Origin of the sequence: Desulfovibrio aminophilus DSM 12254 (assembly GCF_000422565.1) — a bacterium.
In the GTDB taxonomy this organism is placed as follows: Bacteria; Desulfobacterota; Desulfovibrionia; order Desulfovibrionales; family Desulfovibrionaceae; genus Aminidesulfovibrio; species Aminidesulfovibrio aminophilus.
This window is the reverse complement of sequence record NZ_AUMA01000015.1, coordinates 1-56796: the sequence shown is the minus strand read 5'-3', so window position 1 is coordinate 56796 and position 56796 is coordinate 1. Positions and strand designations below refer to the sequence as shown.

The 56796-nt window shown below is 67.3% G+C and carries 49 protein-coding genes and 1 riboswitch (1 of these 50 only partly in view); of the genes, 26 read left to right on the top strand and 23 right to left on the bottom strand.

Features of this window, described 5'->3' with window-relative positions; translation table 11 throughout:
• The 4 genes from H587_RS0110280 to H587_RS0110265 form a co-directional block, all read right to left on the bottom strand.
• Window positions 1-2845: the 5' portion of an efflux RND transporter permease subunit gene (locus H587_RS0110280; RefSeq protein ID WP_027176198.1), read on the bottom strand. 713 nt of this gene lie to the left of the window's left edge; 2845 of the gene's 3558 nt are visible here — the first part of the coding sequence; it begins with the start codon at window positions 2843-2845; its stop codon lies beyond the left edge, outside the window.
• Window positions 2846-2852: 7 nt separating this feature from the next.
• The gene (locus H587_RS0110275) at window positions 2853-4004 is read right to left on the bottom strand and encodes an efflux RND transporter periplasmic adaptor subunit (RefSeq protein WP_169432770.1); all 1152 of its coding nucleotides are present in this window, start codon (window positions 4002-4004) and stop codon (window positions 2853-2855) included.
• Window positions 4005-4111: 107 nt separating this feature from the next.
• A complete protein-coding gene (locus tag H587_RS18165) occupies window positions 4112-5857 on the bottom strand; it encodes an HD domain-containing phosphohydrolase (RefSeq protein WP_051202649.1) in 1746 nt (581 codons plus the stop codon).
• 13 nt (window positions 5858-5870) lie between these two features.
• Complete coding sequence (locus H587_RS0110265; RefSeq protein WP_027176196.1) at window positions 5871-6257, bottom strand: response regulator; 387 nt, start codon at window positions 6255-6257, stop codon at window positions 5871-5873.
• A gap of 166 nt (window positions 6258-6423) precedes the next feature.
• On the opposite strand from H587_RS0110265, the gene H587_RS0110260 reads away from it, so the two are divergent.
• Window positions 6424-7722, top strand: a complete 1299-nt coding sequence (locus H587_RS0110260; protein ID WP_084630594.1) for an ABC transporter substrate-binding protein — start codon at window positions 6424-6426, stop codon at window positions 7720-7722.
• Window positions 7719-10517 (top strand): cache domain-containing protein, encoded by a 2799-nt coding sequence (locus H587_RS19700; protein ID WP_051202648.1) that lies wholly within the window; start codon window positions 7719-7721, stop codon window positions 10515-10517. The genes H587_RS0110260 and H587_RS19700 overlap by 4 nt, the downstream gene beginning before the upstream one ends.
• 98 nt (window positions 10518-10615) lie before the next feature.
• Here the strand turns inward: H587_RS19700 and H587_RS0110250 are convergent, their stop codons facing one another.
• Window positions 10616-12007 carry a phosphomannomutase/phosphoglucomutase gene (locus H587_RS0110250; RefSeq protein WP_027176194.1) on the bottom strand — a complete coding sequence of 464 codons (1392 nt, stop codon included), beginning with the start codon at window positions 12005-12007 and terminating at the stop codon, window positions 10616-10618.
• Between the two features lie 81 nt (window positions 12008-12088).
• On the opposite strand from H587_RS0110250, the gene hflK reads away from it, so the two are divergent.
• The 5 genes from hflK to H587_RS0110225 all read left to right on the top strand — a co-directional run bounded on the left by hflK (window position 12089) and on the right by H587_RS0110225 (window position 17317).
• The gene (hflK, locus tag H587_RS0110245; RefSeq protein WP_027176193.1) at window positions 12089-13171 is read left to right on the top strand and encodes an FtsH protease activity modulator HflK; all 1083 of its coding nucleotides are present in this window, start codon (window positions 12089-12091) and stop codon (window positions 13169-13171) included.
• Window positions 13168-14016: a protease modulator HflC gene (hflC, locus tag H587_RS0110240; protein ID WP_027176192.1), complete on the top strand. Its 849-nt coding sequence runs from the start codon at window positions 13168-13170 to the stop codon at window positions 14014-14016. Before hflK ends, hflC begins: the two co-directional genes overlap by 4 nt.
• A gap of 642 nt (window positions 14017-14658) precedes the next feature.
• Window positions 14659-15378, top strand: coding sequence for a LexA family transcriptional regulator (locus H587_RS0110235; protein ID WP_027176191.1), 720 nt, complete (start codon window positions 14659-14661; stop codon window positions 15376-15378).
• A 138-nt stretch (window positions 15379-15516) separates the two neighbouring features.
• Window positions 15517-16350 (top strand): 3-methyl-2-oxobutanoate hydroxymethyltransferase, encoded by an 834-nt coding sequence (gene panB, locus H587_RS0110230; RefSeq protein ID WP_027176190.1) that lies wholly within the window; start codon window positions 15517-15519, stop codon window positions 16348-16350.
• Between the two features lie 10 nt (window positions 16351-16360).
• Entirely contained in the window at window positions 16361-17317 is a 957-nt protein-coding gene (locus tag H587_RS0110225) for a membrane protein (RefSeq protein WP_027176189.1), read from the top strand.
• Between the two features lie 303 nt (window positions 17318-17620).
• On the opposite strand, the gene H587_RS0110220 is transcribed toward H587_RS0110225, so the two are convergent.
• Window positions 17621-18142 (bottom strand): HyaD/HybD family hydrogenase maturation endopeptidase, encoded by a 522-nt coding sequence (locus H587_RS0110220; protein WP_027176188.1) that lies wholly within the window; start codon window positions 18140-18142, stop codon window positions 17621-17623.
• Window positions 18143-18410: 268 nt separating this feature from the next.
• A riboswitch (cobalamin riboswitch) is annotated at window positions 18411-18615 on the top strand.
• Window positions 18616-18782: 167 nt separating this feature from the next.
• Here H587_RS0110220 and H587_RS0110215 point away from each other — a divergent pair.
• The 3 genes from H587_RS0110215 to H587_RS0110205 are packed head-to-tail and all read left to right on the top strand — an operon-like array spanning window position 18783 to window position 22485.
• Entirely contained in the window at window positions 18783-20972 is a 2190-nt protein-coding gene (locus H587_RS0110215) for a ribonucleoside triphosphate reductase (protein ID WP_027176187.1), read from the top strand.
• Entirely contained in the window at window positions 20969-21691 is a 723-nt protein-coding gene (locus H587_RS0110210) for an anaerobic ribonucleoside-triphosphate reductase activating protein (RefSeq protein ID WP_051202647.1), read from the top strand. The genes H587_RS0110215 and H587_RS0110210 overlap by 4 nt, the downstream gene beginning before the upstream one ends.
• A 5-nt stretch (window positions 21692-21696) precedes the next feature.
• Window positions 21697-22485, top strand: a complete 789-nt coding sequence (locus H587_RS0110205; protein ID WP_027176185.1) for a GNAT family N-acetyltransferase — start codon at window positions 21697-21699, stop codon at window positions 22483-22485.
• A gap of 91 nt (window positions 22486-22576) precedes the next feature.
• Here H587_RS0110205 and dsrP read toward each other — a convergent pair whose 3' ends face one another.
• Genes dsrP through H587_RS0110175 form a run of 6 tightly spaced genes read right to left on the bottom strand, consistent with a single transcriptional unit; the run spans window position 22577 to window position 28294 of the window.
• Window positions 22577-23803, bottom strand: a complete 1227-nt coding sequence (dsrP, locus tag H587_RS0110200; RefSeq protein WP_027176184.1) for a sulfate reduction electron transfer complex DsrMKJOP subunit DsrP — start codon at window positions 23801-23803, stop codon at window positions 22577-22579.
• A 9-nt stretch (window positions 23804-23812) separates the two neighbouring features.
• Window positions 23813-24586 carry a sulfate reduction electron transfer complex DsrMKJOP subunit DsrO gene (gene dsrO / locus H587_RS0110195; RefSeq protein WP_027176183.1) on the bottom strand — a complete coding sequence of 258 codons (774 nt, stop codon included), beginning with the start codon at window positions 24584-24586 and terminating at the stop codon, window positions 23813-23815.
• Window positions 24583-24966: a sulfate reduction electron transfer complex DsrMKJOP subunit DsrJ gene (dsrJ, locus tag H587_RS0110190; protein ID WP_027176182.1), complete on the bottom strand. Its 384-nt coding sequence runs from the start codon at window positions 24964-24966 to the stop codon at window positions 24583-24585. Before dsrJ ends, dsrO begins: the two co-directional genes overlap by 4 nt.
• Before the next feature lie 6 nt (window positions 24967-24972).
• On the bottom strand, window positions 24973-26619 hold the full coding sequence (dsrK, locus tag H587_RS0110185) for a sulfate reduction electron transfer complex DsrMKJOP subunit DsrK (protein ID WP_027176181.1): 1647 nt from the start codon (window positions 26617-26619) through the stop codon (window positions 24973-24975).
• Window positions 26620-26655: 36 nt separating this feature from the next.
• A complete protein-coding gene (dsrM, locus tag H587_RS0110180; RefSeq protein ID WP_027176180.1) occupies window positions 26656-27690 on the bottom strand; it encodes a sulfate reduction electron transfer complex DsrMKJOP subunit DsrM in 1035 nt (344 codons plus the stop codon).
• A gap of 46 nt (window positions 27691-27736) precedes the next feature.
• Window positions 27737-28294, bottom strand: a complete 558-nt coding sequence (locus H587_RS0110175) for an RsbRD N-terminal domain-containing protein (RefSeq protein ID WP_156904517.1) — start codon at window positions 28292-28294, stop codon at window positions 27737-27739.
• A 540-nt stretch (window positions 28295-28834) separates the two neighbouring features.
• Here H587_RS0110175 and H587_RS0110170 point away from each other — a divergent pair.
• From H587_RS0110170 to H587_RS0110135, 8 genes are all read left to right on the top strand, one after another.
• A complete protein-coding gene (locus tag H587_RS0110170) occupies window positions 28835-29341 on the top strand; it encodes a periplasmic heavy metal sensor (protein ID WP_027176178.1) in 507 nt (168 codons plus the stop codon).
• 76 nt (window positions 29342-29417) lie between these two features.
• Window positions 29418-29876: a DUF2318 domain-containing protein gene (locus H587_RS0110165; RefSeq protein ID WP_027176177.1), complete on the top strand. Its 459-nt coding sequence runs from the start codon at window positions 29418-29420 to the stop codon at window positions 29874-29876.
• A gap of 12 nt (window positions 29877-29888) precedes the next feature.
• Entirely contained in the window at window positions 29889-31064 is a 1176-nt protein-coding gene (locus tag H587_RS0110160) for an ABC transporter permease (RefSeq protein ID WP_027176176.1), read from the top strand.
• Between the two features lie 12 nt (window positions 31065-31076).
• Window positions 31077-31757, top strand: a complete 681-nt coding sequence (locus tag H587_RS0110155) for an ABC transporter ATP-binding protein (protein ID WP_027176175.1) — start codon at window positions 31077-31079, stop codon at window positions 31755-31757.
• A gap of 235 nt (window positions 31758-31992) precedes the next feature.
• Window positions 31993-32463 carry a MarR family winged helix-turn-helix transcriptional regulator gene (locus tag H587_RS21255; RefSeq protein ID WP_051202646.1) on the top strand — a complete coding sequence of 157 codons (471 nt, stop codon included), beginning with the start codon at window positions 31993-31995 and terminating at the stop codon, window positions 32461-32463.
• A gap of 57 nt (window positions 32464-32520) precedes the next feature.
• Window positions 32521-33372, top strand: coding sequence for a DUF169 domain-containing protein (locus H587_RS0110145; RefSeq protein ID WP_027176174.1), 852 nt, complete (start codon window positions 32521-32523; stop codon window positions 33370-33372).
• A 63-nt stretch (window positions 33373-33435) separates the two neighbouring features.
• On the top strand, window positions 33436-33993 hold the full coding sequence (locus H587_RS0110140; protein ID WP_211219501.1) for a LemA family protein: 558 nt from the start codon (window positions 33436-33438) through the stop codon (window positions 33991-33993).
• A 10-nt stretch (window positions 33994-34003) separates the two neighbouring features.
• Window positions 34004-35908 (top strand): DUF2207 domain-containing protein, encoded by a 1905-nt coding sequence (locus H587_RS0110135; protein ID WP_027176172.1) that lies wholly within the window; start codon window positions 34004-34006, stop codon window positions 35906-35908.
• 106 nt (window positions 35909-36014) lie between these two features.
• Here the strand turns inward: H587_RS0110135 and H587_RS0110130 are convergent, their stop codons facing one another.
• Together H587_RS0110130 and H587_RS18150 are read right to left on the bottom strand one after the other, a co-directional pair.
• Window positions 36015-36302 (bottom strand): hypothetical protein, encoded by a 288-nt coding sequence (locus H587_RS0110130; RefSeq protein WP_027176171.1) that lies wholly within the window; start codon window positions 36300-36302, stop codon window positions 36015-36017.
• 298 nt (window positions 36303-36600) lie between these two features.
• Entirely contained in the window at window positions 36601-37560 is a 960-nt protein-coding gene (locus tag H587_RS18150) for a radical SAM protein (RefSeq protein ID WP_051202645.1), read from the bottom strand.
• A gap of 42 nt (window positions 37561-37602) precedes the next feature.
• Here H587_RS18150 and H587_RS0110120 point away from each other — a divergent pair, with 42 nt between their 5' ends.
• Complete coding sequence (locus H587_RS0110120) at window positions 37603-38457, top strand: tRNA (adenine-N1)-methyltransferase (protein WP_027176170.1); 855 nt, start codon at window positions 37603-37605, stop codon at window positions 38455-38457.
• On the opposite strand, the gene H587_RS0110115 is transcribed toward H587_RS0110120, so the two are convergent.
• From H587_RS0110115 to H587_RS18145, 3 genes are all read right to left on the bottom strand, one after another.
• Entirely contained in the window at window positions 38345-39754 is a 1410-nt protein-coding gene (locus tag H587_RS0110115; protein ID WP_027176169.1) for a tetratricopeptide repeat protein, read from the bottom strand. The two genes, H587_RS0110120 and H587_RS0110115, sit on opposite strands and share 113 nt — an antisense overlap.
• A 58-nt stretch (window positions 39755-39812) precedes the next feature.
• Complete coding sequence (gene corA / locus H587_RS0110110; RefSeq protein WP_027176168.1) at window positions 39813-40877, bottom strand: magnesium/cobalt transporter CorA; 1065 nt, start codon at window positions 40875-40877, stop codon at window positions 39813-39815.
• Between the two features lie 178 nt (window positions 40878-41055).
• Complete coding sequence (locus H587_RS18145; RefSeq protein ID WP_051202644.1) at window positions 41056-41478, bottom strand: hypothetical protein; 423 nt, start codon at window positions 41476-41478, stop codon at window positions 41056-41058.
• Window positions 41479-41682: 204 nt separating this feature from the next.
• Here H587_RS18145 and H587_RS18140 point away from each other — a divergent pair, with 204 nt between their 5' ends.
• Complete coding sequence (locus H587_RS18140; protein ID WP_034609175.1) at window positions 41683-44202, top strand: PAS domain S-box protein; 2520 nt, start codon at window positions 41683-41685, stop codon at window positions 44200-44202.
• Window positions 44203-44240: 38 nt separating this feature from the next.
• On the opposite strand, the gene H587_RS0110095 is transcribed toward H587_RS18140, so the two are convergent.
• The 3 genes from H587_RS0110095 to rimO form a co-directional block, all read right to left on the bottom strand.
• Window positions 44241-45425 (bottom strand): THUMP domain-containing class I SAM-dependent RNA methyltransferase, encoded by a 1185-nt coding sequence (locus tag H587_RS0110095; RefSeq protein ID WP_027176167.1) that lies wholly within the window; start codon window positions 45423-45425, stop codon window positions 44241-44243.
• A 24-nt stretch (window positions 45426-45449) separates the two neighbouring features.
• Complete coding sequence (locus H587_RS0110090; RefSeq protein WP_169432769.1) at window positions 45450-46403, bottom strand: alpha/beta fold hydrolase; 954 nt, start codon at window positions 46401-46403, stop codon at window positions 45450-45452.
• A gap of 184 nt (window positions 46404-46587) precedes the next feature.
• Window positions 46588-47895, bottom strand: coding sequence for a 30S ribosomal protein S12 methylthiotransferase RimO (rimO, locus tag H587_RS0110085; protein ID WP_027176165.1), 1308 nt, complete (start codon window positions 47893-47895; stop codon window positions 46588-46590).
• Window positions 47896-48003: 108 nt separating this feature from the next.
• Here rimO and H587_RS18135 point away from each other — a divergent pair, with 108 nt between their 5' ends.
• The 4 genes from H587_RS18135 (at window position 48004) to H587_RS0110070 (ending at window position 52071) form a co-directional block, all read left to right on the top strand.
• Window positions 48004-49494 (top strand): two-component system sensor histidine kinase NtrB, encoded by a 1491-nt coding sequence (locus tag H587_RS18135; RefSeq protein WP_051202643.1) that lies wholly within the window; start codon window positions 48004-48006, stop codon window positions 49492-49494.
• Window positions 49495-49686: 192 nt separating this feature from the next.
• Window positions 49687-50466, top strand: coding sequence for a 4Fe-4S dicluster domain-containing protein (locus H587_RS0110075; RefSeq protein WP_027176164.1), 780 nt, complete (start codon window positions 49687-49689; stop codon window positions 50464-50466).
• Between the two features lie 194 nt (window positions 50467-50660).
• On the top strand, window positions 50661-51608 hold the full coding sequence (locus H587_RS20600; RefSeq protein WP_156904514.1) for a hypothetical protein: 948 nt from the start codon (window positions 50661-50663) through the stop codon (window positions 51606-51608).
• Window positions 51609-51786: 178 nt separating this feature from the next.
• The gene (locus tag H587_RS0110070; RefSeq protein WP_245560862.1) at window positions 51787-52071 is read left to right on the top strand and encodes a helix-turn-helix transcriptional regulator; all 285 of its coding nucleotides are present in this window, start codon (window positions 51787-51789) and stop codon (window positions 52069-52071) included.
• A 74-nt stretch (window positions 52072-52145) separates the two neighbouring features.
• On the opposite strand, the gene cmk is transcribed toward H587_RS0110070, so the two are convergent.
• The 3 genes from cmk to H587_RS0110055 all read right to left on the bottom strand — a co-directional run bounded on the left by cmk (window position 52146) and on the right by H587_RS0110055 (window position 54445).
• A complete protein-coding gene (gene cmk / locus H587_RS0110065) occupies window positions 52146-52817 on the bottom strand; it encodes a (d)CMP kinase (protein WP_027176162.1) in 672 nt (223 codons plus the stop codon).
• A complete protein-coding gene (gene hisC / locus H587_RS0110060; protein WP_027176161.1) occupies window positions 52810-53907 on the bottom strand; it encodes a histidinol-phosphate transaminase in 1098 nt (365 codons plus the stop codon). The genes cmk and hisC overlap by 8 nt, the downstream gene beginning before the upstream one ends.
• 82 nt (window positions 53908-53989) lie before the next feature.
• Complete coding sequence (locus H587_RS0110055) at window positions 53990-54445, bottom strand: universal stress protein (protein WP_027176160.1); 456 nt, start codon at window positions 54443-54445, stop codon at window positions 53990-53992.
• 249 nt (window positions 54446-54694) lie between these two features.
• Here H587_RS0110055 and H587_RS0110050 point away from each other — a divergent pair, with 249 nt between their 5' ends.
• Together H587_RS0110050 and H587_RS0110045 are read left to right on the top strand one after the other, a co-directional pair.
• Window positions 54695-55156 carry a hypothetical protein gene (locus H587_RS0110050; protein WP_027176159.1) on the top strand — a complete coding sequence of 154 codons (462 nt, stop codon included), beginning with the start codon at window positions 54695-54697 and terminating at the stop codon, window positions 55154-55156.
• Window positions 55157-55696: 540 nt separating this feature from the next.
• Complete coding sequence (locus H587_RS0110045; protein WP_245560804.1) at window positions 55697-56647, top strand: DMT family transporter; 951 nt, start codon at window positions 55697-55699, stop codon at window positions 56645-56647.
• Window positions 56648-56796 lie beyond the last annotated feature (149 nt).

Genomic DNA, 56796 nt, shown 5'->3' with positions numbered 1-56796 from the left:
GGGGCACGTGCGAGCCCGTGGCCTCGGAGGTCACGTAGACGCTCTGCACGTCCTCGATGCCCGCGCGCTCCTCCATGCGCAGCCGCGCCCTGATCGGAATGGTCAGGCGTCCCTCGCGCAGGGTGGTGACCTCGAAGCCGTTCATGGCCGCGGCCGAGGACTGGGCCACGTCCATGTTCGTGACCCCGGCCATGTTGGCCTTGTCCGAGTCGATGTCCAGGCGCACGCGGAAGATCTCCGCGCCCCAGTTGTCCTGGATGCGCTCGCCGTAGGGCGCGGCGCGCAGCAGGGTCTTGAGCTTCTCGGCGTTCTGGCGCAGGGCGCGCATGTCCTCGCCGTAGATGCGGATCTGCACCGGGATGCCGATGGGCGAGCCGGTCTCCAGCTTGCGGGTGTCCACCCGGGCCCCGACGATCTTGGCCGAAAGGGCCTCCTGCAACGGAGGAATGAGCCCGCCGGTGTAGTGGTTGTCCTTCACCTCCACCAGCACCTGGGCGTAGTTCGGCTGGGACAGCTCGGGCGAGACCGAGAACCAGAAGCGCGGCCCGCCGCCGCCCACGAAGCTCGTCACCGAGGTGAGCACGTCCGCGGGCTTGCCCGGCTTGCCGATGGTCTTGCCGTATTCCGCGGCCGCCTCGCGCACCACGGCCTCCACCTGGCGGGTGACCTGGTCCGTGGCGCTCACGGGCGCGTCCTCCGGCAGCCAGACGTCCAGGTAGAAGAGGTAGGACAGGTCGTTGGGGAAGTACTGCGGATTGAGCTTGCTTTGCATCCAGAAGCCCGCCACCACGATGACCAGGGACGCGGCCAGGGTCTTCCAGCGGTGGTCGATGCAGAAGCTCACCAGCCTGCTGTAGTACTTGAAGAAGCCCCGGGAGCGCATCTCCTCCATGCTGGCGGCCTCGTTCCTGCCGGGGCGCAGCAGGGAACGGCCGATGAGCGGGATGAAGGTCATGGAGACGATGCGCGAGGCGATCAGGGCGCAGGTGACCACGATGGGCAGGGAATACAGGAAGCGGCCCTTGTCGCCCTGGAGCATGAGATAGGGCAGGTAGGCCACGATGTTCGTCACCGTGGCGTACATGATGGCCTTGGCCAGCTTCACCGGCCCGAGCCAGGCGGCCACGTCGGCGGGCTTGCCCGCCCGCAGCTCGTGCTTGATGGCGTCGTTGGCCACCACGGGGTCGTCCACCAGGAGCCCCAGGGCGATGATGAGCGCGGCCAGGGAGACCTGCTGGAGGTCGATGCCCACGAGATGCATCATGCCGAAGGTCATGGCCAGGGTGATGGGAATGGACATGGCCATGAGCAGGGCCGAGCGCCATTCGCGGAAGCCGATGAAGGCCACGATGACCACCAGGGCGATGGCCTCGTAGATGCTGTCCATGAACAGGTCGATCTTCTCCACCACCTGCCGGGGCTGGTCCGAGGTCCGGGCCAGGATCAGGTCGTCGGGCAGGCGGGCCTTGAGTCCGGCCAGCACGCCGTCCACCTGCTCGGAGAAGTCCGCGATCTGCTCGCCCGAACGCATGTTGATGGCCAGGGTGATGGCCCGGCAGCGCTGCCACTCGCCCTTGGGGTCGCGCCAGACGTGGTAGTTCAGGTTGGTCTTGGGGTTCTCGTAGTCCCGGTTGATGTCCACGATGTCGCGCAGGTAGACCGGCGCGCCGTTCTTGCTCACCGTGATGACCGCCGAGGCCAGCTCGGACGCGTTCTTGAACTCGCCCGAGGGGTTGATGAGCAGGTTCTTGCCCTGGGCCTCGATGATGCCGCCGGGCAGGGCGATGTTGCGCGCGGCCAGCACGTTCTGGAGATCCCAGGGGTTCAGGCCGTAGGCCGCCAGACGCGGCTGGGAATACTCCAGGTAGACCGTCTCGTTGACCACGCCCCAGCGGGAGATCTTGCTCACGATGGGCAGGGTCAGCAGGGTGCGCTGGATGGTCTCGGTGAAATCCTCGAGCTGCTTGTAGGTGTAGCGGTTGCCGGCCACGGCGCCGAGCTTGGCCCGGGTCTCGGCCGGGTCGTGGACCAGGGCCGGGAACCACATGTCCGGGCTGAACTCCGAGGCCCGCAGGCGGTTGTTGGCGAAGACCCGCAGGTTGTTCAGCACCTCGGCGTCGGAGAGTGTGGTCCGCATGTCGAACACGGCCAGCCAGGGACCGGCGCTCACGCGCACGTCCTCGGCCAGCCCCTGGGCGAGCAGGTATTCGCGCAGCAGTTCGGCCTTGCGCCGGATCAGGGACAGGGCGCTCGTCTCGGGATAGACCACCACCACGCTGACGCGCGGCTCCTGGGCGTCGCCGCGCAGCTCGCGGATGGCCTTCTCGGCGTCGCGGGCGCGCAGGTCCACCTCCACTTCGCTCACCGGCGGCGAGGCCACGGTGAGCATGAGGGTGGCGGTGTCGCCGAAGTCCTTGATGAACTGCACCGGCCCCGCGCCCTCGGGCAGCCCGGCGATGGCCATGAGCTTGTTGTTGATGTCGTCGAAGGTCTCGCCGGTGGAGTCCAGGTCGTCCTGGAGCTTGACCTTGACCACGGAGAGGCCCGTGCGGGTGGTGGCCTCGATGCGGTCCACCTCGTCGTTGGCCGAGATGGCCTGCTCGATCTTGCGGGTCACGAGCTGCTCGACCTTCTCCGAGGGGATCCCCGGCCAGGGGCAGAGGGCCACGGCCTCGCGCACCGGGATGTCCGGATCCTTGCGCTGGGGCATGTGCAGGTAGCCGTAGACGCCCCAGAGCATCACCGCGGCCAGGAGCACCCAGGAGATGTGCCGGTTCTCGACGAAGTAGCGGGCCGTGTTGTGCGAGGCCAGCAGTTTGGCCTCGTCGCGGGGTTCGTGGCTCATTTCGGCCTCACGGGATGATGTTCACGGTCTGGCCCTCGAAGACCTGGCTGGCCCCGGAGACGACCACCCGCTCACCGGCGGCGACGCCCTCGGTGATGGCCACCGCGTCGCCCTTGACCGCGCCGAGCTGGACCTTGCGGCCCGTGACGACGGGCTTGCCGTCCTTCTCGCTCACCAGCCAGACCATGTAGCCGTCGGCCCCGTCCGGGGGACGGACCACGGCCGAGAGCGGCACGACCATGCCCGCCGGGGCGGCGCTCTTGCCGTCGCCCAGCGTCACCTGGGCGATCATGCCCTCCTTGAGTTCGAAGCCCGGGTTCTGGACCTCCACGTCCACGTTGAAGACCCGGCTCTTGGCGTCGGCCGAGGGCGAGACCGAGAGCACCGTGCCCTGGAAGCTCTTGTTGCCCAGGGCCTCCACGGTCACGCTCAGGGCGTCGCCGGCCTTGACCAGGGAGAGCGCCGTGTCCGGCACGCCGAACTGGGCCTTCACCGAGGAGAGGTCCGAAAGCACGAAGGCCAGGGTTCCGGCCTTGACCAGGGTGCCCAGCTCCACCTGGCGCTTGACCACGAAGCAGTCCATCGGGGACTTGAGTTCCGTGTCGCCGAGCTGGATGTCCGCCGACTCCAGGGCCGAGCGGGTCTGCTCCACCTTGGACTTGGCCACGGAGAGCATCTCGGTGGCCCGGTCGAATTCGCTCTGGGAGATGTAGCCGCCCTTCACCAACTCGGCGGCCCGCTGGTAGTCGAGCTGGGCCTGGCGCATCTGGGCCTGGGCCTCGCCCAGGACGCCGCGGGCCTGGCTGGACTGGGCCACGTAGTCGCTGACCCGCACCCGGGCCAGCAGGGCCCCGGCCTTGACCATGTCGCCGGGCTGCACATCGCGGGCCTTGCCGTCCGGGCCGGGAACCTGGAGGATGGCCTCCACGTAGCCGCCGACCTTGAAGGCCATCTCCACCTGGGCCCGAGGCACGAAGCTGGCGGAATACTTGAATCCGGAGGTCATGCTCCCGGGCTGCACGGCCAGCACCCGCACCGGGGTCGGCGGCGGCGCGTCGGATTTGCCGCGATCGCAGGCCAGGGAGAGGAAAGCGGCCACGAAGGCCGCCGCGAAGAACATCATCCTGAGGGAATCGAACCGGACGCCGTGGACTTTCATGGCACACCTCATGAGGGGGGATCCGTCTCTTTCGTCCAGCCTTACACCAGTGCGCCCGGGAAACGCAATTTCTAATTTGTTTTCAGATGGTAAAGGCCGCGGACCGGCTACTGGCGCTGTTCCTGGGAACCGTCCGGCATGCCCCGGCGGCGGCGAAAACGCATGTAGGACGCCTGTTCGCACACGGTCTCCACGTTCTGGCAGAAAAGTTCCACGAGGTCGCGGTCCAGCCGTCCGCCCCGGGCCTCGTCGCGCAGGATGTTCAGGGCCGCCTGGCTGGAGGAGGCGGGTTTGTAGTGCCGCTCCTGGGTGATGGCGTCGTAGATGTCCACGATGGCCAGCAGGCGGCTCTGGAAGAGGATGTCCTCGCCGCGCGCGCCGTCGGGATAGCCCGAGCCGTCCAGGCGCTCATGGTGCTGGCGCACGATGGTCCGCAGCCGGGACAGGCCGTTCTTGAACGGGATGTGTTGCAGGATGCGGTGGCTCTCGGCCGGGTGGCGCTCGATCTCGTGGCGCTCCTCCGGGGTCAGGTTGCCGTAGGCCAGGAGCAGGCAACGCTGCTCGTCCTCGCGCAGGAGCGGCACGGGGCGGCCCTCCACGTTCCAGGCCGTGCCCGCCAGGGTGCGCACGAACTCCAGATCCTCCCGCGAGGGCGTCACCGTGGAGTTGATGGCCCGCAACCGCTCGTAGGCCTTGCGCCAGGGATAGTCCGCGCAGGAGCCGAAGAGTTCCAGGCGCAGGCCGATGATCTCCAGGAGCTTCTCGGGCAGGCGGGTGTCCTTGGTCAGAACCTCCTCCTTGATGCCGATCTTGCCGATGTCGTGGAGGATGCCCGCGTAGTAGACCTCGTTGATCTCCTCCTCGGAGAAGGTCACGTGCGGGAAACGGGTCTCGTCGGCGTCCACCACCTGGGCGAAGGCCGCCGCCAGGCTGGCCACGCGCTCGGAGTGTCCGGCCGTGAAGGGGTCGCGGGCGTCGATGGCCTCGGCCAGGGCCTGAAGCAGGGCCTCCATGAGCACCTGGATGCCCTCGAAGTTCTGGGCGTTGCTCACCGCGATCCCGGCCACCGAGGCCAGGGTGGAGAGGTGCTTCAGGTGCGCGGCCTTGAACGGCCCGGGTTCGCGGGAGGCCAGGACGAGCACCCCCACCAGGCGCACCGGCGAAAGCACCGGCAGCACGAGCATGGAACGGATGTCCGGCGTCTCCCCGGCCCAGCGCGGGTCGCGGGACAGGTCGTTGACGATCTCGCCCCGGCCGCTCTCGACCACCTCCCGGAACAGGCGGCTGGCGGGCAGGCCGTCCAGGCCCGAAGGCGGCGCGCCGAAGCATCCGGCCGAGGTGAACGCTCCCCCGGACTCCAGGAACACGCAGCCCATGTCCGCGGGCACCGCGCCCTCCCGGCACTCCTCCAGCAGAGCCCGGGTGGTGTCGCGCAGGCGCAGGGTGTTGTTCAGGGCGAAGACCGAGCGGTGCAGCAGGGCCAGCTCTCGGTATTTCTGCAGGGTCTCGTCGGCGATGGCTCGGCGGGCGGCCTCGGCCTGGGAGGCGGCGTGCAGCGAGAAGGCCAGGAAATCCAGGATGCGCCGCCAGGCCAGACGGTCCTCGCTGGACCGGGAGGAGAGACCGTCCAGGCAGAGCGTCAGGCAGGCCGGGGGGCCCTCCTCGAAGAACAGGGGCACCGAAAGGTTGTCCGGACAGGTGGGGCTGTACCGCTCCAGCCGGCCCCCGGCGGCGGCCTCGGCCTCGGAGCCGAGGATCACGTACAGAGCCGCGCCGGGCGGCAGAAGCACGAGGGAGCGCTCCAGGAAATCGCGCAGAAAGTCCGCCGGGAGGTGCTTCTTGAGCCGGGACATGGACTCTCCGGCGTCAGGAGGGCAGGCCCAGGATCTCCCGCGCGGCGTCCACCACCTCGTCGGGATCGAAGGGTTTGGTCATGTATTGTCCCGCGCCGGACTCCAGCCCCTGGCGGCGGTCGGTCTCCTGCCCCTTGGCCGTGAGCAGGATGATGCGCACGCCCTTGAGGCCCGGGTCGCGGGTCACGGCCTCGCAGACCTCGTAACCGTTCATGCGCGGCATCATGATGTCCAGGAAGACCAGGTCCGGGCGTTCCCGGCGGATGGTCTCCAGGCCCTCGATGCCGTTGGAGGCGGTGAGGATGGTCACGCCGTGGACGTCTTCGAGCTCTTCCAGGGCCTGGACCAGGAGCATGCGGATATGGACCTCGTCGTCCACGATGAGAATCTTCCCGGCCATCGGCCATTCCCCCGCGCGAGACAATTGCTCTTCTTTTGACACAAACTTCCGGCACAGACAAGGGCTCGCGTCACAATGGCCTTCAAATTCAGGAAAATCCATGCTATGCAAAGGGACCGGCCGCCTTTTCAGGGACGGCGGCATTCCATCAGGGGGGACGAACGGCATGGGCGCAGCGGGCATTTTCCGGGCAGGGGTCTCGCGCCGCGCCGCCATCCTGGTCCTGGCCCTCTGCCTGACCCTGGCCGCGTTGCCGGCCCGGGCCGCCGACGACATCCTCCTGGGCATGAACTACCCCCTCACCGGCCCCTATTCCGTGGAGGGCCTGGACGAGATCCGGGCCGCCCGCATGGCCGTGGACGAAATCAACGCCCAGGGCGGCATCCTCGGCCGCCGCGTGGAGCTGGCGCCGCGCGACTCGGCCTCGGACGTGCTCCAAACCCGGCTCAACGTGCGCAACCTGCTGGACGCGGGCTGCCGGATGATCTTCGGCGGGGCCTCCAGCGCCGTGGCCATCGAGGCCTCGCGGCTCTGCGCCGAGGCCGGGGTGCCCTTCTTCGGAACCCTGACCTATTCGATGTCCTTCAGCGTGGAGCACGGCAACCGCATGGCCTTCCGGGAGTGCTCCGACGCCCGGATGACCGCCGGAGTGCTTGGGCCCTGGCTCAACGCCCGCTTCGCCGGGAAAAAGTACTTCTACATCACCGCCGACTACACCTGGGGCTGGAGCACCGAGGCGGCCCTGCGCCGGGCCACCGGCACCCTCGACTCCGAGGCCCATCCCGGCCTGCTCACCCCCCTGGGGGCCACGGACTACACCGTCGAACTGGAGCAGGCCCGCGACGCCCAACCCGCCGTGCTCGTGCTGGCCCTGTTCGGCAAGGACATGGCCTACGCCCTGGAAAAGGCCGTGGAGATGGGCCTGCCGCGCTTCTGCCAGATCGTGGTCCCGAACCTGACCCTGGGCATGGCCGAGCGCGCCGGGGCCGTGGCCATGCACGGGGTCGTGGGGACCACTCCCTGGACCTGGAAGGCCCCAGCGCTGCTCGGCCAGACGCGCGGACAGGCCTTCGTGGACGAATTCGTGCGCCGCTACCGCCGCTACCCGAGCACTCCCGGGGCCAGCGCCTACACCATCGTCCACGAATACAAGGCCGCCGCCGAGGCCGCCCAGTCCCTGGAGCCCGCCGACGTGGTCCGGGCCCTGGAGGGCCGCACCTTCCGGCTGCTCAAGGACGACCAGACCTGGCGCGCCCTGGACCATCAGAACATCCAGACCGTCTTCCTCGTGCGCGGCAATCCGCCGGAAAAGGTTCTGGCCGACCCCCTGCGCCTGGACTATTTCGAAATTCTGGAGGCCCGGCCGGGCCCCGGGATCGCCCTGAGCGAGGAGGAATGGCGGGAGCTGCGCCTGGAGCACGGCCTTCCGCCGCGTCTGGAGCCCCTGGAGGGCGACCGGCCGTGAAAAAGACCGGACAGGCATCCTCCTTCCTGCCCCTGCCCCAGGGCACCTTCTGGCGCTTCCTGCTCATCAGCTCGGTCATCGCCGTGGTCACGGCCGCGGCGGCCATGGGCGTGGCCTGGGTGCTCGGCCGCAACATCGTGCACGACATCCAGGAGGAAGGCAGCCTGGCCGTGCTGCGCAGCGCCGTGGACCTGGTGGGCCGCACGCGCATCGCCGACGAGCAGATGCGGGCCTTCTACATGGACCAGCGCCGCGAGGCCCTGCGCAGCACCAACGACTACACCGTGAACGTGCTCCAGACCTACGAGCGCCAGATCCGCCTCCTGGGCCGCAAGTCCGGGGAGGCCCGGGCCACGGCCCTGGCCCGCCTGGGCGAGGTCTCGTCCGGCCTGGACCATCCCGTGTTCATCATCGGCCCGGACCGCCTCATGCTGGTCCACCCCAACCCGGAATTCGTGGGCCGGTCCAGCCTGGAGTTCCGAGACACCCTGGGCCGCCCCCTGTTCGAGGAGACCCTGGAGGCCGCCCGCCACGCCCGGTCCGGGCAGTCGGTCTTCGGGCTCTACCCCTGGGTCAACCCCAAGACCCTGCGCATGGAGCTCAAGCTCCTGGCCGCGCGCTACTTCCCGCCCTGGGAGCTGACCGTCTGCGCGGACATGTTCATGGGCGACGTGGAGCAGGACCTGGCCCCGCGCCGCCTGGCCAACCTGGGCGAACTCCAGGCCCGCATCCGCGAAATCATGGTGGCCAAGACCGGCTACATGCTCGTCATGGACCAGAACGGGACCATGATCGCCCACCCCGTGCTCACCGGCCAGAACATGTTCCAGCTCACGGACCGCGACGACCGCCCGCTGGGCGAACTCTTCCGCGAGGCCGCCGAACGGCCTTTCGGCAAAAACAGCTTCCGCTATTTCTGGGAACGGCCCGACGACCGGGGCGACTTCTCCAACGAGAAGATCGCCTGGTGCATCCGCGAGCCCACCACCGGCTGGTACGTGGCCGCCACGGCCTACGTGAAGGACATGGAGGCCGAGCTGCCGCGCCTGGCCCTGTCCATCTTCCTGCCCTCCCTGGGGGCCATCCTCATCCTCGCCGGAGCCCTGGCTCTGCTCTTCCGCAACCTCATCCGCCCCGTGCGCGACCTCATCGCCGTGTGCCAGGCCGTGAGCCGGGGCGAACTGGAGGTCATGGCCCCGGAGGATTCCCCCGGCGAGATGGGCTTCCTGGCCCGGCACTTCAACTTCATGATCCGCAGGCTGCGCGGCCTGCGCAAGAAGGAGGAGCGCCGCCGCCTGGACCTGGAGGCTCTGAACCGCGAGCTGGAGAAGGTCGTGGACGTGCGCACCCGGGCCCTCAAACGCAAGGCCCACACCCTTGAGGAGGCCAACCGGAGCCTGAAGGAACTGGACACCATGAAGTCCGCCTTCCTCTCCTCGGTCTCCCACGAGCTGCGCACCCCGCTCACCTCGGTGCTCGGCTTCGCCAAGCTCATCAGCCGCGACTTCGCCAACCACTTCCAGGCCCTGGCCGGAAACGAGGACAAGCTCGTCCGCCGGGGCCGCCGCATCCTGGACAACCTGGAGATCATCCGCTCCGAGGGCGAGCGCCTGACCCGGCTCATCAACGACGTGCTCGACCTGAACAAGATCGAGTCCGGCCGCGTGGACTGGCGCGACGCGGACATCCTCATCGGGGCCGTGGTGGAGCGGGCCGTGACCGCCGTGCGCGGCCAGTTCGCGGAGAACCCGAACCTCGAGCTGCGGGTCGAGGTGGAGCCCGGCCTGCCGCCCATGCGCCTGGACTTCGACCGCATGGTCCAGGTCTTCCTCAACCTCCTGCACAACGCCGCCAAGTTCACCCGCGCGGGCTCGGTGACGGTGCGCGTGTTCCGCGCGGGCGACACCCTGCGCGCCGAGGTCCAGGACACCGGCGTGGGCGTTCCCGAGGTCGACCGCGAACGCATCTTCGACAAGTTCCATCAGGTGCGCCTGAGCGACACCCTGCGCGAGAAGCCCCAGGGCACGGGCCTCGGACTGGCCATCTGCCGCCAGATCGTGGAACGCTACGGCGGGACCATCCACGTGGAGTCCGAGGTGGGCCGGGGCAGCACCTTCATCATCGAGATGCCCCTCAACCCCGTTCCCCGCGAGACCCAGCCCGAGCCCGCGCCTCCCGCGGAGACCCGGGCGCGCACGGACAAGGCCCTGGTCCTGGTGGCCGACGACGAGCCCGCGGTCAACTCCTACCTGACCCAGCTCCTGGAAGCCCAGAGTCTGGAGGTGGTCCAGGCCTTCGACGGCGAGTCGGCGGTGAAGAAGGCCGGGGCCTACCAGCCCGACCTGATCATCATGGACATCATGATGCCCGGCATGGACGGCCGCACGGCCATCGCCCTGCTGCGCCGCGACCCCCGCACCGCGGGCATCCCGGTGATGGTCGTCTCGGCCCTGCCGGATCTCTCGGACATGGGCGGCGACGCGGCCCTGAAGAAACCCGTGGACGAGGCCGCCTTCATCGAGGCGGTGAACTGCCTGCTCAACCGCGCGCACGGCGGACGGCCCGTGCTGGCGCTGCGCCGGAACGGCGAGACCGTGCCCGGCCCGTTCTTCGCCCTCTGCCCGGCCGAGAGCATCCTGCACTGCGACGAGACCGAGATGTGGCGGCGCATCGAACAGGGCTTCCAGGGCACCATTCTCCTGCCGCCCTGGGCCGTGGAGCAGCTGGACATGAAACGCCTGGCGGCGCTCCAGGGCGTCCATCTCCTCATCCTGCCCCCTTCGGGTGATTCATAGCCCCCTTCAGAAAGGCAAAAGCCTCTTCGCCTTTCCATGAACCGGCGAAGCCGGCCCCCTTCGGGGGTTTCCAGAAAGGCAAAAGCCTCTTCGCCTTTCTATGAACCGGCGAAGCCGGAGACGAAGCCGGAGATGGCGGGTTCCATGATTCCGCGGACATGGGCCAGGGCCTGGGCGTCCTCGCCCTCGAAGCGCAGGACCAGGGCGGCCTGGGTGTTGGAGGCGCGCACGAGACCCCAGGCCCGGGGCAGGGTCAGGCGCACGCCGTCGGTGTCGTCCAGGCGCCAGCCGTGGCGCGCGGCCAGGTCGCGGAAGTGCTCCAGGGCCTTGGCCACCACGGCGAACTTGATCTCTTCGGGGCAGTCCACGCGCATCTCCGGGGTGTTGGCCGTGCGCGGCCAGCCCAGGAGCCGCGACAAGGGGACGCCGGGGTTCTCGTCGAGCACCTCCACCAGCCGCAAGGCCGCGTAGGAGGCGTCGTCGAAGCCGAAGAAACGGTCGGAGAAGAACATGTGTCCGCTCATCTCCCCGGCCAGGGCCGCGCCGGTCTCGATGAGCTTGGCCTTCATGAGCGAGTGGCCCGTGGCGGCCATGACCGGCACGCCGCCGTGCTCCTCGATGTCCCGGAAAAGCAGGTGCGAACACTTCACGTCGCCGATGACCGTCTGGCCGGGCCGCCGACGGAGCAGACTCCGGGCGTAGAGGGTCAGAACCTGGTCGCCGTACAGGAGCCGCCCGGTCTCGTCCACGGCCCCGATGCGGTCGCCGTCGCCGTCCAGGCCCACGCCGAGGTCCGCGCCGGAGCGCCGAACCAGCTCGGAGAGCCGGCGGGCGTTCTCCTCCACCACGGGGTCGGGGTGGTGGTTGGGAAAGGTTCCGTCGGGCTCGCAGAACAGGCGGATCACCTCGCAGCCCACGCATTCCAGCAGGCTCGCGGTGATCTCCCCGGCCGCGCCGTTGCCGCCGTCCACCACGACCTTGAGGGGCCGGGAGAGGGTCAGCTGGGACGACAACTCTTCCAGATAGGCGGGCACCACGTCGTGGCGCGAGACCAGCCCGGGGCGCTCGGCCCGGACGAAATCGCGGGCGGCCATGAGGTCGTACAAGGCGGTCACGCCTTCGCCGTGCAGGGTGGTGGCCCCGCACCAGACCTTGAAGCCGTTGTACTCCGGCGGGTTGTGGCTGGCCGTGACCATGACCCCGGCCTCGAGGCCGAAGTGCTTCACCGCGTAATAGAGCACCGGCGTGGAGATCAGGCCCAGGGTGATCACGTCCACCCCGGCGGAGGAAAGCCCCAGGCAGAGACGGTCGAGGTACTCGGGCGAGGTGGCGCGGCAGTCATGACCGGCGACGGCCCGGGTCAGCCCCCGGCGGGTGAAGAGCGTGCCGCAGGCGCGGCCCAGCTCCTCGGCGAAGTCGGGGTCCAGGTCCCGGCCCACCAGGCCCCGGATGTCGTAGGCGCGGAACACGCCGGGATTGAGAGCGATCATGCCGTCATCCTCGTGTTTCGGAGGCGGTCGGAACGACTTTCCTTGACCTGGACCGCCATCCGTGGCTAGCATGGACGCATTATGAGCTGGGACTGGGAAAAACTGCAAGAGCAACAGCGGCGTCAGCGCGGAGGCGGCCCCGTGGGCCCCGAGCTGGGTAACATCACCGACAAATTCAAACAGTTCAAAGGGTTCCGCCTTCCAGGGGCGCGAATACTGGCGCTCGTGGTGCTGGGCCTTTGGCTGCTTTCCGGCATCTACATCGTGGAGCCGGACGAAGTGGGCGTGGTGACCCGCTTCGGATCCTTCGACCGCGTGGCCGATCCTGGGCCGCACTACCACATCCCCTTCCCCGTGGAAAGCGCGCAGACGCCCAAGACCACCCGCATCCGCAGGCTGGAGTTCGGCTACCGCAGCATCGGCCGTCAGGGCGACTCCCAGATGGCCACCCGCCCGGTGACCGAGGAATCGCTCATGCTCACCGGGGACGAGAACATCGTGGACGTGCAGTTCACGGTGCAGTTCCTGGTCAACGACCCCGTGGCCTACCTGTTCAACGTGGCCGACCCCGAGGGCGCGGTCAGGGGCGCGGCCGAGGCGGCCATGCGCGAGATCATGGGCAAGAGCAAGATCGACGCGGCGCTCACCTCGGGCAAGGATGAAATCCAGATCCAGACCCGCGACCTCATGCAGGACATCCTGGACCGCTACAAGGCGGGCATCAAGGTGGTGGCCGCGCAGCTGCAATACGTGCATCCCCCGGCCGAGGTCATCGAGGCCTTCAAGGACGTGGCCAGCGCCCGCGAGGACAAGAGCCGCTTCATCAACGAGGCCGACGCCTACCGCAACGACATCCTGCCCAAGGCCAGGGGCCAGGCGGCGGTCGTCGTCAACGAGGCCGAGGCCTACCGCGAAAGCGTGACCCGCACCTCCCAGGGCGAGGCCTCGCGCTTTCTGGCCGTGCTCACCGAATACAACAAGGCCAAGGACGTGACCCGCCAGCGCCTGTACCTGGAGACCATGCAGCGCGTTCTCGCCAATCCGGCCACGGAAAAGCTCGTGCTCACGGACAAGGCGTTGGAGAAGACCGTTCCCTATCTGCCCCTGCCCGCCCTCTCGCCGGCCAGGCCCGCGCCCGCCCCGGAAGGAGGCAAGAAGCAATGACCAACAAACAGATCGCCCTTGTGGCCGGAGCGGTCCTCCTGCTCCTGGTTCTGACCCAGACCGCCTTCGTGGTGCATCAGACCGAGACGGCCATCGTGGTCCAACTGGGCAAGCCCGTGACCGGCGCGCTCAAGCCCGGCCTGCACTTCAAGCTGCCCCTGGTGCAGAGCGTGACCTTCTTCGACGCCCGCGTCCTGGACTACGACGCCAAGCGCGCGGAGATCCTCACCGAAGACAAGAAGGCCATGGTGGTGGACCACTACACCAAGTGGCGCATCACCGACCCGCTGCTCTTCTACCAGACCGTGCGCACCGAGGCCGGGGCCCAGGCCCGGCTGGACGACATCACCTACGCCGCGCTGCGCGAGGCTCTGGGCCGCCACACGCTCATCGAGGTGGTTTCCGAGAAACGCACCGAGATCATGGAGCAGGTGGTCAGACAGTCGCAGGAACTCCTCTCGCCCTACGGCATCCTGGTGGTGGACGTGCGCATCAAACGCACCGACCTGCCGCCCGAAAACGAGCGGGCCATCTTCGGCCGCATGCAGGCCGAACGCGAACGCCAAGCCAAGCAGTACCGCTCCGAGGGCCAGGAGGAAGCCGCCAAGATCCGGGCCCAGGCCGACAAGGAGCGCACGGTGCTCCTGGCCGAGGCCGAGCGCCAGGCCTCGACCATCCGCGGCGAGGGCGACGCCAAGGCCACCCGGACCTACGCCGAGGCCTACGGCCAGTCGCCGGAGTTCTACGCCTTCAAGCGCAGTCTCGAGGCGTACGAGTCCTCGCTCAAGGACAACACGCGTCTGGTCCTGACTCCCGGCAGCCCGTTCCTGCGCTACTTCCAGTAGCCGCACGAACACGCATTCCAACACCTCTCCGCCGCGCACCGTGCTCACCAAAGGACGGTGCGCGGCTTTTTTCAACCCTTCCCAGCCTCTCTCCATCAAACGCGGGCATCCCTGCCCTCGCACGGCATGAATGTAGGCGCTCCCCCCGCCCCGCGCGCGGGCGGCGCGGGCCCACCCCCCTCCGACAGCACGGTTCGGCCCCCGCGCCCTGGCCGGGCTCATTTGCCACGTATTTCCCAGCAACTACCGGGGACATTATTTTTTCATGAATTTGAGCGGGTGCTCACTTCCCTCTTCAAAAATCTGCTATATTCTTTCTCATGGGAACGGCTCGAGCAAGGCGCGCCGCCGGTTCCCGAATGCTTTCTTGACATTCGGACAGGCTCTGTCTACTAGACCTCTATTTTCGCGAAGGAGAACACGAAGCAGACAAAAGATTCGGATGGAAGCAGAGGCGCGAGGGGATCACAGTGAAGGGGTTTGCTGTCTCGCGTGAGCTCATTTGCTGGGAATCAACAGAGGGGGAAGCATTCATATCGATGGAACAACGGGCTTCAACCAACAGAGAAGCACTATAAGTTGGTAGATATAACAACGCATTTAGTTGTGACCAAGTATTCACCACCTGATAAGGGAGCGCATATGCCCAAGAACAAGAAGAAGTGCGACGAAAACCTCGAGCGCTGGTTCAACGAGGTTCTCGAACGCATCAAGAAGGCCACCGGGGCGCGGACCCAGGTGCAGCTGGCGGAGGTTCTGGACGTCCGGCAGTCGAGCATATCGGACGCCAAGCGCCGCTGCTCGGTGCCCGCCGACTGGTTCCTCAAGCTCTTCCGCAGCCACGGGCTCTCGCCCGACTGGCTGGCCCAGGGCACGGAACCGGTCTACCTGAACCCCACCCGCGGCAAGGTGGCCGCCGACACCCTGCTGCGCGAAGCTCCCGCTCCCTACGGCAAGCCCCATTCCCGCAGCCGCGTTGTGCCGGTCTGCTCCATGGCCGCGCCCAAGGACGGCGGCCCGACCTGGGAGCCCATGCCCGTTGACGACCTGGCCATTCCCGAGAGCTTCCACCGCGACAGCCTCGTGGTCATCAAGATGGACTCCACCGGCATGGAGCCGATCATCTGCCGGGGCGCCTTCGTGGGCATCGACACGGCCCAGAAGCAGTGCCCGGACGGCGACTTCAGCGCCGTCTACTTCCCCAAGCAGGGCCTGCTCGTCCGGCGGGTCTACTTCCAGAACGGCGAGTACGTCCTGCGCGCCGAGAAGGACTATTCCGACATCGTCATCCCGGCGGGAGACATGAAGGACCGCATCGTGGGCCGCGTGGCCTGGGTGCTCCAGAACATCACCCCCATGTGACCTTCAGGGCTGTTTCCCAGCCCCCACAGGCTCGGACGCGCGGCGTTCGGGCCTTTTTTGCGCCCTCCGCCCGCTTGACGCGGGGTTTCCCAGGACCTACGCTTCGGGTCCGGCCTTCAGGCCGAAGGAGAACGCCACATGTCCAAGCAACTCACCGCACCCGACATCCAGGCCCTCAAGGGCCGCGAGAAAATCGTCGCCGTCACCGCCTACGACTACGCCACCGGCTGCATCGCGGACGCCGCCGAGCCGGACCTCGTGCTCGTGGGCGACTCCCTGGGCATGGTCGTCATGGGCCTGCCCGACACCCTGGGCGTGACCATGGAGGACATGCTCCATCACTGCCGCTGCACCGCGCGCGCCGTGCGCCACGCCCTGCTGGTGGGCGACATGCCCTTCCTGTCCTACCATGCGGGAGTGGAGCAGGCCGTGCTGAACGCCGGGCGCTTCCTCAAGGAAGGAAACACCCGGGCCGTGAAGCTGGAGGGCGGGCGGGCCGTGCTGCCCCAGGTGCGGGGCATCGTCGCCTCGGGCATCCCGGTGGTGGGGCACATCGGACTCACGCCCCAGCACGTCGCCGGTTTCGGCGGATTCAAGGCCCAGGGCAAGACCGCCGAGGCCGCGCGCATCCTCCTGGAGGACGCCCGAGCCCTGGCCGACGCGGGCTGCTTCGCCCTGACCCTGGAGGCCATGCCCCGGGAGGTGGCCGCGCGGATCACCGAGGCCGTGCCCGTCCCGACCATCGGCATCGGCGCGGGTCCGGACACCGACGGCCAGGTTCTGGTCTTCCACGACCTGCTCGGCCTGTTCGACCGCTTCGTGCCCAAGTTCGTCAAACAGTACGCCCAGCTCTTCGGGCCGGCGGTGGAGGCCGTGCGGGCCTACGCCGAGGAGGTCCGCCGGGGAGCCTTCCCGGGCCCGGAGCAGACCACCGGCATGGACCCCAAGGAGCTGGAACGGCTCACGGACTGACCCGCCGCGCATGGAACTGAACGCACACGTCCTCTGGAACGGGCTGGCCTGGCCGCTCCTCCGCCTCTGCGCCGCGGTGAGCGTGGGTCTCTTCGTGGGCAACCTCATCGAGTCCCTGAACTGGACCCGGGCCGTGGCCAAGGTGGCCGCGCCGCTCATCCGTCTGGCCCGGCTCCAGGACATCTCCGGGGCCAGCTTCAGCATGGCCTTCTTCTCCGGCGCGGCGGCCAACTCCATGCTGGCGGAAGCCTACGAGCAGGGCAAGATGAACGAGCGGGAGGTGATTCTCTCCAACCTCTTCAACAGCCTGCCCACCAACTTCCTGCACCTGCCCACGGTGCTGGCCCTGGCCGTGCCCTTCCTGCGCGAGGCGGCCTTCGTCTACGTGGGCCTGACCGTGCTCTCGGCGCTCATCCGCACGGCGGTCATCGTGGGTTGGGGACGGCTCACCCTGCCCCCCCTGCCCGAGGGCTGTGTGGTCTGCCTGCTCAACGACGGCGGCTTCAAGGGCCTGGGACCGGCCCTGCGCAAGACAGTGGAGCGCTTCAAGAAGCGCCTGCCCCGGCTCATCTTCATCACCGTGCCGGTCTACACGCTGTTCTTCTTCCTCAAGCGTTGGGGAGTGTTCGACATGGTCGAGTCGGCCATGAGCCACAGCGCGCTGCTCTCCTGGCTGCCGCCCGAGGCCGTGGGCGTGGTGGCCTTCCAACTGGCGGCGGAGACCACGGCGGGCTTCGCCGCGGCCGGGGCCCTGCTCACCGCCGGGGCCCTGAGCGTCAAGGAGATGGTCCTGGCGCTCCTGGTGGGAGCCATCCTCTCCACGCCCATGCGCGCGGTGCGCCACCAGTTCCCCTACTACGCCGGAATCTTCAAGACCCGCCTGGCCGTGCGCCTCATCCTGCACAACCAGGCCCTGCGCGCCGCGACCCTGGCCCTGGTGGCCGCGCTCTACGCCCTCCTGGGTTGACGGCCCGTCGTCCGTGCAATGAAGCCGATCCGGTTGCACATATGTGCAGACACAAGTGCAACACTTGTGCAGCACATTGCACGCACAGCGCAGGTCGGCAACACACAATAATTTGTGAAATCCAATTATTCCAGTGTTTAGCATATTTTGGCACGGGACTCGCATATCTTCGAATCAACAGGCACAGCACAGCGAGCCTCACCCAGTCACACGTTTCCTTCCCAAACTCCTCTCTCTCCGTAAGAAGGGGCCCCAAAAGGGCCCCTTCTTATTTGTGCAACCAGTCTCGGCGGGACCGGATCATCAGCCCGCGCCCAAGGCCTCGGCATCGCGCTCCGCCGGGGACCAGGCCCCGCCCAGGCGCTCGATCTCGCGCAGCAGAAGACGGACTAGGTCCGGCAGCCGACGGGCCACCACGGGCGTCAGTTCCAGGCCCACGCCGTCCATGTCCTGGGGCTCCACGCCCAGGACCACCAGCTCCGGCAGCGCGCCGAGCACGTCGCAGTAGGTCAGGGTGTCCAGGAGATCGGCTTGGTGCGGGGATTTGCCCGGATCGATGCGCAGCGGCAGGTCCGCGCCCGTGAGCCGGTAGATGGAGCCGGGCTCCCCGCCGCCGAGCACGGCGTCGGCCACCACCAGAACGTCGGCCTCCATGATCGGGCCCATGAGCAGCATGCCCTGGGTGCCGCCGTCCAGAAGCGTCACGTTCTCCGAGAAGACATACTCCCGCGCCAGCTTCTCCACGGCGCGCACGCCCACCCCTTCGTCGCTGCGCAGGATGTTGCCCACTCCCAGCACCAGGATACGATTATTTGTGTTTTTCATGCGCAATTTTCGTATACGAATTTTAAATTCGTAGCAACAATGCCGCCGCCGTCCGCTCCGGAATATCGCCTCCACGAGCCTCCGTATCGATTTCCAAATTTTCTCTAGAAAATTTGCGGCCCGCAACCGTGAAGTCCGACAAGCCAGGAGCCGAGCCGCTCGGAGGGGCTTTTCCACTGCTCTGGTGATAAAAATTAATTCTATAATATAAGCATGTTAAATAATTAGTTAGGAACCAGTCTCAGTTGACAAAAACCACGTCTCCTTCCATACTGCGATCCGAATCGGTGCCCGGATGACCTCCGGGTGAAAAGGGAACCCGGCGCAACTCCGGGACTGCCCCGCAGCGGTGAACGGGAACGACTCCCCGCTCGAACGACACTGGCCTTGGCCGGGAAGTCCGGGGAGGAGGAAGGCGGCGGAAGGCCGCAACGCCCGCGAGTCCGAAGACCTGCCGGTTTCCGTTCGCGCCCGGCGCGGACGGCGCGGCGCGAAGGCCCGAGGGGGCGTTGCGGCGGACGAACCGCTTCCGGCGGCCACCCTCCGTCACCTCCTCCGACCTTCCGGCCGAGTCCGCGCCCGGTCCGCCGACCGACACGAACAGGCATCCTCATCGCACGAACAACTTGGAGCTGTACGAATGCCGCAATCCGCTGAAATCCTCGCCTCCGACACCCCCAACCTCGAAGCCGTCCGCGCGGCCGGGCTCGTGCCCCTGCGCCCGGTGACCCCGCCCACCCACGTCCGCAAGCGCAACGGCTCGGTGATCCCCTTCAACGCCGACAAGATCGTCTCGGCCATCCGCCGCGCGGGCGCGGCCACCGGCGAGTTCGCCGAGGACGAGGCCCGGCTGCTCACCGCGCAGGTGGTCAAGGTGCTCTCCCACCGCTACGCGGGCGGCACGCCGGACATCGAGCGCATCCAGGACGCCGTGGAGCAGGCCCTCATCTCGGCCAACCACTTCAAGACCATGCGCTCCTACAGCGTCTATCGCGAGCAGCGAGCCAAGCTGCGCCAGGACAAGAAGACCGTGGTGGACGTGGCCGCCTCGGTGAACGAATATCTCGACCGCCACGACTGGCGCGTGAACGCCAACGCCAACCAGGGCTATTCCCTGGGCGGGCTGATCCTGAACGTCTCCGGCAAGGTCACGGCCAACTACTGGCTGAACCACGTCTATCCCCCGGAGGTCGGCCGGGCCCACCGCGACGGCGACCTGCACATCCACGACCTGGACATGCTCTCCGGCTACTGCGCGGGCTGGTCCCTGCGCACCCTGCTCACCGAGGGACTCAACGGCGTGCCCGGCAAGGTGGAGGCCACCGCGCCCCGGCACCTCTCCAGCGCCGTGGGCCAGATCGTCAACTTCCTCGGCACGCTCCAGAACGAATGGGCCGGGGCCCAGGCCTTCAGCTCCTTCGACACCTACATGGCCCCCTTCCTGCGCAAGGACAAACTGCCCTATGACGACGTGCTCCAGTGCATCCAGGAGCTGATCTACAACCTGAACGTGCCCTCGCGCTGGGGCACCCAGACCCCGTTCACCAACCTGACCTTCGACTGGACCTGTCCCGACGACCTCAAGGACCAGCACCCGGTCATCGGCGGCCAGGAGATGCCCTTCACCTACGGCGATCTCCAGCCCGAGATGGACATGATCAACCGGGCCTACATCGAAGTCATGACCGCGGGCGACGCCAAGGGCCGGGTCTTCACCTTCCCCATCCCGACATACAACATCACCAAGGACTTCCCCTGGGACGGGCCCAACGTCGACCTGCTCTTCGAGATGACCGCCAAGTACGGCCTGCCCTACTTCCAGAACTTCGTGAACTCCGACCTGGAGCCGAACATGGTCCGCTCCATGTGCTGCCGCCTCCAGCTCGACCTGCGCGAACTCCTCAAGCGCGGCAACGGCCTCTTCGGCAGCGCCGAGCAGACCGGCTCCCTGGGCGTGGTCACGATCAACTGCGCGCGCCTGGGCTACCGCCACAAGGGCGACCGCGTGGGCCTCTACGCCGCCCTGGACGCCCTGCTGGAAACCTCCCGCGTGAGCCTGGAGATCAAGCGCAAGGAGATCCAGCGCCGCATGGACGCCGGGCTCTTCCCCTACACCAAGCGCTACCTGGGTTCGCTGCGCAACCACTTCTCGACCATCGGCATCAACGGCGTGAACGAGATGGTCCGCAACTTCACCGACGACGCCGAGGACATCACCACCGAGGCGGGCTACGAAATGGCCGTGCGCTTCCTGGATCACGTGCGGGCGCGGATCACCACCTTCCAGGAGGAGACCGGACACCTCTTCAACCTGGAGGCCACCCCGGCCGAGGGCACCACCTACCGCTTCGCCAAGGAGGACCGCCGCCGCTACCCGGACATCCTCCAGGCCGGAACCGAGGACCAGCCCTACTACACCAACTCCAGCCAGCTGCCCGTGGGTTTCACCGACGATCCCTTCGAGGCCCTGTCCCGCCAGGAGACGCTCCAGCGCAAGTACACCGGCGGCACGGTGCTGCACCTCTACATGGGTGAGCGGATCTCCAGCGCGGCGGCCTGCAAGGCCCTGGTGCGCAAGTCCCTGGCGCGCTTCGCCCTGCCCTACATCACGATCACGCCGACCTTCTCCATCTGCCCCTCCCACGGCTACCTGAACGGGGAGCAGGAGACCTGCCCCACCTGCAAGGCCGCGGGCACGATCCAGCCCTGCGAGATATGGACCCGGGTGATGGGCTACTACCGGCCGCGCTCGGCCTTCAACATCGGCAAGAAGGGCGAGTACGACGAGCGGGTCTGCTTCAACGAGCCCGCCCAGGAGGCCCTTGCGTGAGTCACCCCCCGGCGGCCGGACTGACGGTGGCCGGGGTCACGCCGCTCAGCAGCGTGGACTATCCCGGCGGCGTTTTGGCCGCCGTGGTCTTTCTGCGCGGCTGTCCCTGGCGCTGCCCCTACTGCCAAAACGCGGCCCTGCGCGACGCGGGCGCGCGCGACCCCGACGAACGGACCTGGGGCCACGTCCTCGACTGGCTGCGCACCCGTAGCGGTCTGCTGGATGCGGTGGTCTTTTCCGGCGGCGAGCCCCTACTCTGGCCCGGCCTGCTGGAGGCCATGCGCGAAGCGCGCGGCCTGGGCTTCCGCGTGGGCCTGCACACCTCGGGCATGGCCCCGGCGGCCCTGGAACACGTCCTGCCGCTGGTGGACTGGGCCGGGCTCGACCTGAAGGCCCCGCGCGCGGCCTACGCCCGCATCACGGGCCAGGACGGCAGCGCGGACGCCGCCTGGGAAAGCCTCGGGCTGCTGCGCCGGAGTCCAGCCGCGCTCGAACTCCGCACCACCTGGCATCCGGACGTTCTTTCGGAGGACGAGCTCCTGGACCTGGCCCGCGAACTGTCGCCCCTGAAGAGCGGCGAATGGATCATCCAGGCCTTCCAGCCCACGGGCTGCGAGGACGAGGCCCTGTCCGCCTCGGGCCGGGCCCACATGCCAGCAGAGCTCCTGGAAAGGATGCGGAGCATCCTGCCGGGATTCACGGTCGGGGTGAGGGAATAACCAACATGCTCCTGGTCGACCCGCCGGACCTGCCCGCTCTCGCCCCGCTCTTCGCCGCAAACCGGCACACCTTCACCTGGACCTGCCTGCAAGGGCACATGGGCAAGGCTTGGGCCGACCGCCTGCCGAACCCCACCTGCGCCCGCATCCTGACCGGTGATGTCGCGCTCTTCGCCGGGGACAGCCGCTCCCCGGACGCCGGGTGCATGGTGCGCGCGCTGCCCGCCTCCTACACGACGCCGTTCTGCATCATGATCCCGCCGGCCCCGGACTGGGCCGCGCTCATCGAGGCGGCGCATCCCGGCCGTTTCCAGCGGAGCCTGCGCCACGCCCTGAGGCACGACTGGGGGTTCTTCGACCCTGAACGTTTGCGGGCCTGCATCGCGCGACTGCCCGAAGGGCTTGAACTGGCGCCCCTAGGCCGGGAGCACCACGCATGCGTGCTTCGGGAGCCTTGGTCCGCCGACTTCTGCTCCCAGTTCACCTCCTGGGAGGATTACGCGCTGCGCGGCATCGGTTTTCTGGTTCTGGACAACGGCCGCCCGGTGTGCGGGGCGTCGTCGTACACCGTGTTCGACGACGGCATCGAAATCGAGATCGCCACGTTGCCCGGGTACCGCCGCCGGGGCTTGGCCGCGGCCTGCGCGGCCCGGCTCATCCTCGCCTGCCGCGAGCGGGGAATCTTCCCCGGCTGGGATGCGGCCAATCCCGAATCCCTGGCCTTGGCGCTCAAGCTCGGCTATCGGCACGAGTGCGACTACCCCGTGCATTTGGTGGACCTGGACCAGGGCTGAGCCCCCGGAAAAATCATCACTCCCATGACCGAAAAAAGGCCCGCTCCTTTCGGAGCGGGCCTTTTCGTTTCAGGCGTCGGGGTCGGGGCGGCTAGGCGGCCTCGGCCTCGCCGGCGCACTTGCAGCCGTCCTCGGAGGAGCAGCCACAGGGCAGCTTCTGGGCCACGCCCAGTTCCTTCTTCACGTCCGTGGCGATCTTGAACAGGAAGGTCACCACGAGCGCGCCGGTGGCGTAGACCATGAGCGAGATCATCAGCTCGGGGCCGGTGGGCCAGTAGGGCGAGATCTGCTCGAAGGGGTTGGGGTTGAAGCCGCCGATCAAGAGGCCCAGGCCCTTGTCGATCCAGGTGGCGACCACCAGGATGGCCAGGGAGTACGGCAGCAGCTTGTGGTTGTCGCGAAGCTGCGGCGGGATGAGCAGCGCCAGGCTGGTCACCGCCAGGATCGCGAAGGTCCACATCCAGGGCACCAACTCGGTGTGCCCATGCGCGCCCACGAAGAGGTAGGCGATGGAGTGCATGTGGCCCGGGATGTTGGAGTAGAACGCCGTGAACACTTCCAACAGGAAGAAGAAGACGTTCACGCACATGGCGTAGGTGATGATCTTGGCCAGGGTGCGGATGCCGTCCTTGGGCATCTTGAAGCTGGTCACCCGCTCGGTGACGAGCATGACCAGCATCAGGATGGCGGGGCCGGAGCAGAACGCCGAGGCCAGGAAGCGGGCGGCCAGGATGGCGGTGAGCCAGTAGTGGCGGCCCGGGAGGCCCTGGTACAGGAAGGCCGTCACCGTGTGGATGGAGAAGGCCCAGATGATGGAGACGTAGACCACGGGCTTGAGCCACTTGGGATGCGGCAGGCGCAGGCGGTCGGACTCCAGGCTGACCCAGCCGGCCACGATGTTCAGGAGCAGGTAGCCGTTGAGCACGACCATGTCCCAGAACAGGATGGAGTTCGGCGTGGGATGCAGGAGCACGTTGAGCATCCGCTGCGGCTGGCCGATGTCGACCACGATGAAGCCAAGGCACATGACCACGGCGCCGATGGCCATGAACTCGCCGAAGATGACCATGTGCTTGAATTTCTTATAGTGATGGAAGTAGTAGGGCAGCACGATCATGACGCCCGAGGCGGCCAGGCCGACGAGGTAGGTGAACTGGGCGATGTAGAATCCCCAGGACACGTCGCGGCTCATGCCGGTGATCTTCAGGCCTTGCATGAGCTGCATCACGTAGACCGCGCCGCCGACGCCGATGATGGCGAGCAGCAGGGCCACCCAGCCGTAGTATTTGGGACTTCCCTTGAGAACACGTTCCAGCATAGCCGCCCCCTAAATGATGTAGTACACGCTCGGCTCGGTGCCGAGGGAAGGTTTGCGACGGATGGTGTAGTTCTCCCGGAGCGCCTTGCGGGCCGGGGAGTTCTCGTCGGACAGGTCGCCGAAGTGGATGGCGCCGTTGGAGGCCTCCACGCAGGCGGGCAGCTTGCCCACTTCCAGACGCTCCACGCAGAACGTGCACTTCTCGACCACGCCGCGCATCCGCGTGGGGTATTCCTTGTTCAGCTTGGCCAGGTCCAGGTGTTCCCGGGGCTCGCCGAAGTTGAAGCTGCGCGCGCCGAAGGGGCAGCCCGCCATGCAGTAGCGGCAGCCGATGCAGCGGTGGTAGTCCATGGTCACGATGCCGTCGGGCCGCTTGTAGGTGGCCTGGGTGGGGCAGACGCGGACGCAGGGAGGGTTCTCGCAGTGGTTGCACAGCAGCATCACGCGCCGGTGCTCCACCTCGGGGCTCTGATACTTGTTGGGGAAGTCCGGGAAGGCTTCCTCCATGGATGCGGCCCAGAGCCACTTCACGTTCTGTCTGGTGGGCACGTCGGGCACGTTGTGCAGGGCGTGGCAGGCCGCGGCCAGGGGGGCGATGGCTTCGTCCGTGTTCAGCTTGCGGGTGTCGATGACCATGGCCCACTGCGTGGCGTGCAGGGTCTCCTTGTTCGGCTTGGCCGGGGAGCCGCCGCCCGAGGAGGCCAGCACGCCGGAGGCGCCAGCGCACAGCCCCACGGCGGTCAGTCCCGCGAACTTGAGGAAGTGTCTTCTGCTCTGGTTCATTTCTTCAACCCCTCCGGCTGAGTATGGCAGTCCCAGCAGTAAGGGACGACCGCCTGGTCATTGTGGCACTTGTCGCAGAACTCCGCCTTGTTGTCGTGACACTTCATGCAGGTGTTCTGGAGGCTGATGTTGTATTCCTTGCCCTTGGAGTTGATGTAGGTGCGCTTGCCCTCGCGCAGCGCCCAGTCGCGCCAGTCGTTGAGCAGCTGCATGTGCTCCTTGCGCATGAACTCCTTGGACTCGATGCATTCCTTTTCCTTGGCCGGCAGCTTCACCTGGGGCTGGGAGTACGCCTTGGCGCCGACGTTGAACCAGAGGGGGATGGTGACCAGGCCCAGGAAGACGACCAGGCCGGCCAGGATGCTCCCGCCGTTGTACAGTTTCATTTATTCCTCCTCCTGGGCAAACAGTTCCTCGAATTCCTCCTGGCGGAGGTTCATGGTCCGCTCGCTCTCGCCGTCCAGGATGAGGGCGTTGGCCACCAGCTCATGCAGGCCGGAGATGCGCACGCCCGGGGCCCAGTAGTCGGCCAGGGGGATCAGGGTGGCGCGGTCGATGGCGCAGACGCAGGCCATGGTGTTCACCCCGTGCTTCTCCTGCACGTAGCGCAGGGCGTTGCCTCTCGGCAGGCCGCCGCGCAGACGGATTTCCATGATCTCGTCGGTGTTCAGGCCCGAACCGCCCGCGCAGCAGAAGGTCTGCTCGCGGATGGTGTTCTCGGGCATTTCGTAGAAGTGGTTGCAGACGTTCTTCAGCACGTAGCGGGGCTCTTCCAGCATGCCCATGCCGCGCGCGGGGTTGCAGGAGTCGTGGAAGGTGGCCCGGATGTAGTCGTTGCGCTTCTTGTCCAGGTTCAGCTTGCCGTGCTTGATGAGGTCGGCGGTGAACTCGGCGATGTGCACCATCTTGGTCTGCTTGGCGTTGTTGAACACCGTGCCGGTGATCGGGTTCACCGGGGTGCGCATCTGGGGGCCCTGCAGGTAGCCGTTCATGGTGTCCATGTACTGGTTGATCACGCGCCACATGTGTCCGCACTCGCCGCCCAGAATCCACTTGGCGCCCAGGCGGTTGGCCTCGGCGTACATCTTGGCGTTGAGCTTCTTCATCATGTCGGCGTTGGTGAACAGGCCGAAGTTGCCGCCCTCGGAGGCGTACGTGCTCATGGTGAAGTCGAGCCCGATGGCGTCGAAGAGCATCAGGTAGCCCATGAAGGTGTATATGCCCGGGTCGGCGAACACGTCGCCGGAGGGGGTGATGAAGATGACCTCATGACCCTTCTCGTTCAGCGGGCACTTCACGCGCTTGCCGGTGATGGTCTCGATGTCGTCGAGCATGAAGTCGACGATGTCCTTGAAGGCGTGGGGCTGGATGCCGAGGTGGTTGCCGGTGCGGTTGCAGTTGGCCACCGGCTCGAGGATCCAGTTGATGTTGATGCCGCAGAGGTGCAGCAGCTCGCGGGCCATCATGGTCACTTCGGCCGTGTCGATGCCGTAGGGGCAGAAGAGCGAGCAGCGGCGGCACTCGGTGCACTGGTAGAAGTAGAGGAACCACTCCTTGAGCACGTCCTCTTCCATGACCCGGGCGCCGGTGAGCTTGCCGAGGATCTTGCCCGCCAGGGTGAAGTCCTTGCGGTAGACCGAGCGCATCAGCTCGGCGCGCAGCACGGGCATGTTCTTCGGGTCGCCGGAGCCGATGAAGAAGTGGCACTTGTCGGCGCAGGCCCCGCAGCGCACGCAGACGTCCATGAAGAGCTTGAGGGAGCGGTACTTGTCCAGGCGTTCCTTGAAGCCCTCGTGGACGATGTCCTTCCAGTTGGAGGGCAGCTTCCAGTCCACGTCGCCCGGGCTCCACTCGCGCGGGTTGGCGAACACTCCGGGCAGCTCGTGCATGAGGTATTCGACTTTCTCGGGCTTGGCCGGGTAGGCCCAGCGGCCCATGGAAAAGTCATTGGGCGTCGACATCCAGTCCGTGCGCGGCGGCGTGTAGTCGATGCTTTGCAACAACTCGATCGGTTTCTTGGAGAACTTGGCCATATCGTTTCTCTCTCCGGGTGCTGTGTTGAGCTTCGCTTAAGCCTTGGCCTCTTCCTCGGCGCCCTCGGGCAGCTTCTCCAGGGGCAGGCCGGCCTCGTACATGGGCTCGCGGAAGTCGTCCTCGTAGTGTTCGTAGCTGTGCGGCATGATGCCCTTGTCGTTCCAGGGATTCTCGTGGTGCTTCATGCGCGTGTCGTTGGGCAGGTTGCGCGTGGGCGAGAGGAAGACGCCGCCCGCGTGCATGAGCTTGGAGAAGGGGAAGTAAGCCAGCAGCACGCTCACCAGGAAGAGATGGACGTAGAAGCTGTTGTCGATGCCCGCGGGAATCTTGTAGTTGAACTGCAGGGCGCTGACCACCAGCTCCTTGATGGCCACGACGTCGACCTTGGCGAAGTAGCGCATGTAGATGCCCGAGAGCGAGATGCCCAGGAGCAGGAACAGCGGGAAGAAGTCGTTGACCAGGGAGATGTAGCGGATCTTCGGATCGGCCAGGCGGCGGGCCAGGAGAAAGAACAGGCCGGCCAGGATGAGGATGTCGCTCATGTACATCCGGGGAATGCCGATCTGCATGATGCCGTCGCCGAACTCCAGCCACTCGATGGGCAGCGGCACGGAGGCCAGGAACAGTCGCATGTGCCGGGCCACGATGATGAAGAAGGAGTAGTGGAAGAAGATGGCGAAGAGCCAGAGCCACTTGGAAGAGGCGTAGGCCACGACGTTGTTCTTCACGTCCAGCTTCACGGCCGTGTTGCGGAACAGCGAACGGAAGCAGAGCACCTCCAGGAGCATCCGCATGAACGTCTGCGGACCCGTGGAGGGGTTGTCCCACTTGTTCTGCTTGAACAGCGTGGGGTCATAGGGTTCCTGCTGGCCGCCGGTGGTGGGGATGCGGAACGGCACCGGGCGTTTGGCCCAGCCATACACCTTCCAGACGAACCCCGCCAAAAAGACGAGGAGCGCCGTCGAGGGGATGCAAATGCCGAAGAAGACGTTCAGCTTTGCCGCCCCGACCCCGATCAACGGGATCAGCACCAAGGCAAAGACGAAAACCAGCGAGTACAATGCATTCATCTCCCGTCACCTCGTTTGAGTGTTCGGCCCGCCCCGGGCCCTCCACTTATGCCTTGACGGCCTCTTCGGCCGCGACGTCCAGCACGAGACCCGCCTTGCGCATGATGTTGCGGTGGGCGAGCTTGATCTCCTTCACCCGCAGCTCATAGATCTGCTTGCGGTCCCGGAAGTAGACGTCGAAGGCCAGCAGGGCCATGTTGTCCACCCGGGTCTCGAAGGCCAGAAGCTCGGCCAGCCGCCCCTGGGCCGACAGTTCGTCGGCCAGGGCCTCGCGCAGGGCCTTCTTCAACAGAAAAACGAAACTCAAGGCTTCCGACGGCGCGAAATCCTGCACCGCCCGGATCTTCACCAGACGGTCCAGCGCGGCGCACAGGGCGTCGGCGTCCTCCCAGGACAGAAGCAGGGAGAAGACCTCGGCCGCGGTCGCCCGGATGGCCTGGCCCACCGGATTCTCGAAGAGATCCCGGTTGGCCTTCCAGACCTTCTGCGTCTCCGCCGGGTAGGTGCCGAAAATAAGCTCCACCCAGCGGGTCACCAGCGGCTCCTCCTGGGATGCGAGCTGCTCCAGGAGGGGCAAACGCCGTTGATCCTCGGTCCGTGCCATATCGCGCCACCGCAGCCGCGGCGCCCGAAGGCCCGCGTCCGCGTCGTCAGTATTTTTCGTGTCGGAGGTCGTGAAATCTCACACGGTTGAACACCGCCCTTATTTCAGACGAAAGGCAAAAGGTCAATCCGTTTTCCGGGATTTCCCGATGGTGCGGGAGGGATTCCGAGCCGCGAGCGTCATTCTTCCCGAGCCCCCGAGACGGTGGGCTCCGGCCGGACGTCCCCGGGACGTGAACATCGTTCGTCACCCCTGGGGCGCACCTCCCCGGCCGCCCGCGTCGCGGCCGCTAAGGACCATCGGCATGCGTCTTTCCTCCCACGTCCTCCGGAGCGCCGTCCTCCCCTTCTTCGCCCGTTCCCGTCCGAACCAGCGCAATGTGCAGAATGTTGCATGAATTCATGTGCTGGATATTGCACATCGTGCTTCGCATATGATATTCTTATCCATTGATATTATTTAATTTTTATCGTTGGCACGGTCCATGCTTCATCCAGGACAAAACAAACGGCCGCTCACCCGGCCAAGGAGGATTTCACGATGAAGACCGCCACCCGTTCCGCCTGGTACGTGGGTTTGGCCCTGAGCATGGTGCTCGGCCTGGCCGCCGCTTCCTACGCCTTCGGAGGCCCTGGACACGGCATGTACGGAAGAGGCCCCGGCTACGGCATGATGGACCAGTACACACAGCTCACCCCCGAGAAGCGAGCCGCCGTGGACAAGCTCTTCGCCGAGCACCGCAAGGCCGTGCAGCCCCTGCGCGACGAACTCTTCGTCAAGCAGGCCGAGCTGGACGCCGTTGAGCGTCAGCAGAGCCCGGACCTGAACGCCGTGCGCACCCTGGCCAAGGACATCACCACCCTGCGCGGCAAGCTCTTCGACCAGGGCGAGGCCTTCCGGGCCAAGGTCGAGAAGGAGACCGGCATCGAGATGGGCCCCGGCCGCGGCTACGGCATGGGTTACGGTCGCGGCTCCGGCATGGGCTACGGCCACGGCTACGGCCACGGTTACGGCATGGGCGCCGGCGGCGGTTGCGGCCGCTGGTAGACGCCCCTTCGGACGGCGGGCCGGGAGCTTTCCCGGCCTCCGTCCACATCTCCCCCCCCGCCCCCGGAGGCGTCAGATGACCAAACGTTTTCTCCTCCGCTTCACCCTGCTCCTGCTCATCCTCGGGATGGCGGGCGTGGCCCACGCCTTTTTCGGCCTCTTCGAAACCGGCCCGCGCATGGTCCAGCCCGACAACGGCGTGGTGCGCCTGTCCCTGGACCAGTTCCGAGACGGCGCGGCCCGTCGCTACGCCCTGAACCTGGACGGCAAGAACGTGCCCTTCTTCGTGGTCCAGAGCCGCGACGGCGTGACCCGGGCGGCCTTCGACGCCTGCGACGTGTGCTACGCCGAGCGCAAGGGCTATTCCCAGGACGGCGAACACATGGTCTGCAACAACTGCGGCCAACGCTTCCACATCGCGCGCATCAACGAGGTCAAGGGCGGCTGCAATCCCGCGCCCCTGCACCGGACGGTGGAGGGCGGCGATCTGGTCATCAGGGTCGCGGACATCGCCGCCGGAGCCGGATACTTCTAGGACCGCGCACAGATGAACCTCTGCACCATCCCGCTGCGCAACCTGCGGCGCAAACCGCTCAAGAACCTGCTCCTGGCCCTGGTCCTGACCCTGGGCGTGGCGGCCATCACGGCCCTCTTCGGGGTTTCCCGGGTGGTCGGCGAAAGTCTCGAAAAAAAGCTCACGGCCTACGGCGCGAACATCCTCGTGACCCCGCGATCGGAAAAGCTCACCGTGAGCTACGGCGGCCTGGCCCTGGGCGACATGCTCTACGGCCTGGAGTACCTGGACGAGGCCGCCGCCCAGAAGGCCATCGACGGCCTCGCCCTGCGCGAGAACGTGAGCGTGGTCGCGCCCAAGCTGGTGGTCCCGGCCGAGTCCGACGGCACGGCCCTGGCCGTGGTCGGCGTGCGTTTCGACCGGGAGCGGCTGCTCAAGGGCTACTGGAGCCTGACCGGGACTTGGCCCGCCTCGGACTCCCAGATCCTGCTCGGCTCCCATGCGGCCGTCCGCCTGGGCGGAGCCGCCGGGCCCCTGGCCCCGGGCGGCGCGGTGCGCATATCCGGCCGCGACCTGACCGTGTCCGGCGTGCTGGCCGAAACCGGCGGGGACGACGACAACGCGGCCTTCGCCACCCTGCCCCTGGCCCAGTCCCTGGCCGGGCTGCCGGGCAAGGCCAACCTCCTGGAGGTGGCCGCGCTCTGCGCCGGGTGCCCCATCGAGGACATCGTGGCCCAGCTCGCCGCCGCCCTGCCCCACACCGAGGTCAAGGCCCTGCGCCAGGTGGTGGAGCAGCGCATGTATTCCGTGCACTTCGTGAAGAACATGGCCCTGGCGGTGAGCTTGGTCATCCTGCTCACGGCCTGCGCCATGGTCGCGGCCAGCATGCTCTCCTCGGTCAACGAGCGGGTGCGCGAGATCGGCCTGCTGCGCTCCCTGGGTTTCTCCCGGGGGGCGGTGTTCTCCCTGTTCAGCTTCGAGGCCCTGCTCCTGGGCCTGGCCTCGGGACTGGCGGGCCACCTGTTCGGCTTCACGGCCACCGGGCCGATCCTCTCGGCCCTGCACGCCGAGGGCGTGACCCCGGGCTTCAGCCTCGCGGCCCTGGCCCTGACCGCGGCGGCCATCTCCCTGGTCAGCGTGCTTTCGTCCCTCTTCCCGGCCTGGAAGGCGTCGCGCGTGGACCCCTCCCAGGCCCTGGTGTCCCTCTAGGAGGTCCGACCCGTGCTCCGCGCCATCGACATCGCCAAGACCTTCCGCTCCGGCGGGCTGGACGCCCCGGCCCTGCGCGGGGTCTCCCTGGACGTGCCCGAGGGCCGCTTCATCGCCGTGGTGGGCCGCTCCGGCTCGGGCAAGTCCACCCTGCTCAACGTGCTCTCCACCCTGACCCGGCCCGACGCGGGCGGCCTCACCTGGCGCGGCGCGGACCTCGCCGACCTGCCGGAATCCGCCATCGACGCCCTGCGCCGCCGCGACTTCGCCGTGATCTTCCAGCAGCACCACCTCCTGCCCTACCTCACGGCCCTGGAGAACACCCTCCTGCCGTTCATGACCGGCTTCCGTTCCGTGAGCGGAGCCCAGCGCGACCGCGCCCGGGCCTGTCTGGCGCGGGTCGGGCTCTCCGGCAAGGAGGACCGCCTGCCCGGAGCGCTCTCCGGCGGGGAGCAGCAGCGCGTGGCCATCGCCCGGGCCCTGGTCAAGGACGCCCGGGTGCTCTTCGCGGACGAGCCCACCGGCAGCCTGGACAAGGCCACCGGCCGGGGCGTCATGGAGCTCCTGCGCGCCCTGGCCGACGGAGGGCTGGCCGTGGTCATGGTCACCCACGACCAGGAATGGGCCGCCCTGGCCGACGAAATCGTCTTCATGGAAGACGGACGGCTTCGCCGCACTTTAGAAGACGGTTGAGAAAGAGGGCGGCTGGGCTGTTCCGCCTCTCTGAACACCGGGCCGCGTCCCCGGCCGCGACAAAATCTCCTCTCCCCCTCCCCTCCGCAACCGGGGGCCGCATCCGTCCGATGCGGCCCCCGGCTTCGTCGATTCATGGAAAGGTGGAGAAGCTCTTGTATTCGTCCCTCTTCGCCTTTCTGAAAACCGGCGAAGCCGGTTGACAACTGGTTGTCGATAAGGCAGTGTCAAAACCATGCAACCGACGGCATCCCTCACCCCGCTGTCGCGGCTGACCCTGCTGGTCTTCCGGGCGCAGCAGGCCATCACCCGCGACGGCGACCGGCTGGCCGCGCCCTGGGGCGTCACGGCCGCGCAATGGAAGGCGCTTGGCGCGGTGAGCCTGGCCGAAGGTTCCGCCACGGCGGCGGCAGTGGGGCGGCGCATGGGCATGAGCCGCCAGGCCGCGGCCAAGCAGGCCCGAATCCTCGCGGAGCGCGGCCTGCTGGAGCGCCGGGAGAACCCGGCGGACGCCCGGGCCCCGGTCTATTCCCTGACTCCGCTGGGCCGGGCGACCCTGGAGGAGATCGGCGCGGTCTGGTCCCGGCGCGGCACGACCCTGGCCAAGGGCCTTGACGACGCGGGCCTGGACGGGGCCTGCGGAGTGCTGGAGAACCTGCTGGACCGACTGGAGGGGCCGCCGGGCCCGCCCACGGGCTGGACCTGAGGCCCTCCCGTCGCGGCGGACGTCGAACAGTCCTTGAACCCCTTGAGGAGAACGGCCATGAACGACCTGCGCGAACGGCTCGACGGACTGCTGGAGGCCCTGGGCGGGGCCGAGGAGCCCGTCGGCGTGTTCTACTCCGACCGCGAACCGGCCCTGGGTTTCGCGCCCAAGCCCGGCCCGCCCATCTCCGCCGAGCTGGAACAGGCCGGGGCCATCGACTTCAAGGCCGTGTTCGAGAATTTCTCCTGCGTCCTGGGCAATGTCTGGATGTCCCGCAAGAAGGGCCTGCCCGCCTGGCTCACGGCCGAGCGCTACGGTTGTCCCGGGGCCTCGTTCCACTGCGGCTTCCATGCGCCCCAACTGGAATTCATCGCCCGCTACGTGTCCACGGGCGCGCCCCAGGCGGCCCCCGGCGAACGCTACCTGCCCTCGCCCGAGGCCGTGCGCGGCTACTTCGACGCCCTCTCGCCCCGGCCCGCGCCCGCCCGCGTCTGCGTGTTCAAGCCCCTGTCCCTGCTGGAGCCCGGCGAGGAGCCCGAGGTGGTCGTCTTCTTCGCCCGGGGCGAGGTGCTCGGCGGTCTCTGCCAACTGGCCTGCTTCGCCACCGGCGACGTGGAGGCCGTGGCCCTGCCCTTCGGCGCGGGCTGCGCGAGCATCCTGGCCTGGCCCCTGCGCTACCTGGAGCAGGGCCGCGAGCGCGCGGTGGTCGGCGGCCCGGACCCGTCCTGCCGCAAGTTCCTCAAGGTGGACGAGCTGACCTTCGCCGCGCCCTGGTCCCTGTTCCGCAAGATGCTCGACGCCTGGCCCGACTCCTTCCTGGCCCACCAGTCCTGGGAGGGACCGCGCAAGAAGGCCCTGCGCAGCCGCCGGACCTGGGGCGAGGACGGGACGGAGGCGGCGCGCGCCTGAGCCGCCGCGTTTGACACCCCGCCGCGTATGGCGGATAACGGGGCCGGAACCGTCGGAGGGGCCATGACCATCCTGTATATCCTGCTGGGCGCCACCGGCCTGGTGCTGCTCTGGCTCGTGTTCGTCTACAACCGGCTCGTGCGCGGCCGGAACATGGTCCGCGAGGCCTGGAGCGGCATCGACGTGCAGCTCAAGCGGCGCGCGGACCTCATTCCCAACCTCGTGGAGACGGTCAAGGGCTACGCCGGGCACGAGCAGGCCGCCCTGGCCCGGGTCACGGAACTGCGCGCCAAAAGCCTTTCCGGCGGCGGCGCGGCCGAGCAGGGCCGCGTGCAGGCCGAGCTGGGCCGGGCCCTCACCGGGCTCTTCGCCGTGGCCGAGGCCTACCCCGAGCTCAAGGCCGACGCCTCCTTCCGCCAGCTCCAGGGCGAGCTGACCAACGTGGAGGAGCATGTCCAGCTGGCCCGGCGCTACTACAACGGCGCGGCCCGCGACCTGAACATCGCCGTGGAGTCCTTCCCCAACAACCTCGTGGCCGGGGCCTTCGGCTTCCAGACCGTGGAATATTTCGAGCTGGAGGACGCGGCCGACCGCGCGGTCCCGGACGTGTCCTTCAAGTAGGCGGGCCCCCGTGCGGCGCGTCCTGTTCCTCTCCCTCGCCGCCCTGGCGGCCCTCTCCCTGTCTTTGCTTCACGCGCTCCCGGCCCACGCCGAGGAGGCCATCCTCTCCTACGAGAGCCGGGTCCGTGTCCTGGAGAACGGTTCCCTGGACGTCACCGAGACCCTGCGCGTGCGCGTCGAGGGCGAGCGCATCCGCCACGGGATCTACCGCGACTTTCCCACGGACTACGCCGGTCCACGGGGCCGGGCGGCGCGGGTGGGCTTCGCGGTCAAATCCGCCGAGCGCGACGGGCGGCCCGAGTCCTGGCATGAAGAGCGCATCCCCGGCGGCCGCCGCGTGTACCTGGGCTCCAAGGACACCCTGGTCAAACGCGGCACACGCGTCTGGGTGCTGCGCTACGTCACCGACCGCCAGATCGGCTTCTTCAAGGAATACGACGAGATCTACTGGAACGTCACCGGCAACGGCTGGCTCTTCCCGATCCTCTCGGCCCGGGCCGTGGTGGAGCCGCCCGCCGGGGCGGAAATCCTCGACGCCCAGGCCTACACCGGCCCCGAGGGCTCCACGGCACAGGACGCCCGCGTGGGTCTCGAGCCCGGCCGGGCGGTCTTCGAAACCCTCCGCCCCCTGCCGCCGGGCGAGGGCCTGACCGTGACCACGGCCTGGCCCAAGGGTTTCGTCGCCGAACCCACGACCCGTGAACAGGTCCGCGACCTGCTGGCCGCCGACGCCTCGGCGGGCGCCGCCCTGGCCGGATTCGTCGCGGTGCTCATCTACTATCTCATGGCCTGGAACATGGTCGGCCGCGACCCGGCCAAAGGCCCCATCGCGCCGCTCTTCGAGCCCCCGGCCGGGCTCTCCCCGGCGGCCTGCCGCGTGCTCTGGCGCATGGGCTGCGACCGCGCCTGTCTGGCGGTCACGGTGCTCTCGCTGGCGGCGAAAAAGGCCCTGAGCATCGACGGCCCGGCCCCCTGGTCCCTGGTCCGCTCCCCCGACACGCCCGCCGACCTGCCCCCCGAGGAACGCGCCGTGCTCGACCGGCTCTTCCTAAGCGGCCCCGGCCCTCTGGCCCTGGGCGGCCAGAACGCCGACGTGCGCGGGGCCGAGGCCGTCCTGCGCTCCCAGCTGTCCCGCGTCTCCGCCCGCCTGGGGTTCCGCGAGAATCGCCGCTGGCTCCTGCCCGGCCTGGGGCTGACCCTGGCGACCCTGGCGGCCGTGATCCTGTTCCTGCCCGCGGCCGAGGAACGCATCCAGGCCGGATTCCTGGCCCTCTGGCTGGGCGGCTGGACCGCCGGGGTCTGGACCCTCACCCTGCGCGCCCGCGACGCCTTCCGCGTCGGCTTCCTCAAGGGGCTGCCCGTGCTGCTCTTCGCCCTGCCCTTCTGGACCGGGGAGCTGATCGGCCTCGGCATCCTGGCCCGGGCCGCCGGACTCCCCACGGCCCTCGTCTTCCTGGCCGCCGTCTGCCTGAACGTGCTCTTCGCCCATCTGCTCAAGGCCCCCAGCGTGGCGGGCCGCAAGCTCATGGACGGCATCGAGGGCTTCCGGCTCTTCCTCTCCGTGGCCGAGCAGCACCGTCTGGAGGCGCTCAATCCCCCGGACCTGACCCCGGAAGTGTTCGAGAAGTATCTGCCCCACGCCCTGGCCCTGGACGTGGAAAACGAGTGGGCCGAGCGCTTCGCCGACCGCCTGCGCGCCGCCGGGCGGAACCCGGCCGACTACTCGCCCACCTGGGCCGGAAGCCACTGGCGCGGCGGACCGGGCGGACTCTCCCGCGACCTCTCCTCCTCCCTGGGCCCGGCCCTCTCGGCCTCGGCCGCGTCGCGAAGCTCGGCCCCGGGCTCACGCTCCGGCTCCTTCGGCGGCGGCCGCTCCGGCGGCGGTGGTGGCGGTGGCGGTGGCGGCGGCTGGTAGGGCTTCGCCCTTCTTCAAAAAGACGGAAAGGCGCTGTCCCTCCCCCGCCTTTCCATGACCCCTCCCCCGTCTTTCCATAATCCCCCGAAGGGGGGGCCTTCGGCCCTCATGAGAAAGACGGAAAGGCGCTGTCCCTCCCGGGCCTTTCCATGACCCCTCCCCCGCCCTTCCATAATCCCCCGAAGGGGGCGGAGCGTCTTTCCTGGATGGTCAGGCGGTCCTTGCCCTTCCGGTTGCGCCTCGGATTGCCGCACATCGCGCAGGAACACGGCACCCGGGTGCGCCCGGCCTTGCCGACGGCGCGGGGGGTGATCCAGGCTTCCTCGTACTGACGAAGGCGGCACATGCGCAGTCCCAGACGCTTGCGGCGGGCGATGTCTTCACGGTTCAGCATGTTTTTCCCCTCGTTCCGGCCGGAACAACTGAGAGGCCCCACGGGACGACGCGCGCGGGGGCCGCATTGACGTTGGCCCGCCCACGCGTTACGTTTTTTTGCCGCTTTTTTCGACTCCCGTTGCAGCGAGAGGATAAGCGCGCGGGCAGTATCCCGGGCCGCTTCACGCGGGCGACCCGGGGATTCGGGAAAAGCGGCTCTTTCATTTCCAGCGGGCGGAGACGTCCCAACGGAAACGACTCTTGGCGGCCGAGCGTGAACATGGGCGATCCTTTTCCGGCCGCCCTCCCCCGTCTTTCTATAATCCCCCGAAGGGGGCGACGCCGGGGCGGGAGTAGAAGATCTGGCCGTCGGACTCGATCGCGTCCAGCTCGCGTTCGCGGACCATGCGTTCCAGGGCCTTGCGCACCACGCCCGGGTCCGCGCCCAGGGCCCCGGCCAACTGGGCCAGGGTCTGCGGCCGACGGGCCAGGCTGGCGGCGAGCGCCTCGCACAGGCGGTTCTCCGTGAGCCGGGCCGAGGCCGACGCCTTGGCGCCCGGGCTGGAAGGCGCGGCCTGCGTCCCCAGGGCCTTGCGCCAGAGTCCCAGGGTGTGGCTGTCCACGGCCTCGGCCGAGTCCAGGGTGCCGGGCCGGGACAGGGTCACCACGTCCACCCGTTCGGGCTTCAGCTCCGCGCAGTAGTCCCGCAGCAGGTCGAGATTCTTCCCGGAATCGTTGTAGCCCTTGACCAGAAGCACCTCCAGGCAGAGGCGTCCGGGGAACTCCCGACGCAGATCCTGGATGCCCCGGGCGATCTCGGCCAGGCGCAGGGACCGGTGCGGCCGGTTCACGGCCTGGAACTCCTCCTCCACCAGACTGTCCAGGGAGGGCAGGATCATGTCCGCCGCGCCCAATTCCCGGCGCACGAGCGGGTCGGGCAGCAGGCTGGAGTTGGTCAGCACGGCCACGGGCACGCCGGGCAGGATGCTCCGGCAACCCGCGATGATCTCGGGCAGCCCGGAGTTGAGCGTGGGCTCGCCCGAGCCGCCGAGCGTGACCACGTCGGGGTCGTCGAAGCCCTCGGCCTTCCAGGAGCGGAGTTCGGCCAGGATGTCCCGGGGCGCGGCCCAGGGCTTGCGTTCGCGGGTGCGGATGGTCGTGGGGCCGACCTCGCAGTAGACGCAGTCCATGGAGCAGACCTTGGACCCCAGGAGGTCCAGGCCCAGCGAACGGCCCAGGCGGCCGGAGAGAACGGGTCCGAATACGTAGCGGTACATGGCGGGCTTGACTCCGGAAGGCCGTGCCGGTAGGCAGGGCGCATGATTCAACCTGGACAACTGGTAATCCTCATCAGCCCCAAGGGCAAGCGCTACATGCACAAGCTCGTCCCGGGCAACGAGGTCCATACCCAGGAGGGCAAGCTCCTCCTGGACGACGTGGCCGAGGCCGGGTTCGGCGGTTGCGCCCGCACCCATCTGGGCAAGCCGTATCTCGTGCTCAAGCCCACGGTGTACGACCTCATCAAGGGGGTCAAGCGCCAGACCCAGATCATGTACCCCAAGGAGATCGGCTATGTGCTGCTCAAACTCGGCATCGGCCCGGGCAGCACGGTCATCGAGTCCGGCACGGGCTCGGCCGGTCTGACCCTGGCCCTGGCCTGGTTCGTGGGCGACACCGGCAAGGTCTACACCTACGAGCGCCGCGAGGACTTCTTCAAGCTGGCCATGAAGAACCTCGACCGCGTGGGGCTGCTCCACCGCGTGGAGCAGGTCAACCAGGACATCGAGAACGGCTTCAAGCACACCGGCGCGGACGCCCTGTTCCTGGACGTGCGCGAGCCCTGGCTCTACCTCCAGCACATCCCCAAGGCCGTGCTGCCCGGGGCCATGTGCGGCTTCCTCCTGCCGACCACGAATCAGGTCTCCGACCTGCTGCGCGGCCTGGACGAGGGCCCCTTCGTGGAGACCGAGGTGCTGGAGATCCTCGTGCGGCGCTACAAGCCCGTGGCCGACCGCCTGCGGCCCGACGACCGCATGGTGGCCCACACCGGCTTCCTCATCTTCACCCGCTACATGGAGAAGCCCGAGCCCCTGCTCCTGCCCGAAACCGACGCCTCGGAGGTCGACCCCACGGAAATGGACCCGGACGAGGACGAGGCTTCGCCTCTTTCATAGAAAGGCCGGGAGGGGCGGTCGCTCCGGCTCGAATCAGATCACGCCACGGCGGCTCCGCGAGGGGCCGCCGTTTTGTTTCGCGGAACGTCCAGGAAGCAAGCCTCCCCCACCTCTTCGCCGGGGCCGCCTCCATCCCGCGCAGACGCTCGGCCGCCGGTTGATAGCCCAGCTCCAGGGCCCGGCGGTAGGAGGCCAGGGCCTTTTCCGTGTCCTTCTTCATGTGCAGCCCCTGGCGTTGCAGTTCGCCCAGGCCGTACCAGGCCATGCCGTAGTCCTGCTCCGCCGCCGCCTCCAGGAGCCGGACGGCCAGCTCGGGGTCTTCGCGGGGAGCCTCGCCAGCAAGAAGCATGGCCGCCGTCTCGTACTGCCCGGCGGGGTCGCCCTGGTTCGCGGACCGCCTGCACCACTCCCAGGCCTTCTTCAGGTCGCGCGGCGCGCCCAGGCCCTTGTCGTAGGAGATGCAGAGGTTGTACTGCGCCCCGGAGTGGCCCTGTTCGGCGGCCTTGCGCCACCAGGAATTGGCCGTCTCGGCGTCGGCCTTCACTCCCTGGCCCGCGGCGTAGGCCTGGCCCAGGCGGTACTGGGCGTCCGGCTGGTCGTGCCCGGCGGCCTTGCGCAGCCAGGTCATGCCCTTGCGGCGCTCCGTGACCGTGGGGGCCTTGAGCAGCATCTCGGCCAGGGCGAACTCGCCCAGGGCGTCGCCCGCCTCGGCGGCCTTGCGGTACCAGCCCGTGGCCACCACCGTGTTCTTCGGGGCGTGCACGCCGTTGGCGTAGACGTCGCCCAGGTTGACCATGGCCAGGGTGTCGCCGCTTCCGGCCGCCCGCTCGAACCAGTAGAGCATCCGGCCCTGGCTTTTGGGCACGCCCCGGCCCAGGCCGTAGAGTCCGGCCAGGTTGGTCTGGGCCCGGGCCAGGCCCTGGTTCGCGGCCAGTTCGAAGAGCTTCGCGGCCTCGGCGTCGTCCTGGGGCAGGCCGTTGCCGTGCAGGCACATCTGGGCCAGTTCGTAGCGCGCCCCGGCGTGGCCCTGGTCCGCCGCCTTGCGCAGCCACTCCGCCGCGCCGGCCGGATCCTTGTCCCGGCCCAGCCCGAACTTGCGGATCATGCCCAGGACGTACTGGGCCTCCACTCCTCCGGCCTCGGCCTCGGGTGTGAGCAGCCGCGCGGCCGTGGCGTAGTCCTCGGACTTGTAGGCCGCGAGGCCGTCGTCCAGCGGCCCGGCCAGGGCCGGGGCGGCGGTGGACAGCACGAAAAGGAACGCGGAAAGACAACCAAGGAGCGGGCGAAGCGGGCGCATGAGGTCTCCGGGGATGAGGTTTCGCCCGGCGGGCCGGAAACCCGCCGTTTTCGTCAGATCAGAACCATTTCCTCCTGGCGAAGAACACGGCCATGCCCACGCCCACCACGGCCATGAGGCCCAGGGAGGCGTAGTAGCCGTATTCCCAGTTCAGCTCGGGCATGTGCTTGAAGTTCATGCCGTAGACCCCGGCCAGGAAGGTCAGGGGGATGAAGATCGTGGCGATGCCGGTGAGGAACTTGATGATCCGGTTCATGCGCATCCCGGCCAGGGAGATGTGCAGGTCGAGCATGGCCGTGAGCAGGTCGTGCAGGGTCTTGACCTCGTCCACAACCTTGGCGGTGTGGTCCTTCACCTCGCGCAGATAGGCGCCGCAGGCCTCGTTGAATTCGCCCACGTCCTCGCTGGAGAGCTGGGCCAGGACCTCCTGCATGGGCCAGACCGCGTTGCGCAGGAAGAGAATCTCGCGCTTGAGCCGGTAGATCTCGTGCAGGGTGCTCTCGTCCGGGTTCTCGGCCAGCTCGTCCTCCAACTCCTCGGCCTCGGCCGCGATCTTGCCGAGCGTCACCGAGACCCGGTCCATGATCGAGTCCAGCAGGGCGATGACGATGTAGCCCGGCCCGGAGGTGCGGATGCGGCCCCGGCCCCGGCGCAGGCGCTGGATGATGGGCTCGCAGATGTTCTGGGCGCTCTCCTGGAAGGTGAGCACGTAGTCCGGACCCCAGACCACGCAGACCTGCTCCTCCAGCAGCTCGTACTTCTCGATCACGTAGTCCACGTTCTTGAGCACCAGGAAGACCAGCCCGCCGTCCAGCTCCTCGGCCTTGGGCCGCTGGGTGGTGTCCAGGACGTCCTCCAGGGTCAGGGGCGAGAGCCCGAAGTGCTCGCCCACGCGCCGCACCAGGTCGGGCTCGTGCACGCCCATGACGTTGATGAGCCGGACCCGGCCCTCCTCGGGCTCCGGGGGGAGCGCCGGAAGCTCCCGGCAGGCCTCGCTCACCTCGGCCGCGTTGAAGGTCAGGCAGGAGACGGCGGGCGCGAAGTCCCGGTCCTGGCCCACGTAGACCAGCAGTCCCGGGGATTGGCCCACGGATTCCGGCTTGCGGCGATGGAATGCGCGCATGACGAACCTCCCGGTCCCCGCTGTCCCACAAATCCCCCCCAAAGTGAAGGGGGGCTTCGCCCCATCAGGGAAAGGCAGGCGACTTCGCCGCTTCATGGAAAGGCAGGAAAGGGTCACGCCAGGCAAGATACGGGGAGGCACAGAGCCTCCCCGTATTTCCGAAACGCCCCGAGGGGGCTTACTTTTTGCGGGTGTAGATCCCCACGGACACGACCTTGGAGTCCTTGCCCGGCTCCATGTAGCGCAGCTTCAGGCGGTCCGTGGCCTTGTCGTACGAGCCGATGAAGATGCCGTCGTCGTCCACCAGGGTCATGGTCCCGTCCTCGTCGATCATGCCGAGCACGGTCTCCTTGTGCTTGGCGGAAAAGCGCTCGCCATAGAAACGTTCGCCGTCCTGGGCCGTGATGCGCAGGGTGAAGGCCACGCCCTCGGAAAAGACGGGCGAGGTGGCGGGCTCCCGGTGGCCCGGCTTGCCCATGACCACGGGCTTGCTCACGCAGGTCCAGTCGCCCTTGAGGTCCGGCAGGCCGCCCGCCCGGGCCGTGATCGCGCCGAGACACAGACACAAGGCTGCAACCAGCAAGATCATGATCCGTTTCATGAAGAACTCCTTGGGAAAAGGTTTCCGAATCGTTTCCAAGTACCGCGCTGCACCACCCCTTGCAAGCGGCTTCCCCGCATTGCGGGAAAACGGGAACCCGCTCCGCGTCTCCCCGAACCCGTCGGGGGAAAATACTCCCCATTCCGAGCCGGCCGTGCTAGATCATGAAGAGTCGAGAACCATTCGCGCGCCGGGGGATCGTCCGTGCATACCATCGAAGCCCTTCTGCCCCTGATCCAGAACATCTCCCTGCTTCTGGCGGCGATTCTCGTCTTCGACCTCTTCCCGCTCCGGGGCCGCCCCCGCGACGCCCTGACGGCCCGGGCCGCGCTGGGCCTGATCCTGGGCGTGCTGGTGGTGGTCATCATGCTCACCCCCTGGACGCTCCAGCCCGGGCTGGTCTTCGACACCCGATCCGTGCTCATCGGCATTTCCGGCCTGTTCTTCGGCACCATCCCCACGGCGGTCTGCGTGCTCATGGCCGCCGCCTACCGGCTGTACCAGGGCGGGGTGGGAGCCTGGACCGGCGTTTCGGTCATCCTGGCCTCGGGCCTCATCGGCGTGGCCTGGCGCTACCGCCGCAAGCGGCCGCTGCACGACGCTTCCTGGGGCGAACTGTACCGTTTCGGCCTGGCCGTGCACGCGGCCATGCTCCTGCTCATGCTCACGCTGCCCTGGGACACGGCCCTCGTCGTCCTCCGCCGCATCAGCCTGCCCGTGCTTCTGCTCTACCCCCTGGGCACGGCCCTGACCGGGGTGCTGCTGGTCAAACGGCTGCGCAACGCCCGCGTGCGGGCGGAGCTGGAGGAAAGCGAAACCCTGTTCCGCAAGCTCTTCGAGGACCACGCGGCCGTGAAGCTGCTCCTCGACCCGGAGACGGGCAAAATCATGGACGCGAACCGCGCCGCCGCGGAGTTCTACGGCTGGCCCAGGGAACAGCTCCAGTCCATGCGCATCCAGGAGATCAACACGCTCCCGCCGGAGGCGGTGCGCGAGGAGATGGCCAAGGCCCTCAGCGCACGGCGGCTGCGCTTCGAATTCCGGCATCGGCTGGCCGACGGCACGGAGCGGGACGTGGAAGTCCTCAGCGGGGCCATCGTGCACAAGGGCCGCAACCTCATCCATTCCATCGTCCACGACATCTCGGACAGCAAGCGGATGCAGGAGGCCCTGCGGGCCAGCGAAAGCTACCTGAAGAACGTGCTGGATTCGAGCAACGACGCCGTGTTCGTCGATGACGCGGACACCGGCGCGATCCTCGACGTGAACCGGGCCATGTGCGAGATGTACGGCTACTCCCGCGAGGAGGCTCTCGCCCTGTCCGTCGAGGATCTGAGCCTGGGCGAGCCTCCCTATTCCCAGAACGAGGCCCTGGAGTGGCTGCGCAAGGCCCGGGAGGAAAAACCGCAGACCTTCACCTGGCTGGCCAAGAAGAAGGACGGGAGCCTGTTCTGGGTCGAGGTGAGCATCCGCTTCGCGGTCATCGGCGGGCAGGGCCGCTTCGTGGTCCTGGTGCGCGACATCACCAGCCGCAAGCACGCCGAGGACGAACTGCGCCAGGCCAAGGAGGACGCCGAGGCCGCCAGCAAGGCGAAGTCGGAATTCCTGGCCATCATGAGCCACGAAATCCGCACGCCCCTGAGCGGCGTCATGGGCATGCTCCAGCTCCTGCGGGAGCCCGGACACGAGAACGAACAGGCGGAATGGGTGCGGGCCGCCCTGGAGGCCAGCCGCCACCTGAACCAGATCCTGAGCGACGTGCTGGACATCTCCAGCATCGAGTCCGGCAAGATGCATCTGCGCAGGACCCCGTTCACGCCGAAATCCGTCATCGCCCCGGTCCTGGGAGCCCTGGCCGAATCCGCACGGGCCAAGGGCCTCGCGCTCACGACCGAGGTCGCGCCGGAACTGTCGCGGCCGCTGCTGGGCGACGCGGGCCGCCTGCGCCAGATCGTCTTCAACCTGGTGGGCAACGCCCTGAAGTACACCGAGCGCGGCGAAATCCACATCGAGGCCTACCCCCTGCCCGTGGTCCCCGCCGGGGCCGACCTGGCCCTGCACATCGCCATCCGCGACACGGGCATCGGCATCCCGGACGAGAAATTGAAGATCATCTTCGAGCCGTTCACCCAGATCGAGAATCCCTACACCCGGCGGCAAGGCGGCGCGGGGCTCGGCCTGAACATCGTCAAACGCCTGGTGGATCTCATGGGCGGTTCGCTGGCGGTCTGCTCCGAACCGGAGGTGGGCACCGAGGTGCACGTCACCCTGCCCCTGGCCTTCGCCGAACCGGAGGCCGGCTCCGCGGCCCAGGAGGGTGATCCGGTCCCGACGCTTCCGCCCCTGCGGCTGCTCCTGGTGGAGGACGAGCGGCTCAACCGGCTGGCCGTGAGCCGGATGCTGGAACAGGCCGGACACGCGGTGATCGCGGTCGGAGACGGCCGCGGCGCCCTCGCGGCGCTGAAGGCCGAAAGCGTGGACGCGGTGTTCATGGACATCCAGATGCCGGACATGGACGGCATGGCGGCCACCCGGGCCATCCGGGCCGACGCCTCCCTGGGCGACGCGGCCCGCGTGCCGATCATCGCCCTCACGGCCCACGCCATGTCCGGCGACCGCGAACGCTTCCTGGCCGCCGGAATGGACGGCTACCTCTCCAAGCCCGTGGAGCGCGCGGAACTCGAACGCGAACTGGCGCGGGTGCTTTCCGAACGCCTCGCCTAGGGGGCTTCGCCCCGTCTCGGAAAGGCGAAAGAGGGCTTCTAGCGTTCCCGCGCCTTCCGGCTCCCCTCGTACAGCTCGTAGAGCAGCAGACGGCACTCGATCTTGGCGTTCCAGAACGGGATGCGGCGCGAGGGCTTGAGGCCCACGCACTTGGCCAGGTCCGGCTCGCCGCAGAGGATCGCGGCCCGGTATCCCCGGCAGCGCTGCTTGAGGAAGTCGCCCAGGGCCTTATAGGTCTCCCGGAGTTTCGCGACCTCGCCCAGGCGCGCGCCGTATTCCGGGTTCACGATGACGAGCCCGGCTCCGGGCGGGATCTCCTGCTCCCGGAAGTCGCGGACCTCCCGGCCCACCAGGGCCCCGACCCCGGCCTGGGCCGCGTTGGTGGCGGCGGCGTTCATCTGGCCGGAATCGATGTCCGAGGCCAGGACGCGGCCGCCGGGCAGCGTGGAGCGGGCCCGGGTCAGGGCGGCGTCGCGCAGCTCCTCGAAGGCCTCCTCGTCGTACCCCAACAGATGCATGGCCGCGAAGTTCTCGCGGCCGAGTCCCGGCGCGCGGTTCAGGGCCATGAGCGCGCCCTCGATGGCCAGGGTTCCCGCTCCGCACATGGGGCAGACGAGGTGCCCGCCCCGGGCCGCGATCTCCGGCCAACCGGCGGCCAGGAGCATCCCGGCGGCCAGGGTCTCCTGGAGCGGGGCCTTGCCGGGCATGGTGCGCCAGCCCCGGCGCGAAAGCGAGTCGCCGCCGGCGTCCAGGTAGACCGCCACGTCGGTGCCCTGCCAGTACAAGAACACGCAGGCCCGGCTTTGGTCCGGGCCGGAATCCGGGCGGCGACCCATGCGGGCCGCGATGCGGTCCACGATGGCGTCCTTGAGCCGGAGATTGGCGAAGCGCGAGTCGTTGACCGCCTCGGTGCGCAAAGCCGAGGCCACGGAGACGTACCCGTCGGCCGGAATCAGCTCCTCCCAGGGGATTGTCCCGGCCTCCCGATAGAGATCGTCCGGCCCCTTGGCCCGGAAGCGCGTCAGTTCATAGAGCGCCCGGTGGCCGGTACGGACCTCCAGGCTCAGGCGCAGACAGTCGAGGAGCGTGCCCCGGGCCTCCACGCCCGAAACCAGCTCCCGCACTCCCTCCAGCCCCAATTCCCGCATCTCCCGGCCCAGAAACGGCGGCAGGCCCTTGGGACAGGTCACGAGAACGGTGGATTCTTCATGCCAGGGATTCATGCCTCTCTCTTTCCGCCTTTCCGTTCAATCCCGGGCCGAGCCCGGGCGCGGGTCCAGGGGAGCGCGGCGCAGAAACGCATCCACCAGCCGCGCCAGTTCCCGCGGGTTCTGGTGCATCATCCAGTGCCCGCCCTGGGGAACCAGCTCAAAGCGCGCGCCGGGAACCGCCGCGGCCTGGGCGCGCCCGTCCAGCGGCGGGCATACCCAGTCATCTCCGCCGACCAGGAACAGCGCCGGAACGCGCAGGCCCGGCAGGCGCGCGGCAACGCCGGGCCAAGAGCAAAGCGCCGCGTATTGCCGCGCGGCCATGCCCTCGGGAATCGCGACGGGAGGCGGCATTGCGGCCCAGACCTCCGGATGCGCCGCCGCCCACTGCCGCGGGAACAGCGCCTCCTTGAGCTCCGCCGGGCTCATGGCGAACATGCGGTCCAGCATGGGCTTCACCCGCGCGCCGGAAAGCGGCGGCGCATACAGCACAAGCGCGCCCACCCTCTCCGGCCGGGCCAGGGCAAGCTCCAGGGCGACGCCACCGCCCATGGACCAACCGAGCACGTCGGCCTTGGCGATGCCCAGGACGTCCAGCAGGCGCGCGGCGTCCGCCGCCATGGCGGGCATGTCCACGGGCGCTCCGGCGGGCAAATCCGCGGCCGCGCCCATGCCCCGGTTGTCCATGAGGATGACCCGGCGGCCGGAGTTCAGCCCGCGCACGAACTCCCTGTTCCAGCCCTCGGCGCTCATAGCGAAGCCGGTGACCAGCAGCAGCGGCCGGGCGGCGTTGTGCTTCGGCGGCGCGGGCAGGTCGCGCCAGGCCAGGATGACGTCTCCCGCGCGCAGGGTGGAGGCGGCGGGCAGGCTTTCCGGCTGGGCGGAATCCGGCCCGGCGGCGGGCTTGGCCGAGGCGCAGGCCAGCAAAGCCAGCAGCAGGGCGGACAAAAGCCAAGGCAGCAATGGCGTGAAGCGCTGTCGCGGTGCGGGCATCATCTCTCCTCCGCCCCTGCTGGGCGGCCGGGATATGGGTCAAGGCCTGGATTGCGCGCAGCCTATGCAGGATGCCCGTCCACCGCAATGCCCGCCGGCCCTTCACGGATATTGCGCAAGCGGGTATCGCATTCATTCCCTTGACGAGGTCCGGGGGGCGGGCCCCCGGTTCCTCCCGTCCCGCCTAGACCAGCGCCGACAGATCGTAGTCGGTGCTCGACTCCACGCGGGCGCGGACGATGGCGCCGGGCCGCAGGGTCTTTTCCGGCGGGGCGGAGACGAAGGTCAGGCCGTCCACCTCCGGGGCCTGGAACCAGGCCCGGCCCCTGGAGAGCCCCGGCCATTCGGGATGCGGGCCCTCGATGAGCACGTCCATCTCCTCGCCCACGTAGCAGCGCAGGTGCTCGGCGCTGATCCCGGCCTGAAGCTCCATGAGCGCGGCGCGGCGCTCCTCCTTGACCCGGGCGCTGACCTGGGAGGACATGGCCGCCGCCGGGGTGCCCTCCTCGGCCTGATAGGCGAACACGCCCAGGTGGGTGAAGCGGACCTCGGCCACGAAGTCCATGAGGGCGCGGAAGCGCTTCTCGGTCTCGCCGGGGTAGCCGACGATGATCGAGGTGCGCAGGGCGGCCTCGGGGAAGCGGGAACGGATGCGCTCGACCACCAGCCGGGGGTCGGCGGCGAAGGGACGGCCCATGTTCTTGAGCACGTCCGGGTGGGCGTGCTGGAGCGGCACGTCGAAATAGGGCAGCAGGGGCGGCCCGGCCTGGCGCATGAAATCCAGCACGGAGTTCGTCAGCCCGGCGGGGTAGAGATACATGAGCCGCAGGCGGCGCAAGCCCGGCAGGGGCAGCAGGCGCGTCAGCAGGGGGCGCAGGCCGTTCTTCTCGCCCAGGTCGTGGCCCCAGGCGGTCACGTCCTGGCCCACCACCACCAGCTCGGGCACGCCCTGGGCCAGCATGTCGCGGGCGTCGGCCTCGATCTCCTCCAGGGTCCGGCTCACGTGCGGGCCCCGGATCGAGGGGATGGTGCAGAAGCGGCAGCGGTGGGAGCAGCCCTCGGAGATCTTCAGGTAGGCGTAGGCCGGGCCGGTGGAGAGACGGCGAGCGGCCGGATCGCGGAAGCCCCGGCGCGCGAGGGCCTGGGCGGCCAGCGCGGGCCACTGGGTCAATTCGCGGGTGGAGAGCCAGAGGTCCACCTCGGGCAGCTCGGCTCGCAGCTCGTCGCCGTAGCGCGAGACGAGGCAGCCGGTGACGGCCAGCACGGGCCGGGGCTTGGCGTCGCGCACGGCCTCGGCCAGTTCCAGGACGGTGGACACGGACTCCTCCACGGCCGGGCGGATGAAGCCGCAGGTGTTCACCAGGATGAGATCCGCCGCCCGGGGATCGTCCACGGCCGCCATGTCCGCGCCCAGGGCCCCGAGCATGCGCTCGGTGTCCACGCGGTTCTTGGGACAGCCCAGGCTCACGGTATGCACGTTGATCGTCGTCATCTCCCCAGCATATCCCGGATCAGCCCGGCCGCAAAGCCCTTCCCCCGCCCTTGCCCTGGGCCGCGGTCCGTGCCAATATGCCCTGTAGAGGAAAAGAGGGAGCGCGTGATGGAACCCCGGGCGTTGGACGAGGGCAAGCGGTACAAGGTCGGCGTCATCGGCAACAAGACCTCGCTCATGCCCTTCTGGGAACTGTTCGTGAGCCAGGGCAGCGGCCGCGTCCTGACCGAGCTGGGCCTCGTGGCGGCGGCCCTGCCGGGCGACGGCGTGGAGGGCGACCCCTTCGGGCCGGGCATGAGCCTGCCCATCTACCCCGACTATCAGGCCATGCTCGCCGCCCATCCCGAGATCAACCTCGTGCTGGAATCCACCGGCGACCCCGGCATCCTGCATGCCCTACGCCGCGAACTGCCCGCCGAGGTGGCCCTGGTGGAGCGCGACGCGGCCGGGTTCTTCGTGCGCCTGCTGACCACCGAGCAGATGTGGGTGGCCTGCAAGGTCGACCTCATGCACACCCAGACCCTGCTCAAATCCATCTCGGACCAGCTCTCGGACGAAATCTTCTTCCTCTCGCCCCAGGGCCACGTGCTGGACGTCAACGAGACCGTCAGCAAACGCCTGGGCAAGTCCAAGAAGGACTTCGTGGGCCGCCCCTTCCTGGAATTCTTCTACGGCCCGCACTGCCCGCCGCCGGACACGCCCTGCGAGACGCCCTTCGACATCACCGCCCGCACCGGCGAACCCTCGGAGGCCATCCAGACCGAGGTCGACGACACGGGCCGCATGCGTTACTACCGCATCTACACCTACCCCATCTTCGACGGGGCCACGCTGGTCAACGTGGTGGCCATGCGCCGCGACATCACCAAGCGCACCGAGATGGAGCAGCGCCTCCAGCAGTCGGAGAAACTCGCCTCCATCGGCCAGCTCTCCACCTACATCGCCCACGAAATCCGCAACCCGCTGTTCGCCATCTCCGGCTTCGCCAATTCGCTCATGCGCCAGGGCAACCAGGACCAGGCCGCGCGCGAAAAGCTCGGGATCATCCTGGAGGAGTCCAAGCGCCTGGACACCATCCTCAAGAGCATCATCAACTTCTCGCGCCCCACCGAGGGCCGCGAGGCCGCCGTGGAGCTGAACCAGGTGGTGGAGCAGACCATCGAACTCATGCGCGGGGATTGCGAACGCGCCGGAGCCAGGATCGCCTTCCAGCCCGCCGAAGGCCTGGCCCGGGCCAAGGCCGACCCGGAACTCATCAAGCAGTGCCTCATCAACCTGCTCAAGAACGCCGTGGAGGCCATGCCCGACGGCGGCGACATCACCATCCGCACCGGCATGACCCGCGACCACGTGACCCTGGAGGTCCGCGACACGGGCGAGGGCATCGCGCCGGAACTGCGCGACAAGGTCTTCTCGCCCTTCTTCTCCACCAAGGGCAAGGGTTCGGGCCTGGGACTGGCCATGATCCGCAAGATCATGGACGACATCGGCGGCAACGTGGACCTCCAGAGCAAGGAGGGCGAAGGCACCGCCGTGACCCTGCTCCTGCCCCCGGCCCTGGCCACCCATCCGCCGGACTCCCCCTTCGAGGGTGCATAGAAAGGCGGAAGCCTCTCCCGCCTTTCCGCAATGGGCCGAAGGCCCCCCTTCGGGGGCCTATGGAAACGCCGAGAGGCTCCCATCTCCCGCCTTTCTGGGACGGGCCGAAGGCCCCCCCACTTGCCGCCGCCCGGGTCTTGTGGGATGGTCGCGACATCCTGCTTTTCCATGATATTCCGTCGCGGAGGCGCCATGAGCGGCATCGTCAGCTCCACCTTTTTCAGCCCCACCCACACCAGCCGGACCATCGCCCGGACCCTGGCCGCCGAGTTGGCCCAGCGCCTCGGCAAGGCCGTGGAGGAGACGGACTGGACGCTCCCGGCCGGACGCGGCCACGCGCGCGCCCTGGGCCCGGACGACGTGCTCGTCCTGGGCTTTCCGGTCTACTCGGGCCGGATGCCCGAGCTGCTGGAGGCGAGCATGGCCGGGCTCACCGGACGGGGAACCCCGGCCGTGGTGGCGGCGGTGTACGGCAACCGGGCCTATGAGGACGCCCTGCTGGAGGCCCGGGACATGCTGACCGCCAACGGGTTCGTGGTCACGGCGGGCGGCGCGTTCATCGGCGAGCACTCGTTCTCGCGCAAGGTGGCCGCGGGCCGCCCCGACGCCGGGGATCTGGCCCTGGCCCGCGACTTCGCCCAGCGCGCGGCGGCCAAAATCGCCACAGGCGCACCGGCCGAGGTCGCGATCAGCGGCGATCGGCCCTACCGGGACCGCTGGCCCGGGCTGGTGGTGAAGCCCAAGACCACGGACGACTGCACCGAATGCATGACCTGCGCCGAGGGCTGCCCGGCGGGCGTCATCAGCTTCGACAACCCGCGCGAGGCGGGCGACGGCTGCCTGCGCTGCATGGCCTGCGTCAAGCACTGCCCGGCGGGAGCCAAGTACTTCGACGACGAAAAGCTCCTGGGCTTCGCCACCCTGCTGGAGACCAAGTTCATGGACCGCAAGGAGCCGGAACTGTTCGTGTAGGGGGAAGAACGAAGAACATAGCCCAGGGGCTCCGCGCCCCTGGACCCGCGCCAGGGCTTCGCCCTGGACCAGACGGAAAGGTAAAAAAGAAAGACAAGGGCTGAAGCTTTCGCTTCAGCCCTTGTCTTTCTTCATATTCTTGGCAAACGTTACTCGTTATGATATATAGCAAAAAATAACCTCCGAGGATAACAATGAAACGTCCACCATCACTAACTGAATCCCAAAAAAATAGGTTTGGCGTTCTGCGGCAGCAGCTTTTTGACGCTTGTATTCAAGGTGACACAGATAGTAGCAAAACAATAATGTTCGATTTGAAAAATTTGCTACTGCCAACTGGGCACCATACAAAATACTATGAAGTCCTTTTATATCACTGCGAGCTATTAATCTTTAAAAAAGACTATCGCAGCGCTGATAAATTTTTAACCGCAATCATTCGAAATACTGATTCAAATACACGTCTATTTCAAGAGTCCAGTATCTTATTATCAATAGCAAAATTGCACCTATCTGAATTGAACGCCGCCGAAGAGCACTTAAGGGCTGCTCTTCTTTCAAAAGCTATCACTAATATTGACAGAAGACGCCAATTCATAAAAAGGATATCAGAACGATTTGAGGAAGAGTCCCTTCTAGCGTCTCTCGGGTCTAAAGCTTTCAATTTTAATGCTGATGATATCATTAATGAAGTTCAACAAAACTGTATGGCGAACACAAGCGACGAACAACTTTTTGAAAATATTGGAAAATCAATTCCAGCGCACTCTATTGAATTTATGCAGCGCATTCATACAATGGCAAAAAATCAACTAACACACAATGAAAGATACATGCTACCTCCAGCGCCTGGAGCACAAGATTTTATTTGCCTTGGAAAGAGAATTTTTTCTGGAATCTCAAGACGTATTTGGGCAAAAATATGTCTTGATGACAGTACTGTAAAAAAAATCCTTGACGCTGCGCATAACCCATACACAATATCAACTATCATACTAACTGAAATAGTAAACCTAGAGATAGGTCATATGATCACCTTAATCTCTGCAAGTATAATAACATATATAATACGTAAACGCATTGATGTTTATTGCAAAAATCTAAAACCAGATTCTATTATGTCTCAAAGATACACCCGGTAGCTTATTAATATATAATACTATTATGCTGCCCGTCACTCATTAAAAAAACACCACTAATTCAATATCCCGCCTTCGTGATGATCGTTTCCAGGATGTGTTCGAAGACCTCTTCCGGGTCCAGGCGGGTGGTGTCCACGATCAGGCTTCAACTGGCGTGGAGCCGATGGGAGGAATTGAAATGAAGACGATGATCCCCTTCTCCCGGACCCGTGGGAAGCTCATGGACGATCCGGAATTCCGCAAGGAATACGACGCCCTCGGCGACGAGTTCGCGCTCATTTCCCAGGCCGTCGCCGCCCGGACCCGCGCGGGAAAGACGCAGGCGCAGGTCGCGGAGGCCATGGGCGTCTCCCAGCCCGCCGTGGCGAAGATCGAGGCGGGAAAGGTCAAGAACCTGGACACCCTCAAGCGTTATGCGTCCGCAGTGGGGTGCAGGATTCACCTGGAATTGATCCCGGGCTGAAAAACCGCCCCCGGCGTGCGGGAGAACTACGGCCTACAGCTTAGGAGGCTGTCGCTCTTTCTCACGGGCATTTCTCAATCCGCCTTCGTGATGATCGCTTCCAGGATGTGTTCGAAGACCTCTTCCAGGTCCAGGTCGGTGGTGTCCACGATCAGGGCGTCGGGCGCGGGTTTGAGCGGGGCCTCGGCGCGGGTGCGGTCCTGGCGGTCGCGGGCCTCGATCTGGGCCGTGAGTTCGGCCAGGTCCGCCGGTCGGCCCAGTTCCTGGAGCTGAAGAAAGCGCCGCCGGGCGCGCTCGGCCGGGTCCGCGTCCAGGAAGAACTTGTGCCGTGCGGCCGGGAAGACCACGCTGCCCATGTCCCGGCCCTCGGCCACCAGGGACGTGCCCCGGGCCAGGTCCTGCTGGGCCTTCTTGAGAAAGGCGCGGACCACCGGCAGCTTGGCCACGTTGGAGGCCCACATGCCCACGTCCTCGGTGCGGATTTCCGGGCCCAGGGCGCGGCCGTCCACCGTGAGCCGGGTCCGCGCGCCCGCCCCCTCCAGTCCGAAGCGGAAGCCCTCCAGACGGGCGGCCAGCCGTTCCTCGGGCCAGTCCCAGGAGCCCGGGCCGAGCAAAAAGCCCACTGCCCGGAACATGGCCCCGGTGTCCAGGTAGGCCAGCCCCAGGCGGCCCGCCAGCATCTTGGCCAGGGTGGACTTGCCGACCCCGGCCGGGCCGTCCAGGGTGACGATGACCGGCTCAGCCATGCAGCACCCCGGCCAGCTCGCGCAGGAAGATTTCATTCTCCTCCTCCGTGCCCACGCTCACGCGGATGCGCTCCGGCAGGCCGAAGCTCGCCAGGGGCCGGACGATGACCCCGCGCTCCAGCAGGCCCTGGAAGACGTCCTGACCCGGGCGCGGCGGAGTGAACATGAGGAAGTTGGCCTGGCTCGGGCCCACGGCGCAGCCCAGTTCCGTCAGCCCGGCGGCGAGCCGGTCGATGCCCGTGTGCACGGTCTCCAGGGTGGCGGCCAGGAAGGCGTCGTCGGTGAGTCCGGCGATGCCCGCGGCCTCGTCCAGCACTCCGATGGTGAAGGGGATGCGCGCGCGGGTCATGGCCTGGGCCAGCCAGGGCGGCATGACCCCGAAACCCAGGCGGAACCCGGCCAGTCCGTAGGCCTTGGAAAAGGTCCGCAGGGCGATGACGTTGTCGCGCTCCAGGGCCAGCGGCAGGCCGCTGTGCTCCTCCAGGGGCCGGGCGAAGTCCACGTAGGCCTCGTCCACGGCCAGGATCGTGTCCTCGGGCAGGCGGTCGGCCAGGGCGCGCAGCTCGTCCAGCCGGGCGGCGCGGCCCGTGGGATTGTCCGGGCTGGTGACGAAGACCACGGCGGTTTTCTCGTCCGCTGCCCGGGCCAGGGCCTCCAGCGGCAGGGGCGCGTCCGGGTCGCGAGGCACCTCGCGGCACTCCAGGCCGCAGAGCTTGGCCGTGAGCCGGTACATGCTGAAGGCGTGGCTCCAGCAGAGCACGTGGTCGCCGTCGCGGCCGACCACGCGCAGCAGGAGGTCGATCATCTCGTCCGAGCCGTGGCCCGCCACCACGCTCTCCACCGGCGCGCCCAGGCGGGCGGCGATGGCCGCCACCAGGGCGGGGTTGTGGTTCTGGGGGTAGCGGAAGCCCAGGGCGGCGGCGCGCTCGGCGGCCTTGCGGGCCAGGGGCGACGTGCCCAGGGGGTTCTCGTTGCTGGCCAGCTTGACCACGCGGGTCAGGCCGTAGCGGGCCTTGATCTCGTCGATGGAGAGGCCCGGGACGTAGGGCTTGAAGTCCTGGATTTCCGGACGGAGGCGGCGTGTGCTCATGATCTCGTTCCGATGTTGCAGACAAAGGGGACGGCCGAGGCCGTCCCCCTTCCAACGTCGTGCGCGTTGCGGGTCAAGCGGATCAGGCGGCGGCGCCGACCTTGGGCCGAATGGTCAGCACCGGGCACTTGGCCGACTTGACCACCTTCTCGGCCACCGAGCCGAAGAGGATGCGGTCGATGCCGCGGCGGCCGTGGGTGCCCATGATGATGCAGTCCACGCCATGCTCCTCGGCCAGGTTCAGGACTTCCTCGGCGGCGTAGCCGGTGACCACGCGGCCTTCCACGGGAACGCCCGCGAAGTTCTCGGCCAGGAAGGCGGACATGGTGGTGTCCGCGCCGGAGACGATCTCCCCGACGAAGTTCTCGATGGAGCTCGGCGGCACGTGGAAACCCACGTACTGGCTGAGCGAGGGGGCCACGTACAGGCAGATCACCGAGGCGTCCAGGGCCTTGGCCATGGTCTTGGCGTAGTCCGCGACCATCGGGCTGTGCTCGGAGAAGTCCACCGCGCAAAGAATCTTCTTGATGCTCGCCATGATCCCTACCTCCTCTTCCGCCAGGGCGGATTATGCGCATTGTGAGTGCTTTCTAAGAGATGCATGACAGAAACGGGCCGGATAGACAAGACCCCCGGCCTGGGCTAGGCTTTTCTCCACCCCCCGGAAGCGGCGGCAGATTCTTCCGGCGGGCTGAATAAAAAAAGGCGCATTTTCAGCACATTGCAAAAACACCCCTGGTTGGCAAAGTCCTTGCAGAAATGGCCGAAAACAGGATGAGGTGACACGATGAAGATTCATCCTGACTCCATCGAGGGAGTCCGGCAGGTCGAACAGACCAGGCCGGACAAGGCCGCGCGCACCGCCGAAGGCTTCGCGGGCCTGCTCGATCAGGAGGTGTCCAAGACCTCGGGATCACAGGCGAAGCCTGCCGCCCCGATCTTGCCGCCCCTGGTCGGACGGGTCTTCGGGACCGAGGAGGTCGCGGCGACCGCGAAGACGGGCGAGGGGTCGGCCGACGCCGCCGCCTCCCTGGACGGGCTCATGGACCGGTGGGAAAACTATGCCGCCGGTCTCGGGTCCGGGGGCAGCCTGAAGCAGGCCGAGGCCGCGCTCCAGGACATCGAGGCCGAGACCGGCCGGGTCAAGGAAATGGCCCAGGACGATCCGGGACTCAAGCCCATCGCGGACGAACTGGAGATCCTGGCCGCCACGGAAAGGGTCAAGTTCAACCGGGGGGACTACCTCTGATCGTCAGAGGGCGGTCCCCCCGCCCTATCCCTTAGTGTAACTCGCTGGTATCCTTGAGCTTGCTTCCCTACCCTGGATGCCTCGGTGTACCAGTTTAGGGGACCAGGATCAGCCCTGCCCCCTGCCCTTCCTGTGGCCGAAAGTTGCCCCGTGGTCAAGCTCGGCGGGTTGAGTCTCGCCCTGCTGGGTTGCCACGAGTTTTGCCGTCGAAATGTGAAAGGGCAATATCGACCTCTTTTTTGCCCACAGTTACCCCGTGCCGGGGGCCTCGCCCTGTGTGGTGGTGCCGTGACGTCCTGTAGGTGTGCCTTGTGACGATGCACCATGCCTGCAACCTCGGGGCGAAGTCAAGCAATCCTCCGCGCACTGCATGATGCCGAGGCGCTGACACCACAGAAGCGCCCTGTACTGCGTATCATGCCGTGCGTCCTGCTGTGCTGGACAGGACAAGCAAAGTCCTTCAGTTCTCCTGGGCTTGGGTGGTGTCCGGTCTCCGCGTTCGGGACGCGGCGCTCTCTCCCACGTCTCGATGCGAGAGGCTTGACCACTGAGCTTGATATTTGCAGCCTGGGCAGGCAGGGGATTAAGTCAAATCCTTCTCATGGAGAAATGACATTGGCATCCAATTCCTGGGCAGCGTTGGCCAAGCTTGTCCTAGCTATGCTTATCTGGGCGAGTTCGTTCGTCGCCTTGAAGTACGCCCTTAAGGGGTTTCACCCCATGGCTGTGGTCTTTGGACGCATGGTCGTGGCCGGTTTGTGTTTCCTGCCCCTACTCAAGGGTTGGCGTGGGAACGTGCGTTACTTGCCCGGCGACTGGAAATGGTTGTTCCTTATGGCCCTGCTCCAGCCATGTATCTGCTTCGTATGCGAGACCTTGGCGCTGACTTATACTTCCGCCTCCCAGGCTGGCATGATCTTTTCCACACAGCCCCTCATGGTCGCAGGTGCGGCAGTATTACTGCTCAAGGAAAAGATCACCTCACGAGCTGCCTTTGGCTTCGCCTTGGCCATCGCTGGAGCGATCTGGCTGTCTCTTGCGGGAGCAGCTACCGAATCGGCCCCGGCCCCAGCCTTTGGCAACTTGTTAGAGTTCCTCGCAGTGGCCTCGGTGGCAGGATATACGGTCCTTTTCAAGCGTCTCTGTCTCCGCTACCCCCCGCTCGTTTTGACCGCCATGCAAGCCTATATCGGCATCGCTTTCTTCCTGCCCCTGGCCATCGCCTTTCCTTCCACCGTTAGCCCGGATGTCCCTCTGATGACCCCGGCCTTAGCCATCATCTACCTCGGTGTTTTTGTCACCCTTGTCGGGTACAGCCTCTATAACATGGCTGTCAGCCGCATCCCAGCAAGCAGGGCTGCCGCCTTCACCAACCTCATCCCTGTGTTTGCCGTCCTCATGGGGCAGTTCGTACTTGGCGAAACCCTCACCCCAACACAGTATCTTGCCGCCGCCCTGACCTTAAGCGGTGTCATCCTCAGCCAAACATGACCTGCCAATTCCCTTTGTCAGTAGGTCACGTTCAAGCTGCGCAACCCAAGGAGCATCGCGTCCTTCATGCCACCTGCTAAGCTTGCACGGTTGGCTAGTCTCCATGCCAAGGGCGCACCATGGCCATCGCTTGACAACACACAAACGAT

Bases quoted from the DNA above. Each gene is read 5' to 3' on its own strand.
- H587_RS18145 (WP_051202644.1), bottom strand. From the start codon at position 41,478: ATGAAACGGATCATGATCTTGCTGGTTGCAGCCTTGTGTCTGTGTCTC.
- rimO (WP_027176165.1), bottom strand. From the start codon at position 47,895: ATGACGACGATCAACGTGCATACCGTGAGCCTGGGCTGTCCCAAGAAC.
- H587_RS0110170 (WP_027176178.1), top strand. From the start codon at position 28,835: ATGAAGACCGCCACCCGTTCCGCCTGGTACGTGGGTTTGGCCCTGAGC.
- H587_RS0110055 (WP_027176160.1), bottom strand. From the start codon at position 54,445: ATGGCGAGCATCAAGAAGATTCTTTGCGCGGTGGACTTCTCCGAGCAC.
- H587_RS0110205 (WP_027176185.1), top strand. From the start codon at position 21,697: ATGCTCCTGGTCGACCCGCCGGACCTGCCCGCTCTCGCCCCGCTCTTC.
- H587_RS0110140 (WP_211219501.1), top strand. From the start codon at position 33,436: ATGACCATCCTGTATATCCTGCTGGGCGCCACCGGCCTGGTGCTGCTC.
- hflK (WP_027176193.1), top strand. From the start codon at position 12,089: ATGAGCTGGGACTGGGAAAAACTGCAAGAGCAACAGCGGCGTCAGCGC.
- H587_RS0110115 (WP_027176169.1), bottom strand. From the start codon at position 39,754: ATGCGCCCGCTTCGCCCGCTCCTTGGTTGTCTTTCCGCGTTCCTTTTC.
- H587_RS0110265 (WP_027176196.1), bottom strand. From the start codon at position 6,257: ATGGCCGGGAAGATTCTCATCGTGGACGACGAGGTCCATATCCGCATG.
- H587_RS18135 (WP_051202643.1), top strand. From the start codon at position 48,004: ATGGAACCCCGGGCGTTGGACGAGGGCAAGCGGTACAAGGTCGGCGTC.
- H587_RS0110250 (WP_027176194.1), bottom strand. From the start codon at position 12,007: ATGATCGCTCTCAATCCCGGCGTGTTCCGCGCCTACGACATCCGGGGC.
- H587_RS0110160 (WP_027176176.1), top strand. From the start codon at position 29,889: ATGAACCTCTGCACCATCCCGCTGCGCAACCTGCGGCGCAAACCGCTC.
- H587_RS0110090 (WP_169432769.1), bottom strand. From the start codon at position 46,403: ATGCCCGCACCGCGACAGCGCTTCACGCCATTGCTGCCTTGGCTTTTG.
- hflC (WP_027176192.1), top strand. From the start codon at position 13,168: ATGACCAACAAACAGATCGCCCTTGTGGCCGGAGCGGTCCTCCTGCTC.
- H587_RS0110220 (WP_027176188.1), bottom strand. From the start codon at position 18,142: ATGAAAAACACAAATAATCGTATCCTGGTGCTGGGAGTGGGCAACATC.
- H587_RS18150 (WP_051202645.1), bottom strand. From the start codon at position 37,560: ATGTACCGCTACGTATTCGGACCCGTTCTCTCCGGCCGCCTGGGCCGT.
- H587_RS0110070 (WP_245560862.1), top strand. From the start codon at position 51,787: ATGAAGACGATGATCCCCTTCTCCCGGACCCGTGGGAAGCTCATGGAC.
- dsrP (WP_027176184.1), bottom strand. From the start codon at position 23,803: ATGCTGGAACGTGTTCTCAAGGGAAGTCCCAAATACTACGGCTGGGTG.
- H587_RS21255 (WP_051202646.1), top strand. From the start codon at position 31,993: ATGCAACCGACGGCATCCCTCACCCCGCTGTCGCGGCTGACCCTGCTG.
- H587_RS20600 (WP_156904514.1), top strand. From the start codon at position 50,661: ATGAAACGTCCACCATCACTAACTGAATCCCAAAAAAATAGGTTTGGC.
- cmk (WP_027176162.1), bottom strand. From the start codon at position 52,817: ATGGCTGAGCCGGTCATCGTCACCCTGGACGGCCCGGCCGGGGTCGGC.
- dsrO (WP_027176183.1), bottom strand. From the start codon at position 24,586: ATGAACCAGAGCAGAAGACACTTCCTCAAGTTCGCGGGACTGACCGCC.
- corA (WP_027176168.1), bottom strand. From the start codon at position 40,877: ATGCGCGCATTCCATCGCCGCAAGCCGGAATCCGTGGGCCAATCCCCG.
- H587_RS0110235 (WP_027176191.1), top strand. From the start codon at position 14,659: ATGCCCAAGAACAAGAAGAAGTGCGACGAAAACCTCGAGCGCTGGTTC.
- dsrK (WP_027176181.1), bottom strand. From the start codon at position 26,619: ATGGCCAAGTTCTCCAAGAAACCGATCGAGTTGTTGCAAAGCATCGAC.
- H587_RS0110225 (WP_027176189.1), top strand. From the start codon at position 16,361: ATGGAACTGAACGCACACGTCCTCTGGAACGGGCTGGCCTGGCCGCTC.
- H587_RS0110075 (WP_027176164.1), top strand. From the start codon at position 49,687: ATGAGCGGCATCGTCAGCTCCACCTTTTTCAGCCCCACCCACACCAGC.
- H587_RS0110095 (WP_027176167.1), bottom strand. From the start codon at position 45,425: ATGAATCCCTGGCATGAAGAATCCACCGTTCTCGTGACCTGTCCCAAG.
- H587_RS18165 (WP_051202649.1), bottom strand. From the start codon at position 5,857: ATGTCCCGGCTCAAGAAGCACCTCCCGGCGGACTTTCTGCGCGATTTC.
- hisC (WP_027176161.1), bottom strand. From the start codon at position 53,907: ATGAGCACACGCCGCCTCCGTCCGGAAATCCAGGACTTCAAGCCCTAC.
- H587_RS0110050 (WP_027176159.1), top strand. From the start codon at position 54,695: ATGAAGATTCATCCTGACTCCATCGAGGGAGTCCGGCAGGTCGAACAG.
- H587_RS0110260 (WP_084630594.1), top strand. From the start codon at position 6,424: ATGGGCGCAGCGGGCATTTTCCGGGCAGGGGTCTCGCGCCGCGCCGCC.
- H587_RS0110215 (WP_027176187.1), top strand. From the start codon at position 18,783: ATGCCGCAATCCGCTGAAATCCTCGCCTCCGACACCCCCAACCTCGAA.
- H587_RS0110130 (WP_027176171.1), bottom strand. From the start codon at position 36,302: ATGCTGAACCGTGAAGACATCGCCCGCCGCAAGCGTCTGGGACTGCGC.
- H587_RS0110145 (WP_027176174.1), top strand. From the start codon at position 32,521: ATGAACGACCTGCGCGAACGGCTCGACGGACTGCTGGAGGCCCTGGGC.
- H587_RS0110175 (WP_156904517.1), bottom strand. From the start codon at position 28,294: ATGGCACGGACCGAGGATCAACGGCGTTTGCCCCTCCTGGAGCAGCTC.
- H587_RS0110165 (WP_027176177.1), top strand. From the start codon at position 29,418: ATGACCAAACGTTTTCTCCTCCGCTTCACCCTGCTCCTGCTCATCCTC.
- panB (WP_027176190.1), top strand. From the start codon at position 15,517: ATGTCCAAGCAACTCACCGCACCCGACATCCAGGCCCTCAAGGGCCGC.
- dsrM (WP_027176180.1), bottom strand. From the start codon at position 27,690: ATGAATGCATTGTACTCGCTGGTTTTCGTCTTTGCCTTGGTGCTGATC.
- H587_RS0110275 (WP_169432770.1), bottom strand. From the start codon at position 4,004: ATGAAAGTCCACGGCGTCCGGTTCGATTCCCTCAGGATGATGTTCTTC.
- H587_RS0110120 (WP_027176170.1), top strand. From the start codon at position 37,603: ATGATTCAACCTGGACAACTGGTAATCCTCATCAGCCCCAAGGGCAAG.